Annotated in this window: 58 protein-coding genes (2 of these 58 only partly in view); 33 read left to right on the forward strand and 25 right to left on the reverse strand. The window is 61.7% G+C overall.

The window, feature by feature from the left end:
• Positions 1–49: the final stretch of a TetR/AcrR family transcriptional regulator gene (locus RG2_RS26925; RefSeq protein ID WP_230590437.1), read on the forward strand. Its footprint begins 611 nt before the window's first position; the window shows 49 of its 660 coding nt (coding positions 612–660); its start codon lies off the left edge, out of view; its stop codon occupies positions 47–49.
• A gap of 9 nt (positions 50–58) precedes the next feature.
• Here the strand turns inward: RG2_RS26925 and RG2_RS26930 are convergent, their stop codons facing one another.
• On the reverse strand, positions 59–262 hold the full coding sequence (locus RG2_RS26930) for a PspC domain-containing protein (RefSeq protein WP_033237019.1): 204 nt from the start codon (positions 260–262) through the stop codon (positions 59–61).
• A gap of 201 nt (positions 263–463) precedes the next feature.
• On the opposite strand from RG2_RS26930, the gene RG2_RS26935 reads away from it, so the two are divergent.
• Complete coding sequence (locus tag RG2_RS26935; protein WP_033237020.1) at positions 464–1,315, forward strand: alpha/beta fold hydrolase; 852 nt, start codon at positions 464–466, stop codon at positions 1,313–1,315.
• A 14-nt stretch (positions 1,316–1,329) separates the two neighbouring features.
• On the opposite strand, the gene RG2_RS26940 is transcribed toward RG2_RS26935, so the two are convergent.
• Positions 1,330–2,109, reverse strand: a complete 780-nt coding sequence (locus tag RG2_RS26940) for an IclR family transcriptional regulator (protein WP_080711882.1) — start codon at positions 2,107–2,109, stop codon at positions 1,330–1,332.
• Between the two features lie 169 nt (positions 2,110–2,278).
• Here RG2_RS26940 and RG2_RS26945 point away from each other — a divergent pair, with 169 nt between their 5' ends.
• From RG2_RS26945 to RG2_RS26955, 3 genes are read left to right on the forward strand one after another with little or no spacing between them, the layout of a single operon-like run.
• On the forward strand, positions 2,279–3,046 hold the full coding sequence (locus RG2_RS26945) for a CoA transferase subunit A (RefSeq protein ID WP_174557385.1): 768 nt from the start codon (positions 2,279–2,281) through the stop codon (positions 3,044–3,046).
• Positions 3,043–3,705, forward strand: coding sequence for a CoA transferase subunit B (locus tag RG2_RS26950; protein WP_033237022.1), 663 nt, complete (start codon positions 3,043–3,045; stop codon positions 3,703–3,705). Before RG2_RS26945 ends, RG2_RS26950 begins: the two co-directional genes overlap by 4 nt.
• Entirely contained in the window at positions 3,702–4,895 is a 1,194-nt protein-coding gene (locus RG2_RS26955; protein WP_072782750.1) for an acetyl-CoA C-acetyltransferase, read from the forward strand. The genes RG2_RS26950 and RG2_RS26955 overlap by 4 nt, the downstream gene beginning before the upstream one ends.
• Positions 4,896–4,910: 15 nt before the next feature.
• Here RG2_RS26955 and RG2_RS26960 read toward each other — a convergent pair whose 3' ends face one another.
• Positions 4,911–5,735 (reverse strand): esterase/lipase family protein, encoded by an 825-nt coding sequence (locus RG2_RS26960; RefSeq protein WP_033237355.1) that lies wholly within the window; start codon positions 5,733–5,735, stop codon positions 4,911–4,913.
• Positions 5,736–5,972: 237 nt separating this feature from the next.
• Here RG2_RS26960 and RG2_RS26965 point away from each other — a divergent pair, with 237 nt between their 5' ends.
• The gene (locus tag RG2_RS26965; protein ID WP_033237354.1) at positions 5,973–6,389 is read left to right on the forward strand and encodes a PPOX class F420-dependent oxidoreductase; all 417 of its coding nucleotides are present in this window, start codon (positions 5,973–5,975) and stop codon (positions 6,387–6,389) included.
• Between the two features lies 1 nt (position 6,390).
• On the opposite strand, the gene RG2_RS26970 is transcribed toward RG2_RS26965, so the two are convergent.
• Positions 6,391–6,744, reverse strand: coding sequence for a winged helix-turn-helix transcriptional regulator (locus RG2_RS26970; RefSeq protein ID WP_033237353.1), 354 nt, complete (start codon positions 6,742–6,744; stop codon positions 6,391–6,393).
• 106 nt (positions 6,745–6,850) lie between these two features.
• On the opposite strand from RG2_RS26970, the gene RG2_RS26975 reads away from it, so the two are divergent.
• Positions 6,851–7,471, forward strand: coding sequence for a malonic semialdehyde reductase (locus tag RG2_RS26975; RefSeq protein WP_033237352.1), 621 nt, complete (start codon positions 6,851–6,853; stop codon positions 7,469–7,471).
• Here the strand turns inward: RG2_RS26975 and RG2_RS26980 are convergent.
• Positions 7,458–9,104: an MFS transporter gene (locus RG2_RS26980; RefSeq protein ID WP_033237351.1), complete on the reverse strand. Its 1,647-nt coding sequence runs from the start codon at positions 9,102–9,104 to the stop codon at positions 7,458–7,460. The genes RG2_RS26975 and RG2_RS26980 overlap by 14 nt on opposite strands.
• Positions 9,105–9,297: 193 nt before the next feature.
• Between RG2_RS26980 and RG2_RS26985 the strand changes: the two genes are divergently transcribed.
• The 5 genes from RG2_RS26985 to RG2_RS27005 all read left to right on the forward strand — a co-directional run bounded on the left by RG2_RS26985 (position 9,298) and on the right by RG2_RS27005 (position 13,672).
• Complete coding sequence (locus tag RG2_RS26985) at positions 9,298–9,753, forward strand: DoxX family protein (protein WP_033237350.1); 456 nt, start codon at positions 9,298–9,300, stop codon at positions 9,751–9,753.
• 268 nt (positions 9,754–10,021) lie between these two features.
• The gene (locus RG2_RS26990) at positions 10,022–10,669 is read left to right on the forward strand and encodes an ABC transporter permease (RefSeq protein WP_033237349.1); all 648 of its coding nucleotides are present in this window, start codon (positions 10,022–10,024) and stop codon (positions 10,667–10,669) included.
• Positions 10,666–11,862 (forward strand): ABC transporter ATP-binding protein, encoded by a 1,197-nt coding sequence (locus RG2_RS26995; protein WP_033237348.1) that lies wholly within the window; start codon positions 10,666–10,668, stop codon positions 11,860–11,862. The genes RG2_RS26990 and RG2_RS26995 overlap by 4 nt, the downstream gene beginning before the upstream one ends.
• A 50-nt stretch (positions 11,863–11,912) precedes the next feature.
• Positions 11,913–12,689 (forward strand): ABC transporter permease, encoded by a 777-nt coding sequence (locus tag RG2_RS27000; protein ID WP_045066702.1) that lies wholly within the window; start codon positions 11,913–11,915, stop codon positions 12,687–12,689.
• Between the two features lie 11 nt (positions 12,690–12,700).
• Complete coding sequence (locus RG2_RS27005) at positions 12,701–13,672, forward strand: glycine betaine ABC transporter substrate-binding protein (protein WP_106939711.1); 972 nt, start codon at positions 12,701–12,703, stop codon at positions 13,670–13,672.
• Here the strand turns inward: RG2_RS27005 and RG2_RS27010 are convergent.
• The gene (locus tag RG2_RS27010; protein ID WP_033237345.1) at positions 13,669–14,451 is read right to left on the reverse strand and encodes a trans-aconitate 2-methyltransferase; all 783 of its coding nucleotides are present in this window, start codon (positions 14,449–14,451) and stop codon (positions 13,669–13,671) included. The genes RG2_RS27005 and RG2_RS27010 overlap by 4 nt on opposite strands.
• Before the next feature lie 46 nt (positions 14,452–14,497).
• Positions 14,498–16,036, reverse strand: a complete 1,539-nt coding sequence (locus RG2_RS27015) for an HNH endonuclease signature motif containing protein (protein WP_072782753.1) — start codon at positions 16,034–16,036, stop codon at positions 14,498–14,500.
• A gap of 135 nt (positions 16,037–16,171) precedes the next feature.
• Here RG2_RS27015 and RG2_RS27020 point away from each other — a divergent pair, with 135 nt between their 5' ends.
• Positions 16,172–17,710, forward strand: a complete 1,539-nt coding sequence (locus RG2_RS27020; RefSeq protein ID WP_033236681.1) for an AMP-binding protein — start codon at positions 16,172–16,174, stop codon at positions 17,708–17,710.
• Here the strand turns inward: RG2_RS27020 and RG2_RS27025 are convergent.
• On the reverse strand, positions 17,697–18,251 hold the full coding sequence (locus RG2_RS27025; RefSeq protein ID WP_033236680.1) for a TetR/AcrR family transcriptional regulator: 555 nt from the start codon (positions 18,249–18,251) through the stop codon (positions 17,697–17,699). The genes RG2_RS27020 and RG2_RS27025 overlap by 14 nt on opposite strands.
• A 163-nt stretch (positions 18,252–18,414) precedes the next feature.
• Here RG2_RS27025 and RG2_RS27030 point away from each other — a divergent pair, with 163 nt between their 5' ends.
• A complete protein-coding gene (locus RG2_RS27030) occupies positions 18,415–19,635 on the forward strand; it encodes a cytochrome P450 (RefSeq protein WP_033236679.1) in 1,221 nt (406 codons plus the stop codon).
• Here the strand turns inward: RG2_RS27030 and RG2_RS27035 are convergent.
• Positions 19,625–21,220 carry an amidohydrolase gene (locus RG2_RS27035; RefSeq protein WP_033236678.1) on the reverse strand — a complete coding sequence of 532 codons (1,596 nt, stop codon included), beginning with the start codon at positions 21,218–21,220 and terminating at the stop codon, positions 19,625–19,627. The two genes, RG2_RS27030 and RG2_RS27035, sit on opposite strands and share 11 nt — an antisense overlap.
• Entirely contained in the window at positions 21,217–22,185 is a 969-nt protein-coding gene (locus RG2_RS27040; RefSeq protein ID WP_033236677.1) for a DMT family transporter, read from the reverse strand. The genes RG2_RS27035 and RG2_RS27040 overlap by 4 nt, the downstream gene beginning before the upstream one ends.
• A 53-nt stretch (positions 22,186–22,238) precedes the next feature.
• On the opposite strand from RG2_RS27040, the gene RG2_RS27045 reads away from it, so the two are divergent.
• The gene (locus tag RG2_RS27045; RefSeq protein WP_033236676.1) at positions 22,239–22,796 is read left to right on the forward strand and encodes a TetR/AcrR family transcriptional regulator; all 558 of its coding nucleotides are present in this window, start codon (positions 22,239–22,241) and stop codon (positions 22,794–22,796) included.
• A gap of 23 nt (positions 22,797–22,819) precedes the next feature.
• On the opposite strand, the gene RG2_RS27050 is transcribed toward RG2_RS27045, so the two are convergent.
• Together RG2_RS27050 and RG2_RS27055 are read right to left on the reverse strand one after the other, a co-directional pair.
• Positions 22,820–23,620, reverse strand: coding sequence for a carboxymuconolactone decarboxylase family protein (locus RG2_RS27050; protein ID WP_230590379.1), 801 nt, complete (start codon positions 23,618–23,620; stop codon positions 22,820–22,822).
• Between the two features lie 73 nt (positions 23,621–23,693).
• Positions 23,694–24,320 (reverse strand): TetR/AcrR family transcriptional regulator, encoded by a 627-nt coding sequence (locus RG2_RS27055; RefSeq protein WP_230590377.1) that lies wholly within the window; start codon positions 24,318–24,320, stop codon positions 23,694–23,696.
• A 268-nt stretch (positions 24,321–24,588) separates the two neighbouring features.
• Between RG2_RS27055 and RG2_RS27060 the strand changes: the two genes are divergently transcribed.
• Genes RG2_RS27060 through RG2_RS27070 form a run of 3 tightly spaced genes read left to right on the forward strand, consistent with a single transcriptional unit; the run spans position 24,589 to position 28,047 of the window.
• Complete coding sequence (locus RG2_RS27060; RefSeq protein ID WP_033236674.1) at positions 24,589–25,821, forward strand: cytochrome P450; 1,233 nt, start codon at positions 24,589–24,591, stop codon at positions 25,819–25,821.
• A 28-nt stretch (positions 25,822–25,849) separates the two neighbouring features.
• On the forward strand, positions 25,850–26,665 hold the full coding sequence (locus tag RG2_RS27065) for an SDR family oxidoreductase (RefSeq protein ID WP_051730726.1): 816 nt from the start codon (positions 25,850–25,852) through the stop codon (positions 26,663–26,665).
• A 14-nt stretch (positions 26,666–26,679) separates the two neighbouring features.
• The gene (locus RG2_RS27070) at positions 26,680–28,047 is read left to right on the forward strand and encodes an aldehyde dehydrogenase family protein (protein ID WP_033236673.1); all 1,368 of its coding nucleotides are present in this window, start codon (positions 26,680–26,682) and stop codon (positions 28,045–28,047) included.
• Between the two features lie 54 nt (positions 28,048–28,101).
• On the opposite strand, the gene RG2_RS27075 is transcribed toward RG2_RS27070, so the two are convergent.
• From RG2_RS27075 to RG2_RS27095, 5 genes are read right to left on the reverse strand one after another with little or no spacing between them, the layout of a single operon-like run.
• The gene (locus RG2_RS27075; RefSeq protein ID WP_033236672.1) at positions 28,102–29,436 is read right to left on the reverse strand and encodes an MFS transporter; all 1,335 of its coding nucleotides are present in this window, start codon (positions 29,434–29,436) and stop codon (positions 28,102–28,104) included.
• 44 nt (positions 29,437–29,480) lie between these two features.
• Positions 29,481–30,938, reverse strand: a complete 1,458-nt coding sequence (locus tag RG2_RS27080; protein ID WP_033236671.1) for an FAD-dependent oxidoreductase — start codon at positions 30,936–30,938, stop codon at positions 29,481–29,483.
• Complete coding sequence (locus RG2_RS27085) at positions 30,935–31,717, reverse strand: SDR family NAD(P)-dependent oxidoreductase (RefSeq protein ID WP_033236670.1); 783 nt, start codon at positions 31,715–31,717, stop codon at positions 30,935–30,937. The genes RG2_RS27080 and RG2_RS27085 overlap by 4 nt, the downstream gene beginning before the upstream one ends.
• On the reverse strand, positions 31,710–32,546 hold the full coding sequence (locus RG2_RS27090; protein ID WP_033236669.1) for an SDR family NAD(P)-dependent oxidoreductase: 837 nt from the start codon (positions 32,544–32,546) through the stop codon (positions 31,710–31,712). Before RG2_RS27090 ends, RG2_RS27085 begins: the two co-directional genes overlap by 8 nt.
• Before the next feature lie 49 nt (positions 32,547–32,595).
• On the reverse strand, positions 32,596–33,036 hold the full coding sequence (locus RG2_RS27095; RefSeq protein WP_045064870.1) for a nuclear transport factor 2 family protein: 441 nt from the start codon (positions 33,034–33,036) through the stop codon (positions 32,596–32,598).
• Between the two features lie 142 nt (positions 33,037–33,178).
• Here RG2_RS27095 and RG2_RS27100 point away from each other — a divergent pair, with 142 nt between their 5' ends.
• From RG2_RS27100 to RG2_RS27135, 7 genes are all read left to right on the forward strand, one after another.
• Positions 33,179–33,901 carry an IclR family transcriptional regulator gene (locus RG2_RS27100; protein WP_033236668.1) on the forward strand — a complete coding sequence of 241 codons (723 nt, stop codon included), beginning with the start codon at positions 33,179–33,181 and terminating at the stop codon, positions 33,899–33,901.
• 100 nt (positions 33,902–34,001) lie between these two features.
• A complete protein-coding gene (locus RG2_RS27105) occupies positions 34,002–34,967 on the forward strand; it encodes a pirin family protein (RefSeq protein ID WP_033236667.1) in 966 nt (321 codons plus the stop codon).
• Position 34,968: 1 nt separating this feature from the next.
• Positions 34,969–35,730: a pirin family protein gene (locus tag RG2_RS27110; RefSeq protein ID WP_033236666.1), complete on the forward strand. Its 762-nt coding sequence runs from the start codon at positions 34,969–34,971 to the stop codon at positions 35,728–35,730.
• Positions 35,731–35,758: 28 nt separating this feature from the next.
• On the forward strand, positions 35,759–36,523 hold the full coding sequence (locus RG2_RS27115; RefSeq protein ID WP_033236665.1) for a pirin family protein: 765 nt from the start codon (positions 35,759–35,761) through the stop codon (positions 36,521–36,523).
• 45 nt (positions 36,524–36,568) lie between these two features.
• Entirely contained in the window at positions 36,569–37,489 is a 921-nt protein-coding gene (locus tag RG2_RS27120) for a PaaI family thioesterase (protein ID WP_033236664.1), read from the forward strand.
• Between the two features lie 68 nt (positions 37,490–37,557).
• Positions 37,558–38,538, forward strand: a complete 981-nt coding sequence (locus RG2_RS31595) for a peptidase associated/transthyretin-like domain-containing protein (RefSeq protein ID WP_033236663.1) — start codon at positions 37,558–37,560, stop codon at positions 38,536–38,538.
• Positions 38,539–38,678: 140 nt separating this feature from the next.
• Complete coding sequence (locus tag RG2_RS27135; protein ID WP_033236662.1) at positions 38,679–40,637, forward strand: M13 family metallopeptidase; 1,959 nt, start codon at positions 38,679–38,681, stop codon at positions 40,635–40,637.
• Between the two features lie 65 nt (positions 40,638–40,702).
• Here the strand turns inward: RG2_RS27135 and RG2_RS27140 are convergent, their stop codons facing one another.
• The gene (locus RG2_RS27140; RefSeq protein ID WP_033236661.1) at positions 40,703–41,617 is read right to left on the reverse strand and encodes an SDR family oxidoreductase; all 915 of its coding nucleotides are present in this window, start codon (positions 41,615–41,617) and stop codon (positions 40,703–40,705) included.
• A gap of 102 nt (positions 41,618–41,719) precedes the next feature.
• Here RG2_RS27140 and echA20 point away from each other — a divergent pair, with 102 nt between their 5' ends.
• Genes echA20 through RG2_RS27160 form a run of 4 tightly spaced genes read left to right on the forward strand, consistent with a single transcriptional unit; the run spans position 41,720 to position 45,206 of the window.
• Positions 41,720–42,496 carry a (7aS)-7a-methyl-1,5-dioxo-2,3,5,6,7,7a-hexahydro-1H-indene-carboxyl-CoA hydrolase gene (gene echA20, locus RG2_RS27145; protein WP_033236660.1) on the forward strand — a complete coding sequence of 259 codons (777 nt, stop codon included), beginning with the start codon at positions 41,720–41,722 and terminating at the stop codon, positions 42,494–42,496.
• A 6-nt stretch (positions 42,497–42,502) separates the two neighbouring features.
• Positions 42,503–43,396: a cholesterol ring-cleaving hydrolase subunit IpdA gene (gene ipdA, locus RG2_RS27150; protein ID WP_033236659.1), complete on the forward strand. Its 894-nt coding sequence runs from the start codon at positions 42,503–42,505 to the stop codon at positions 43,394–43,396.
• A complete protein-coding gene (locus RG2_RS27155) occupies positions 43,393–44,148 on the forward strand; it encodes a CoA-transferase subunit beta (protein ID WP_033236658.1) in 756 nt (251 codons plus the stop codon). Before ipdA ends, RG2_RS27155 begins: the two co-directional genes overlap by 4 nt.
• Complete coding sequence (locus tag RG2_RS27160; RefSeq protein WP_033236657.1) at positions 44,145–45,206, forward strand: NAD(P)H-dependent flavin oxidoreductase; 1,062 nt, start codon at positions 44,145–44,147, stop codon at positions 45,204–45,206. The genes RG2_RS27155 and RG2_RS27160 overlap by 4 nt, the downstream gene beginning before the upstream one ends.
• 50 nt (positions 45,207–45,256) lie before the next feature.
• On the opposite strand, the gene RG2_RS27165 is transcribed toward RG2_RS27160, so the two are convergent.
• A complete protein-coding gene (locus tag RG2_RS27165; RefSeq protein WP_033236656.1) occupies positions 45,257–46,489 on the reverse strand; it encodes a winged helix-turn-helix domain-containing protein in 1,233 nt (410 codons plus the stop codon).
• Positions 46,490–46,570: 81 nt separating this feature from the next.
• Here RG2_RS27165 and RG2_RS27170 point away from each other — a divergent pair, with 81 nt between their 5' ends.
• Positions 46,571–47,128 carry a TIGR03086 family metal-binding protein gene (locus tag RG2_RS27170; protein WP_033236655.1) on the forward strand — a complete coding sequence of 186 codons (558 nt, stop codon included), beginning with the start codon at positions 46,571–46,573 and terminating at the stop codon, positions 47,126–47,128.
• A gap of 10 nt (positions 47,129–47,138) precedes the next feature.
• On the opposite strand, the gene RG2_RS27175 is transcribed toward RG2_RS27170, so the two are convergent.
• From RG2_RS27175 to RG2_RS27185, 3 genes are read right to left on the reverse strand one after another with little or no spacing between them, the layout of a single operon-like run.
• Entirely contained in the window at positions 47,139–47,504 is a 366-nt protein-coding gene (locus tag RG2_RS27175) for an HNH endonuclease (RefSeq protein WP_033236654.1), read from the reverse strand.
• A 22-nt stretch (positions 47,505–47,526) separates the two neighbouring features.
• The gene (locus RG2_RS27180; RefSeq protein ID WP_033236653.1) at positions 47,527–48,801 is read right to left on the reverse strand and encodes an alkaline phosphatase family protein; all 1,275 of its coding nucleotides are present in this window, start codon (positions 48,799–48,801) and stop codon (positions 47,527–47,529) included.
• The gene (locus RG2_RS27185) at positions 48,798–50,477 is read right to left on the reverse strand and encodes an alkaline phosphatase D family protein (RefSeq protein WP_033236652.1); all 1,680 of its coding nucleotides are present in this window, start codon (positions 50,475–50,477) and stop codon (positions 48,798–48,800) included. The genes RG2_RS27180 and RG2_RS27185 overlap by 4 nt, the downstream gene beginning before the upstream one ends.
• A 130-nt stretch (positions 50,478–50,607) precedes the next feature.
• Here RG2_RS27185 and ilvD point away from each other — a divergent pair, with 130 nt between their 5' ends.
• Positions 50,608–52,302, forward strand: a complete 1,695-nt coding sequence (ilvD, locus tag RG2_RS27190; RefSeq protein WP_033236651.1) for a dihydroxy-acid dehydratase — start codon at positions 50,608–50,610, stop codon at positions 52,300–52,302.
• Between the two features lie 41 nt (positions 52,303–52,343).
• Here ilvD and RG2_RS27195 read toward each other — a convergent pair whose 3' ends face one another.
• Together RG2_RS27195 and RG2_RS27200 are read right to left on the reverse strand one after the other, a co-directional pair.
• A complete protein-coding gene (locus tag RG2_RS27195; RefSeq protein ID WP_033236650.1) occupies positions 52,344–53,003 on the reverse strand; it encodes a chymotrypsin family serine protease in 660 nt (219 codons plus the stop codon).
• Between the two features lie 74 nt (positions 53,004–53,077).
• Positions 53,078–53,791 carry a DUF6319 family protein gene (locus RG2_RS27200; protein WP_033236649.1) on the reverse strand — a complete coding sequence of 238 codons (714 nt, stop codon included), beginning with the start codon at positions 53,789–53,791 and terminating at the stop codon, positions 53,078–53,080.
• A 196-nt stretch (positions 53,792–53,987) separates the two neighbouring features.
• Here RG2_RS27200 and RG2_RS27205 point away from each other — a divergent pair, with 196 nt between their 5' ends.
• A complete protein-coding gene (locus tag RG2_RS27205; RefSeq protein ID WP_371851348.1) occupies positions 53,988–55,037 on the forward strand; it encodes an adenylate/guanylate cyclase domain-containing protein in 1,050 nt (349 codons plus the stop codon).
• Between the two features lie 34 nt (positions 55,038–55,071).
• Here the strand turns inward: RG2_RS27205 and RG2_RS27210 are convergent, their stop codons facing one another.
• Positions 55,072–55,704: a TetR/AcrR family transcriptional regulator gene (locus RG2_RS27210; RefSeq protein WP_033236691.1), complete on the reverse strand. Its 633-nt coding sequence runs from the start codon at positions 55,702–55,704 to the stop codon at positions 55,072–55,074.
• Between the two features lie 70 nt (positions 55,705–55,774).
• Between RG2_RS27210 and RG2_RS27215 the strand changes: the two genes are divergently transcribed.
• Positions 55,775–57,237: the 5' portion of an MFS transporter gene (locus RG2_RS27215; RefSeq protein ID WP_033236647.1), read on the forward strand. It continues 109 nt past the right edge of the window; only the first 1,463 of its 1,572 coding nucleotides appear in the window; the start codon lies at positions 55,775–55,777; its stop codon lies beyond the right edge, outside the window.

Below are 57,237 nucleotides of genomic sequence, written 5' to 3' on the forward strand. Positions count from 1 at the left end.
GGACGAGCTGCATGAGGCAAAGCTGATACTCAAATCTCGCAAACGCTGAACAGCGCGCTCAGATCGCCTCGCGCGGAATGAAAATCCACATCACGAGGTAGATCAGAAACTGCGGTCCGGGCAGCAAGCACGACAGTACGAACAGCAACCGAACAGTCGACGCCTTCCACCCGAAGTAGCGTGCAATGCCGGCGCACACACCGCCGAACATTGCGCCCGACCGTGCGCGAGTGAGCTTGCGGGTCTTCATCGATGACGTCATGGATTGACCTTTCGGTACGTGTCGCGGCGACTGCCGCGTTGACATCAACTATCCGCCGAACTGCCGCGCCGCACATCGGGCGCAGGACCCATCTTTCCGGCCACGGTTCATCCTCAGGTATCAGTGCTACCCCGAGTCGCAATCAGGGTTGACCCCGACAGAAACGCACCTCAAAACTGAAACCTGTTCTAGCATTGCCGAATGGACGTGAGCTACGAGGGAACCAAGAGAGAAATCGCTACCGACAAAGGGGTATTGCGTTATCACGAGGCGGGCGACGGTCCACCGCTGATTCTGTTGCACGGATCCGGAATCGGAGTCAGTGGATGGCGAAACTACCGCGGCAACCTTGCCACCTTCGCGCAGCACTTCCATTGTTACGTACTGGAATTCCCCGGCTTCGGTATCAGCGATCCCGTCGACGGCCATCCCGTCGTCACCGCAGGTTCCTCAGTCACTCGCTTCATGAATGCTTTGGACATCGAATCCGCTGCGATGATCGGCAACTCGATGGGCGGTGTCGTCGGGTCGAACGTGGCGATGCGGCACCCCGAGCGAGTGAAGAAACTGGTCACGATCGGCGGTGTTGGCCCCAACATTTTCAGCCAGAACCCGAGCGAGGGCACTCGACTGCTTCAGGAATTTGCCGACGGTCCCACACGGGAGAAGTTGATTCGATGGCTTCGATGCATGGTGCATGACCCCGGCATCATTACCGAAGAACGCATCGAGGAACGCTGGGAGAGCGCCAAGGATCCGGAATCCCACAAGAGTCTTGCAGCGATGTACGGGTCCAAAGCCTTTGCCGCGCAGCAGAAAATGACGTCCGAGTCGAATCGACCACCGTACTGGTCCATGATGCACGCCGTGCAATGCCCGACATTGCTGACCTGGGGCCTCGACGACCGTCAGTGCCCGCCGGACATGCCGATGATCCCACTACGACTCATACCGAACGCCGAGTTGCACATCTTCCCTAACTGCGGACACTGGGTCATGGTCGAAGCGAAAGAAGCATTCGAACGAGTCACGCTCGAGTTCCTCCTCCGGTAGTGACGCGGCAAGTTCTACGGTACGGAGTGGGTTTTGAGCCGAGTCGTCAGGACATGTGCCTGCTCGAGCAGGAGTCTTCCCAGTTCGGGGATCCGGTCCGGCCGGAATCGAGTCTCGACACCGGTCAAGCTCAGGGCCCACGCCGGCCGTCCCCGTCGGTCGAAGACGGCGGCGCCCATCCCCCAACTCCCCTCGACGAGGAGAGCCGGATTGACCGCGTAGCCGGCGGCGCGGGTCAGGCTGATTCGACGGCGAACGGCTTCCTCACTGTGGTCGTCTCCCCACTCCGCGGTGAGATCTCTGCGCGCGAAATAACTGTCGACCTCACCGGCAGGCGAGTGACTCAGGATCACCAGACCAGCCGACGCGACGCCTAGTGGAAATCGTTTTCCTTCATAAAGCACATGGGATCTCAGGGGAAAGCTCCCCTCCTGCCTCACGACACACACTGTTTCGTCGCCGCGCCGTGCGGACAAGAAGGCACTCTCCCCCGTCAATCGGGCCAGATCCTCGAGAACATCGCGCGCCGAGTCGGTGATGTCATATCGACTGCCCGCAGCGGTACCGAGGAGGTACAACTCCGGCCCCAGAGACCAACGACCGCTCTTCGCGTCGCGGTCCACCAGACCCTCCTCCGCCAGCGACGTAAGCAGCCTGTGAGCCGTCGGACGAGCGAGATCGGCCGCCTTGCTCAGCTCAGTGGTCGTTGCACCGTCTGGTTCCGACGCGGCGACCGCACGCAATACCGCTGCCACCCGAGCCACCATGTGCGGCGCTTGCTCTCTCGATGTCATGTGACCATCTTAGCGTTCACTGAATGAACGTATTCACGAGAATTGGTCGCCCAGCGACCATTTTCTATCATCTTTCCAGCCGTCATTGATTGCTGGAGCTGCGCATAGTTGAATTCATCCAGAGAAAAACAATGCGTTCATCAGATGAACGCAAGATGGGGAGATGACGATGGCAACGAAGGTGTACCAGTCCGCGACCGATGCGGTCGCCGACATCACCGACGCCTCGACCCTGGCCGTCGGCGGATTCGGACTGTGCGGAATCCCTGACGCCTTGATCGAAGCGATCGCGGCAACCAGCGCACGGGAACTCGAAGTGTTCTCCAACAACTGCGGCGTTGACGATCACGGACTCGGAATCCTGCTGTCTGCCGGTCGAATTCGGCGCGTGACGGCGTCGTACGTCGGCGAGAACAAGGAATTCGCGCGTCAGTACCTGGCTGGCGAACTCGAAGTGGAACTGACACCGCAAGGAACACTGGCAGAACGCCTGCGCGCCGGCGGAACCGGAATCCCGGCGTTCTTCACTCCGGCAGGTGTCGGTAGCCCTATCTCCGACGGCGGCATGCCCTGGCGCTACAACAGCGACGGTTCCATCGCAATTGCGTCCCCGCCCAAGGAAACTCGCACCTTCGGAACCAAGCGATACGTGATGGAAGAAGCAATCACGGCCGATTACGCCCTGGTTCACGCCGTCATGGGTGACACCGAGGGCAACCTCGTCTTCGACAAGACGGCGATGAACTTCAACCCACTCGCCGCTATGGCCGGGCGAATCACCATCGCCCAGGTGGAACGGCTTGTCGAGCCTGGCGAGATCGACCCGGCTTCAGTTCATCTTCCTGGGGTTTTCGTCCAGCGTGTTGTCCACACCGGGCCCCAGAACAAACGAATCGAAAAGCGAACCGTCAGCGCGTCCGAAGGAGCAACACGATGACCGCATCAGCCACAGTGACCGGTTGGACCCGCAACGACATGGCGGCTCGTGCCGCGGCCGAGATGATCGACGGCGAATACGTGAACCTCGGAATCGGTCTGCCCACCTTGATCCCCGGATACCTCAGCTCGGACGTTCGGGTAGTTCTGCACTCGGAGAACGGCATCCTGGGCACCGGCCCGTACCCCACCGAGGACAACGTCGACCCGGATCTGATCAACGCGGGCAAGGAAACCGTCACCGTCAATCCCGGTGCGGCATACTTCGATTCCGCTCTTTCCTTCGGCATGATCCGCGGCGGCCACATCGACACCGCAGTTCTCGGCGGCATGCAGGTCTCGAAGACCGGCGACCTCGCCAACTGGATGGTCCCCGGCAAAATGGTCAAGGGCATGGGCGGCGCGATGGATCTTGTCCATGGTGCCCGTCGTGTCATCGTCGTCATGGAACACACCGATCGCGACGGCAACCCCAAGATTGTCGACGCATGCACCCTGCCGCTGACCGGCCAAGGCGTCGTAGATCGCATCATCACCAACCTTGCAGTCATCGACGTCACCGACGGCGGCACACTTACCTTGCGTGAATTGGCCCCCGGCGTCACTGTCGATGACGTTGTCAGTGCCACCGGCACCGAATTGAAAGTAGACCTGACATGACCAGTTCTGTGATTGTTGCCGGAGCCCGTACCCCGATGGGTCGACTCATGGGTTCGTTGAAGGACCTGTCCGGGTCCGATCTCGGTGGCATCGCCATCAAGGGCGCCCTCGAGAAGGCCGGTGTCGCCCCGGAGCAGGTCGAGTACGTCATCATGGGTCAGGTTCTCACCGCCGGCGCCGGTCAGATGCCCGCCCGTCAGGCCGCCGTCGCCGCGGGCATCCCGATGAACGTTCCCGCCCTGAGCATCAACAAGGTCTGCCTCTCCGGTGTCGACGCCATCGCCCTGGCCGATCAGCTGATCCGCGCCGGCGAATTCGACGTCGTCGTCGCCGGCGGTCAGGAATCGATGTCCCGCGCACCGCACATGCTCGAAAAAAGCCGCGAAGGGTTCAAGTACGGCGACGTCACGATGCGCGACCACATGGCGTACGACGGCCTGCACGACATCTTCACCGACCAGGCGATGGGCCTGCTCACCGAACAGGTCAACCAACAGGACGACACCCACATCACCCGCGCGGAGCAGGACGCGTTTGCCGCGGCCTCACACCAGAACGCCGCCCGCGCCTGGAAGGACGGCCTCTTCGACAACGAGGTCGTCCCCGTCTCGATCCCGCAGCGCAAGGGCGATCCGATCGTCTTCACGCAGGACGAGGGCATCCGCGCCGACACCACCGTCGAATCCCTCGGCAAACTGCGTCCCGCGTTCAGCAAGGACGGCACCATCACCGCCGGCTCCGCCTCCCCGATCTCCGACGGCGCCGCCGCCGTGGTCGTGATGAGCAAGGCCAAGGCCGAAGAACTCGGTGTGGCGTGGATCGCGGAGATCGGTGCCCACGGTGTGGTCGCCGGACCCGATTCGACCCTGCAGTCCCAGCCGGCGCGGGCCATCGCGAAGGCCTGCGCGAAGGAAGGCATCAACCCCACCGATCTCGATCTCGTCGAGATCAACGAGGCGTTCGCGGCCGTCGGTATCGCCTCCACGCGTGAGCTCGGCCTCGACCCGGCGAAGGTGAACGTCAACGGCGGCGCCATCGCCGTCGGGCACCCCCTCGGGATGTCCGGTGCCCGGATCGCGCTGCACCTCGCGCTCGAGTTGGCGCGCCGCGGCGGCGGCATCGGCGCGGCCGCACTGTGCGGCGGCGGCGGGCAGGGCGACGCACTGATCGTCCGCGTACCCAAGGCCTAGAGGCCAGACGACGGTTCAGCGCGGATACAGTCGCCGCAGATGCCTGGGAACGACAAACGGATTCCAGGTATCTGCGGCCTGCGCGAGCCGGTCGGCCACGGCCCACAACGCCGAAGGATTGTGCGTCAACCCCATGTGACTGCCATGTACCGCAACACTTTCCGAACGATCCGACGGGAAGTCGCGGCACACCTGCCACGGAACCACACCGTCCCGCTTGGAGTAGAGCGCCGTTGCCGGAACGGGTAACGGGTGACCGAGTTCCCACTCGATACCGTTGACGGGTGGAAGAATCGCATGGTTGCCGGACATACGTGAGTACAGCGCACCGACACGCGTCTGCTGCAGGTTGCTCAACCCGAATGGACTTCCCAGGGTGATCACCTGTCGCACGGAGTGCGGGAGATCCCGCGCAAGTTGGCGGGCATAGATACCGCCCAAGCTCCACCCGATCACCGACACCGGTTTGTCGTAGCGATCCGCCAGACCTGCGAGGACCCCAGGCAGACCGTCGACAACCTGAGGCGTCGGCCCGGTATTGATGCCGAGGTTCCAGCCGTGGACTCGATATCCGAGAAACCGCAAGTACGCGCGCATTGCCATCGTCGACGTGTCGGACGCCAACAATCCCGGCAGGACCAGAATCGGGTGTCCGTCACCTCGCGGCGAACGGAGCAACCACGGTGCCGCGAGCACCAGCGAGGCAATGTCGGCGAGCCCTCGTGGCGGTTCCGTCAGGCACATCGCCAACGACGGCGGTCCTGGAAGAAGCTCGGGGAAAGTTTCGGGAAGCTCGGAGCACCCGAGGTCCACTACAGACGTATCCGCCGCGACAGACACCTGGACTCCTTGTCGGCCGGTGTCCGGGCGGTTCGCCCCACCTGGCCGGAGGGGACGGTTCCGTGGGCTGTGTTGTCAACCCACGGAGCCTTGTCCGTGATCGCCACCGGTAGCGAACCTGGACCGATACTGCGCACCAGTTTCCGACGCGGAAACTCGGTGTGATCCAGAACACTATTGGCGCATACGTTGCAACTACGTTGCGGACTTGTCGCGAACCTGCGGAAGGATCAATTGATGTCGTTCACAGACCAGGAAATCGAGTACATGGCGTCGCAACCTCTTGCGAGAGTTGCCACTGTGGGCCCAGACGGTCAACCGGACGTCGTGCCGTTGGCCTTCGAATACGACGGCACTCACCTATGGATAGGTGGGGTCGGCGAGGCCGTCGTCAATACCCGCAAATTCCGCAACATCCGCTCAGGGCACTACGAGGTTGCACTGGTCATCGATGACATGCCGTCGTTCGAGCCATTCGTCGCGCGCGGAATCAGGATCTACGGCATTGCCGAACCGCCGATCGACAGGGTGGGCATGGTCGGCCCCGGGGTCTACTCACGCATCACGCCGACAATCTCGTGGAGTTGGAACTTGGGCGGAGAGCCTGCTGGTGACACCTGGTACGAATCACACCGAACCGTACACACGCGGTAGTTCAGCTCGTACAACCCTCGGCCGGCAGATTCTCGGCAGCCCAGGTCGTCAATTCACTCAACGCAGGGAGCAAGGCCTGGCCAGACACCGTGAGTTGGTACTCCACGGCAATGGGCGGTCCGGCGTCGACGGTCCGTGTCACCAGCCCTGCGCTCGCCAGTTCGGTCAACCGGTCAGATAGTACGGAATCACTGATTCCCCCGACCGCACGCTTCAGTTCCGCGAATCCCGCAGGCCCACCGAGCAGCGTTGCGAGGATGACACCGTTCCAGCGTTTGCCGAGAAAGCGGAAAGCCCGTGCCAACGCCGCATCACAGACGCGGGGTTGATGATCAGTTCCACTCTTACTCTCCACTTCACCATCCTAGCGTCAGTGCTAACGTACTCATAGTCACTTTGTTTTTACTAGCAACTCGTCTTGCCGGAGATGCCTGGCAAGCCATCACGGAACGGAACCACCGATGTCAATCGACGCAGCCACCCCATTTACCGCAAAGCAGCTCGACACCGCCAGCCGCGAACTTCTCTTCACCGAAGCTCGCACGGCCAACTCATTCTCTAACGAACCTGTGACCGACGACGAACTCACCGCGATCTGGGAACTCGCGAAGTGGGCGCCGACCGCAGCCAACACCAACCCGCTTCGCGTGCTCTTCGTACGGACAGAGGAGGGTAAAGCGCGCCTTGTAGAGCACATGGCCGACGGCAACAAAGCCAAGACTGCTTCCGCGCCGGCAGTCGCGGTCCTCGCTGTCGACACCAAGTTCTACGAGCACATCCCGGCGCTCTTCCCGATCCGCCCGGAAATGAAGGACCACTTCGCGTCCGACGAGGCTGCTGCCACGTCGACCAGTCGGTTCAACGCCGCCCTGCAGGCCGGCTACGTGATTCTCGCGATCCGCGCACAGGGCCTGGTCGCCGGCCCGATGGCCGGATTCGACGCTGCGGGCATCGACGGCGAGTTCTTCGCCGACGGCCGCTTCAAGACCACCCTCGTGGTCAACATCGGCCATCCCGGCGAGAACCCGTGGTTCGACCGCCTGCCGCGCCTGTCCAACGAAGACGCACTCAGCTGGGCCTGAGTCTGGCGCTCGCCTGCACTCGAAACGCTCCGATCAGACCCAGGACGAGGAACGCCGCCGACACGTAAAGCGAGTAGCGCGTCGCTTCCGCAAATCCGTCGGAGAGCAGACGCACGACATCTGGGCCGGCTTCGCCCAGTTGTCCGTGCGTCCCCTGCTCCCGCAGGACTCCGATAGAACTGCCTGCGGATTCTCGTGTCGCGTCTGACAGTTGGATTGCTTCGGACGACGGCACTCCCCCGGATTCGAGTGTGCCTGGCATGTTTCTCGACAACCCGAACGCCAATACTGCGCCGACGACGGCACTTCCGATGGCCGAGCCCAGCTGGCGAACCGTGCTCTGCGTCGCTGATCCCTGACCGGATTCTTCGGTCGGTATGTCTGCCAGGGTAATTCCGGTGAGCTGCGCGGAGGCCAATCCGAGGCCGGTTCCGTAGACCACCAGAAGCAGCGCCAGAAGCCACGGCGCGACAGTCGAACTGACAAAAACAGCAACTACGACAACACCGACAACTTCCAGGAGCAATCCCAGAATCACTGTTCGGGGTGCGCCGATCAGCGCAGTGAGATGCCTTGCGAGCGAGCCGGATATGAAAGCGCCACCGGCCATCGCGGCAAGCACGAAGCCTGCGCCCATCGTACTCAGACCCAATGCGTTGACGAGATAGAGCGGCAGTACGAACAACAAGCCGAATTCGGCGATCGCGACCGTCATGGCAGTCACGTTGCCCCAGCTGAAGGTGGGCGTGAAGAACAAATTCATGTCCAGAATCGCAGATCGGTGAATTCGTCCACGATGCCTCTCCCACAACACAAATCCCAGCAGCAGGAGGATACCGATCGTGCCGATCGTCGGAACCACGGATAGTGGTGCGTCGGCGGACCACGTGATACCGAAGAGATGCAGATCCGCCTTCTGACTCCACCAACCGAGTGTGCCGCCCTCGATAAGTGCAAAGATCAACGCACCGAAACCGAAGGCGCTCAAGAACAGTCCCAGAACATCGAGCCCCGGTTCGACGACCCCGGCTCGGGTTTCGGGAACCACCATGTATGTCGCGATCATCAGGGCGATGCCGATCGGCACGTTGATGACAAAAATCCACGGCCAGGTGAAGTACGTGGTGATCCAGCCACCGAGTAGCGGACCTATCGCAGCAACGCCGGCGATGACGGCACCCCACACGCCGAACGCCACCGCCCTGTCCTTGCCTCTGAAGATCGAGTTCATCGAGGACAGCGTGGCGGGCAGTACGCACGCACCACCGACGCCTTGAATCGCTCTGGCCACAATCAGGCTGGTTGCGCCGTCCGCGGTAGAGGCCAACAAGCTACCGACCACGAATATCGCGATACCGACGACGTACAGACGTCGGCGGCCCAATCTGTCGCCTAACCGACCTGCAGTGAGCAGAAGCGCAGCAAAGATCACCGAATAGAGACTGTTGACCCATTGCGCGTCGTCGAAATTCAACTTCAGATCGTCGATCAGAACCGGGAGCGCTACTCCGACGATGGTGCCGTCGATGACGATCATCGCCAGACCGCCGACCAGTACGATCAGGGCGGCCCACTTGTTCTTGACTGCAGACTTGTCGGGCTCGGGTGTGGTCTCCGTATTCGGCTTGTCCATGTCACACTCCCATAAGGGCGGATTGGTGGATTTACCCTAGGCCGCATTCTTTGAACTCGCAGCAAAATCTCCGACGCCCTTGCCTCAGTTACCTTGCCGCACATTTGGGATGTAAACCCACATGGAAGGACCTCGGACACCCGTCCAGTTATTAGGGTAGGCAAACCATACTCGAGTGTGTAATGCTCCTCCGGTGAAAAACATATCCAGCACGGCGGCACCATGGGGCATCGCAGCATTCCGCATCGTTGTCGGTTTCCTGTTTCTCTGCCATGGCCTGTCGACACTGACCGGATGGCCGGTAGCTCCATGGGGCGGAAACACATCGTCGTGGACGGACTGGCCCGGCGGCTGGGCAGCAACGATCGAGCTGGTGGCCGGCACGTTGATAATCATCGGACTCGGCACTCGTGCAGCAGCTTTCATTGCCTCAGGTTCCATGGCCGTTGCCTACTTCTGGAAGCATCAGCCCGACGGCTTGCTACCCATCCAGAACGAGGGAGACTCGGTTGTCCTGTTCTGCTGGTCCTTGCTCCTGCTGGTCTTCATCGGGCCGGGCGCTGCTGCTTTGGACAACCTCAGACGAGCCAAGGCCACCTCCAGCGAAGTAGCGGATGAGCCAGTTGCAGTAGGAACTTCCAGCCCGTAGTCCGTCATTTATCCAGAGCGACAAATCTGACCCGAACCTACGATTGCCGAACAGCCGGCGTCACACCGCATATACCTGCGGGTGACGCCGGCTTTTCGTCTGTTGAGCAACATCCGACACGCAGCTATCCGAAATAGTTGCAGTACTGAACTTTTTGGACGAGGGTCGACGTAAACACTTCACGACTCGAACGACGCCTGTGTATCCGAACTGCGGGACGGGTACACGTTCGAGTCAGCAACAGTCCGAAAGAGGGTCGGTTCGGAAAATGGGCGCACTGTGGGAATTTGTCGTCGAACGACGACAACAGCTATTGACCGATTCGTATCTCCATGTTTCGGCCGTCATTCAGTCGGTGATTATTGCAACCATTGCCGCGGTTGCCATCGGAATTCTCGTGTATCGCAGTCCTATTGGTTCATCAGTGGCAACAGCGCTGGCCAGCACGATCTTGACTGTTCCATCGTTCGCTCTTCTCGGACTTCTCATTCCGATTCTCGGTCTGGGTGTCGCGCCGACCATCACCGCACTGATTCTCTATGCACTACTTCCGATCATCAGAAACACCATCATCGGTCTCGACTCGGTGAATCCGGCCATCACCGATGCTGCACGCGGTGTCGGTATGAATCGACTGCGTGTACTCGGCCGCATCGAACTGCCTCTCGCGTGGCCGTCGATCCTGACCGGTATGCGGGTCAGCACTCAGATGCTCATGGGCATTCTGGCTATCGCGGCGTACGCAAAAGGCCCAGGTCTGGGCAACTTGATCTTCTCCGGACTATCTCGCGTCGGCAGCCCAACAGCTGTTCCTCAAGCACTGACCGGCACGGTACTCATCGTCATTCTGGCTCTGATACTCGACGCCATCTACGTCGTCATCGGTCGGCTCACTACCTCGAAGGGTCTCCAGTGACTGAAACCATCCCCCATGACGTCACCAGCGATCCCACGGTTTCCGGAGTCGAGATCGTTCTGGAATCCGTGACCAAGCGATACCCAGGACAGAAAGACGCGGCAGTCGACAACGTGTCCCTCACTGTTCCTGCAGGTGAGATCGTTGTCTTCGTCGGCCCGTCCGGCTGCGGCAAGACCACCACGATGCGCATGATCAATCGTCTCATCGAACCCACGTCCGGAAAGATCACCATCGACGGCAAAGATGCCTTGTCGATCGACCCGGACAAGCTGCGACGCGGCATCGGCTACTCGATCCAACAGGCCGGCCTGTTTCCACACTTCACGATTGCCAAGAACGTGGCGACGGTGCCGGGATTGATCGGTTGGGACAAGAAGCGGATTGCTGCCCGCACCGACGAGATGCTGGATCTCGTGGGGCTGGATCCGGATACGTATCGAGACCGCTATCCCCGGCAGCTGTCCGGTGGTCAGCAGCAGCGTGTCGGGGTCGCGAGGGCACTTGCCGCTGATCCCCCAGTCCTGTTGATGGACGAGCCCTTCGGTGCTGTCGACCCCATCACGCGCGGACTACTGCAGGACGAGTTGATGCGTCTGCAAACGGAACTCGGGAAGACGATCGTATTCGTCACCCACGATTTCAACGAAGCAGTCAAACTCGGCGATCGAATTGCCGTGCTGGGCAATCAATCCACGATCATGCAGTACGACACTCCCGAAGCTATCCTCGCCAATCCGGCCAATGACATGGTCGCGGGCTTCGTCGGCGCCGACGCCTCCCTCAAGCAGCTGACGTTGACGCGGGTGCGGCAGATCAAACTCAAGCAATGCCTCACCGCGCGGGAGACCGACTCGGTGGACGAGCTGAGAAGTTCACTCGCAGCACGTAAGTGGAAGTGGGCCCTCATTCTCGATCAGCGCGGACGCCCACTCCGCTGGGTCTCACCGTCACATCTGGCACACGCGTCGTCGCTGCGTGGCGTTGGGAACGAAATCGGGGAAGCCGTGTCCGTTCAGTCGACACTGCAAGATGCACTCGAAGCGCTGCTTGCCGAAAGCAATGCGTCGACGGTAGTCACCGGCCGGCGCGGCGAATACGTCGGTCTCATCACCATCGACACACTGGTCAGCCATCTTTCGGAGATGCGTGAGGAACACGCACACGATCATGACGAGGATGTTCCGGAGTGAGCGCGTCGACGGAGGACCTGGCAGCGCCGCCCGCTGCTGGAGCCGCAGATATTGATGGCGGCGCGGATCTCGGTGCCGCCGAAAATGCCGCCACACGTAGAGCAGAAAGGATCCGGCTACTGGTTCAGCCGGTTGTCGTCCTGATACTTGTAGTCGGAGTACTGGTCTGGGCCTTCAGCCGCGATCTCAACGCAACGCAGAAAGCCAGTATCAACGTCGACAACATTACGACGCTCACCTGGCAGCACATCTTGCTCACAGCCGCGGTGGTCATCATCGTCGTCGCGGTGGCCGTGCCGCTCGGCACTCTGCTGACCAGACCGAGATTCACCCGTCTGGCGCCGTTCTTCGTGGGAATAGCCAACATCGGCGCGGCTGCACCGGCCATCGGCCTTCTGGTCCTGTTCTATCTCGCCACTCGCACCACCGGATTCTGGATCGGTGTATTCCCCATCGCGTTCTATTCACTGCTTCCGGTGCTGCGCAACACGATTCTCGGCTATCAGCAGGTGGACGAGACACTGATCGACGCCGGGCGCGGCCAAGGCATGTCAACGTTCACCATTTTGCGACAGCTCGAATTCCCGATGGCAGTGCCCTATATCCTTGCCGGTCTTCGTACTTCATTGGTTCTTGCCGTAGGAACAGCAACACTGTGTTTCCTGGTCAGTGCCGGCGGACTGGGGATCATGATCGACACCGGGTACAAACTGCGCGACAACGTGACGCTGGTAGTAGGCGCGGTGCTTGCGGTATCGCTCGCTTTGCTCATCGACTGGTTGGGCGCACTCGCCGAACAGTTCCTCGGGCCAAAGGGATTGCGATGAATCGACGACGCATGCGCGGTTGGAAAATTACCGCAGCCGCACTCGGGTTTGCCCTTGTGGCGTCGTGTGGTTTGGAATCCGGCGGCGCACTACCCCTCGCGGTCGGTCCGGGAAGTATCCAGCCAGTTCCGGAACTCGAAGGCGTGAAGATCACCGTCGGTTCCAAAGACTTCACCGAGCAGATCATCCTGGGATACATCATCGAATTCGCGATGTCTGCGGCCGGCGCCGAAGTTCGCGACCTCACCAACATCCAGGGCTCCAACAGCACCCGCGACGCGCAACTCAACGGGCAGATCGATCTTGCCTACGAGTACACGGGCACCGGATGGATCAACTACCTCGGAAACGAGACACCGCTTCCCAATTCGCAGGCTCAGTTCGAGGCAGTCCGCGATGCGGACCTGGCTGCAAACGACATGGTGTGGACCGATCCGGCGCCGATGAACAATACGTATGCCTTGGCGATGAGCAAGGAGACGGCCGAGAAGACCGGAGTCAAGACTGTCTCCGACTACGCTAAGTTGGTCGAATCCGATCCCGGTGCTGCAGTGACATGCGTCGAGACCGAGTTCAACGTCCGTCAAGACGGATACCCCGGTCTCGCAGAAAAATACGGATTCGACGCTTCGCGTGCCCAGCGCCAGATATTGCAGACCGGCATCATCTACCAGGCGACAGCCGACGGTGATCAGTGCAAGTTCGGCGAGGTGTTCACCACCGACGGACGCATCATCGCCCTCGACCTCGAGCTACTCGAGGACGATCTGTCCTTCTTCCCCAAATACAATCCAGCCCTTGTCATGCGTGCGAGCTTTGCCGAGGATCATCCGCAGGTAGCTGAGGTCATGGCGCCGATTTCGGCTCGTCTCACCGACGAGGTGATGACCGAACTGAATCGCCAAGTGGATGTCGAAGGCAAGGAACCCGCAGAGGTTGCCCGAGATTGGATGGTGTCGGAAGGGTTTGTGACAGCGGACTAGTCACTCATTTTTCGCCCCACGCAGAAGACTCTTCGGAACGGGAACAGTGTGCCTGCGGCCGTGGAGGGATAGGCCTCGCGGAGCCTTGCGGAGTACTCCTGCTCGAATTCGAGCGAGTCGGCTTCACTGAGCACATCAAGCACCGGACGCAGGCCTGTCCCCCGAACCCAGCCCAGCACAGGGTCTTCGCCAGTCAGTACATGGATGTACGTGGTTTCCCAGGCATCGACGTCGAACCCGTGAGCCTGCAGTCTGGCTGCGTAGTGCGCCGGGTCGTCAACACCCTCAGGGCCACGCAAAACTCCACCCACACGATCACGCCATGTGGACGACTCGGCAAGTTCACGCATCAAAGCGTGCGACGGGGCGTCGAAGTTACCGGGAACCTGCCACGCAATCCACGCTCCGGGCGCCATGGTCTCGGCCCATCCGTCGATCAGCTCACGATGGTTCGGAACCCATTGCAATGCAGCATTACTCACAATGACGTCGTAGCCGGTGGCATCGAACTCATTGATGTCCTGCAGCGTGATGGTGACGTTGCCGGGCAGATCGGTGGGCGCCTGTGCCACCATCTCGGGCGACGAATCAGTCCCCACCACACGAGCATCCGGCCAACGCTCACCGAGTATCCCGGTCAGTGACCCTGATCCGCATCCGAGGTCCGCGACTCGCGCCGGCGCCTGCGCCGCTATCCGCGAAGTCAAGTCGATATAGGGGCGTGAGCGTTCGTCGGCGTATCGACCGTAGATTTCGGGGTTCCACGTAACACTGCGCATGTGCCCATTGTGCCTGTCGTGGCAAATTCGTGGAGGCTGTGACACCTCAGAATGGGGGTGGGTCGTTGCCGTAGTCGATGGTTTCTCGGGGCATGGGCTTGCGGGGTGTGGAAATCGGGAAGGTTTGGCGGCGTTTCCGTTCGGCATGTTGTGCCGCCCGGTGTTGAATCTTGACGCGACGGTGTTTTCGTTCGCTTCGGATTTGGGCCACTTTGTTTTCGAGTCGTGTCCGTCGCCGGGTTCCGCCTTCCGGTGGCGGCGGTTCCTGTTGACCGGCGAGTAGTCCGGCATCTCTGGTGCGGTAGCAATGACCGGTCTGCGAGGTCAGGGTGATGCTCCGATCCGGGTTCGGATTGAGCTGCCACTTCCCGGAGTGCTTGAGGCGGTGATGGTTGCGGCAGAACGCGCTCAGATTCGACGCAACCGTCTTGCCACCCTGGGCGGGGTCGGTGTGGTTGAACGGGTCGTTGTGGTCGAGGTCGCAATTCCAGGCGGGGACATCGCAGTGCGGCCATTGGCAGCTGCCCGAGATGATCCGCAGCCACGTGTCGAGTGCCGCGCCGGGGCGGTACACCAACGCCGATGCCGGCTCAGGTGTCGGTTCAGGTTCAGGTTCAGGTTCAGCATCTGCCGGGACTCGCACTTCCCGAACGTCTGCGTCTTTCGCGATGTTGCGGGCATGCTCTGCGCTGATGACGCCAAAGCCGTCGAGATGTGCAGGTTCGTTCGATCCTGGGCTCAGGGTGGAATCGTGTACTACGACATGTACCAACGGCCGGCGCATGATCACCAAACCACTGCGGTCCTGCGGGCAATCACCGCGCTCGCAGTCGCACACCAACACCGTCGAACCACTCACCAAAGCGCCCAACGCATCCGCTCGGCGCTGCTCATAGGTGCGGGAGTCGTGGCGGCACACCGACATCGCCAGTTCCCGCAACCGGCCGTCGAAGGCGCGGGCTTGCTCCGCCGGGATACTGCCGAGGATGCGGGCCATCCCGTCTTCGGCGGCACTAACCCCCACGAACCGATCGGCGAGGGCTCGGCGTCGTCGTTCCCGCATGCCTTCCGGATCGACGCGGGCCACGATCCGGTCGATCGCCGCCGTCAACCGCCGACCCGTCAACCCCGTCCCACCGTCCACCGGTGGAGCCAACACCTGCTCGAGCAGCAAGCGTTCGACTTCGTCGATCAGCTCGTCGCTGACATTCGCGGTCGCGGACTCGATCAGCCCAACCCGGTAGAAGTCGAGTTCACCGCGGGCCATCGCCGCCCGCGTGCGATGCAACCGCGTCTTCAACGCAAAACCCAACCCGATGAGCTTCCCGGCAGCAGCCCGTCCCATCGTCAGGACCGCGCTGACCTCGGATTCGGCCAACTCGTGCGCCGACGACGTCCACGTGCCACCCTCGACATGCTCGGCGCTACGGCGGGTGAAAAACTCCGCCACCACGGCCAGTTTCCGCTCGACCAACATCGCCTCGCACGAATGCAACTGGGCCATCAAATCAACGAGGGCGCAATCAGTTTCGGTACCACTCAGCTGTGCCGAGATACCGAAACTTCCCACCCCCGGATCGAACATTCCCCAACCATAATCGAAATCCTGTTCGAATAGAACAGGATTTCGAAACCAGTCGGATTAGTCCGAAAAATCGCTCGGTGGAGGCCTGATGCGATGATTTCGGAGTCGTTGATTCACTGCCGCCGGAGGACAGTCATGTTTTTGACCCAGTTCATTCATCGGTCCCTGCGCGAATCGCCGGGACGCCCCATGACGGTGTTCGGCGATCGAACCTTCAGCACCACCGAATCTGCTGATCGCGTGGCGCGACTCGCGAACGGACTGGGCACCGGTACGGGCGATTGCGTCTCACTCCTGTCGCTCAATTCGGATCGATGTCACGAGACGATCTTGGCTGGTTGGTGGTCAGGCGCAACGGTCAGCCCGCTCAACTCACGGTGGACCGCGCCGGAAATCGCCTTTGCCCTCGAGGATTCCGGATCCACGATTCTGATCGTCGACGAGAATTCCGCCCCACTGGTTCCCGAACTCCGCGAACTCTGCCCCACCCTGGACCGCGTCGTGTACGCCGGCTCGGGGGCTGTCCCCACGGGCATGATCGACTACGACCGTCTCATCGCCGAATCGGAACCTGTCCCCGACCTACGGATCGGCGACGACGCCGTTGCGCTTCTGCTCTACACAGGTGGAACGACTGGCCGTCCCAAAGGGGTGATGGTCAGCCACAAAGGCCTGATGACGTCGACGTTCGGAACGCTGGCTGCCGGCAAACCCGCCATCGCCGACGGCGTGAATCTGCTTGCGAATCCACTGTTCCACATCGCCGGCATCGCGAGCTGGATGGCGCAGAACCTCATGGGCGGCACGCAGGTATTCCTGCCGGTGTTCTCGGCCAGGGCCATGCTCGAGGCGATCGACCGACATCGTCCCACCACGGTGGGCGTCGTACCGACGATGCTTCACATGTTGGTTGCCGCAGACGATCTCGATTCCTACGACCGTTCGAGTGTCCAAGTCGTCAGGTACGGCGCCTCCCCCATTTCGCCGGCTCTGCTCGAACGCGCCATGGAGGTGTTTCCGCATAGCGGTTTCACTCAGGGTTACGGGATGACCGAAACAGCGCACATCACCGTCCTGAGCGCTGCAGATCACCTGAAAGGCGGCGAATTGCTTCGCTCTGCCGGTCGCGCACTTCCGCACTGCGAAGTGCGGATCGTCGATCCCGCCGGAAACGAGGCACCAACCGGAACCGTCGGCGAAATAGTTACTCGCGGTGACCATCTGATGCTCGGATACCGGAATCTTCCTGCCGAGACGGCCGAGGCTCTCGCCGGCGGCTGGATGCACACCGGCGACGCGGGATACCTCGACGAACGCGGTTATCTGTTCATCGTCGACCGGATCAAGGACATGATCATCACCGGAGGTGAGAACGTCTATTCCACGGAGGTGGAGAACGCGCTGGCCAGGCATTCTGCTGTCGCTGCGTGTTCTGTTGTGGGAGTGCGCGATCCGAAGTGGGGCGAGCGAGTACATGCCGTGGTGGTTCTGCATCCCGGCGTTCACGTCGAGTTCGAGGAACTTCGCGATCACGTGAAATCGCTTGTCTCCGCGTACAAGGCACCCCGCTCGATGCAGTTCGTCGACGCTCTGCCCCTCTCTGCTGCCGGTAAGGTCCTCAAGCGCGATCTACGCATCGCTGCGGAGGCAGAAGGGGCAATCACCTCCCGATAAAAGATTCGACCATGCGTCGTTCTGATTCTTCATCAGCCAACGGCCAGGCAAGTAGCGTGAGAACTATCCTGACCACCCACTGTGAGGTTTCGTCGCCGGCGCCCAGCCCCGCAAGATGCTTCGCCGACTCACCCAGCAGCGGCGACGACATGAGGTACTCGTCCATTCCCTTGCCCCGGGCAGACGCGAATCCTGCACTGACTGCAGCGTTCGCCCGGATCGCACGCACCGAAGCAAGCACGGCTTCGACTACCCGCCGATCCCCTTCCAATGGTTCGACGGCAGCTGACACCTCGAGCGCTACCGCTTCAACCGCACGGGAGATCACTCCGTCTTGGATCGCCTTCTTCCCGCCGACGTAGCGGTACAGCGTTGCCCGCGAGCACCCCGCGCGCTCAGCCACCTCGTCGACGCTGATTCGTTGGAATCCGCGCTCGAGAATGAGTTCGGCGGCGGCCGCATAGATGCGTTCCACCGCCAACTCATGACGATTACCGCCGGCCAGCCAGTCTGCGCCTCTCGGTTCAATATGTCTCACCATGAGACAAAGATAGCCAAAGATTCTCATCTTCGGACCCATTCCACTGCTGTGACCAGCATCGAATGCGAGAACGACGAATCGGGTGAGAATTTATGAAACTCCCTGGTCAACTCCTATTTTTCGGTGTTGACAATGCCTGTGCGAGCGGAGAATTCTTAGGCCGATGACCGCCTCGACCGACATCAACCCATTTGCCATCACAAACATCGAAAATCCGTACCCGCTGTATGCGTCACTGCGACAAAAGTGCCCGGCGTACCGGGTTCCCGGTACCAACTTCTACCTCGTCTCGAGTTGGAAACTTGTCACCGAGGCACTCACCCGGACCGAAGACTTCTCGTCCCATCTCACCGGTGTTCTGGTCCACCCGGCAGAAGGTCCACCGGTCACGTTCGACATGGATGGCAATGGGCAAGCGATTCACGTCCTTGCCACCGCTGACGATCCCAGCCATCAAAGACATCGCAAACAGGTTCTACCCACACTGGTCGCCAAACGAATCCGTACCATGGAACCTGCCATCGCCGACTACGCAGAACGGTTGTGGAACAACCACTTCGATGGACGGCACATCGAGTGGGTTTCTGCGCTCGCCGATCGACTACCACTGCAGATGGTCGCCCATCTGATCGGACTACCCGAAGCGGATGTGCCGCAACTACTGACGTGGTCTTACGACAGCACTGAGTTGCTCAGCGGGTTAGTGAGCGCTGAACGCCTGCCCGAAGTCGTGAACGCAGCCACCCAACTCGCCGGGTACCTGTACAACAAACTGGAAGCCGCCCAGGCCGCACCAGGCGAGAACCTACTCGGCGATCTGGTGCGCGCCAACACCAACGGCGATATCGATACAACCGTCGCAGTATTGATTCTCGTCCAACTTGTCGGCGCTGGAGGCGAGTCCACCGCAGGTTTGATCGCTAATTCCGCTCGGATACTGGCCGACAATCCTCTACTACAGCAAGAACTTCGAGAGAATCACGAATTGATTCCACCGTTCCTCGAAGAATCCCTACGACTCGAGTCCCCGTTCCGCGGACACCATCGCCATGTCACCCGCGATACGACGCTAGGCGGCGTCCCACTTTCTGCGGGAAGCCATCTCATCCTCTTGTGGGGCTCGGCCAATCGCGATCCGGCCGCCTTCCCGGATCCGGACATCCTGAACATCGGACGGCCAAATCTTCGCTCGCATTTGGCTTTCGGCAAGGGAGCCCACTTCTGCGTCGGCGCCGCTCTTGCTCGACTGGAAGCAAAGATCGCACTCACAATGCTGCTCGAGAAGAGCCAACACGTGAGCCTGACAGACGGTGCGCCTCCCGAATGGGTGCCGAGCCTGTTCGTGAGGCGCCATCAGAGTCTGCTCCTGACCGTCACACCGTGAAGATCGTTTCTCCGCCCACAACAGTCCGCAGTACCCGAAGTGCCGCCAGATCGACAGTGTCATCTACAAGCGGATCTCCGTCAAGGACAACAAAATCCGCCAGCAGACCTACTGCGATTCTGCCCTTGTCCACCTCTTCGCCGGTGATGCGTGCGGCGGCATGTGTGTAGCCGGACAACGCATCGTGCGTACTCACACGTTGCTGCGCACCGAGAACATGACCTTCGCGTGTCAGCCGATGGACAGCGGTATTCATGGTGAAGAGCGGATTCACCGGAGTGACCGGGCAATCACAATGCAAACCGTAGGGAAGTCCGGCAGCCACGACCGACGCTACCGGGCTGATTCGTTCACCTCGGCCGGGACCGAGAAAACGATCACGGTGACGATCACCCCAGTAGTAGACGTGATTGACGAAAATCGATGCAACAACACCTACTTCGACCATTCGCCGAATTTGATCCTCGCGAAGCGTCTGCACGTGCTCGAGCCGGTGCGCAATGTCGATGTCAGGGTACGCGGCCTTGGCGAGGGCAATGGCGTCGAGCGCATGGTCGATAGCCTGATCACCGTTGGTGTGAATCGCTACCTGCCGTCCCGCGCCGTGATGCTCGCTCACCAGAGCATCGAGCGCACCCGACGGGATTGCCATTCCACCACAATGACATCCACCCAAATCGTGATACGGCTCGCTCAGCGCCGCAGTGTGCAGCTGAATGGAACCGTCCGAAATCAGTTTCACGCCGCCAACCGCTACATGGCTGGTCGAATCAGCTAGTTCGCCCAACTGATCGTGCACACCATGACCCAGGTACAGCCGCGCACGTAGGCGCAGTTCGCCCTCGTCGTCAAGCTCGCGGTAGGCGTCGTACATCTCCGAGGTGACGTACATGTCGTGGAAGCTGGTCACGCCTACGGATGCCATCACATCTTGCGCTCGCAGTAGCGCCAGCTTGGAGTCGCCCGGGTCCATTGCAGGAGCCAGATTGTGCACCAACGACATTGCCGGAATCTCGCACAGCTCCCCGGTAGGTGTGCCGTCGGCATCGCGGACGATGACGCCACCCTCGGGGTCGACGGTAGCCTGCGTGATCCCAGCCATTTCCAGTGCAAGCGAGTTGACGTAGATCCCGTGAGCAGACAGGTGACGCACCAAAATCGGATGTTGCGTCGACGCGCGGTCGAGATCTGCTGTCGTCAATCCCCGGTCCTCGGCCACAAGACTGTCGTCGAATCCCCACGCCTGGATTGCCTCACCAGGCGGCGTCGTCTCCGCGCGCGCGGCCAATGCAGCAACAACCGCGTCGATTGTGGGGCACGCACCCGTCGTGGCCTCGACGTCCCCGAGCATCAATCCCCACATCATCGGATGCAGATGGGTTTCGATGAATCCGGGAACTACCACCGCTCCGTCCAGATCCACGATCTCCGCGTCAGGTCCGGCCAGCACCGTGATCTCGGCATCGGATCCGACGGCCACAAATCTGCCGTCCTTGCTTGCCATGGCCGTCGGCGTAACAGCGCTCGATCCGTCCATGGTCTTGATGTCGCCGTTGATGTAGATGCGGTCGGCCGTCACGGTCATGCTCGTGTCTCCATTCGTTCACCGACAACGGCTGTCGGTGTTTTCGCTGCAGGCTGCCGCGTCGCGACAACCACTCCGGCAAGAATCAGCGCCGCACCGACAATCTGCACGACGCTGGGGATCTGAGAAAGCAGAAAGGCACCGAACAATAACGCCGACGCCGATTGCAGCACCAAGCTGGCGGCAACGGAACCAGCTGGCAACCGCTGGCTCGCACTTGCCACCAATAGCCACCCCACCACTTGAGATACCAAGGCCAGCAGGATGAGCCACCCTTGAGCAGGTAAAGCTGGTGCAGGATCAAGAGTTCCGGTGACAATTCCGATCAAGCCGGATGTAAGTCCGGTAGCGATCGTGGAAACCAGCACCGGCAATGCAGTCCGGCCCGCAGCTCGCGTCGCCAATCCCATCAGGAAGATATACACGGCATACGCGCCGGCAGCGATCACCGCGAACGTCGCACCTACAGCAGGGTTGGCTCCGGTGAGCGTCGTACTCATTCCCGCAACCAACGCCACACCCACCAGGAGAAGTGGCAGGCTCGTCACCAGTTCCTTCGTAATGCGCTGGCGTAGCACTATGTAGCCCAGGACAGCCACAAAGAGCACCTGCAGATTCAAGAGCACCGTCGACAAACCGGCGCCAATCGAGTGAATCGCCTCATGCCACAGAACGAGGTCGACGCCCAGGAACACTCCAGCAAGAACAGCCTTGACTATCCACGGCCTCGTCGAGGTCTTTCCCGGTTGGCGGCGTCGTTGAACCCAGACGAGGATCCCGAGCGGAATCAAGGCGTAGACGCACCGGAAGAACGCGCCGGTCGCGGGCGACACCCCGGACAGGTCGTACAGGATCGACGTGAGGCCGAGAATGCATGCACCAGAGACAACCACTCGCAGATCTCGACGGCGTTGCTCGTCGCCGGTCCGCGCCGAGGCGAGTCCCGAAGATACATCATCACTCATGGTGATAATGTATCACTGACAGTGAGATCTGCCCCACAAGGGAAGATAGAGCCATGAGAACCCCGGTTACCCGCGAACGTGTCATCTCGGCCGCAGCCGAACTTGTGGACAGCAAAGGCCCGGACGCACTGGTTCTCAGCCAACTCGCCGACACCCTCGACGTGCGGCAATCAGCTCTCTACAAGCACGTTGACGGCGTCGACGACGTCCAACACCAGCTCAGCCTCCTCGCCCGGAAACTGCTCGCCCAGCACCTCCGCGACGCCGCAGTCGGCCTCTCCCGCGACGACGCCGTCGTGGCACTCGCCGACGCGTGGCGAGAATTTGTTCGCATCCACCCCGGGCTGTACGCGATCACCGACCGCTACCCGACAGCCCCACACGCAGACCTCGTCGCAGCGGTCGGAGAAGTTGTCGACGTCATCAACCGAGTCATTGCCGGATACGGCCTCGGTGAAGACGACTCGGAGCAGGCAGCGTGGTCGTTGCGAAGCGCACTGCACGGCTTCTGCGTGTTGGAGTCCCAAGAAGGCCACCCAGCCGGCACAGATCCCGACCGCGTTTATCGGCGCCTGGTCGAACTTCTCTGCGCCGGAATCAGTCGAATGTAGGTATGCACGAAGGGTCGTCGGATCTAGACACGGAAGCCCAACCCGAACGTGACCTGCCCGTCCTCGTCCACCTCGTAGATTTCCACGCCTTCATCCACGTGTGGGGCGTCCGAACCGAACGCGACAGCCACTTTCGAGCTTGCGTTTCTGGTCATATCCAGAACCAGTTCCACGGCCTCAGCCGGCGAGAAATGTTCGTGCACTTCACTGATCACGTGAGCCGGGATGTAGCCGGGTTGCCACACCATCGCGTCAGCCAGCGCCAAAGCCGCCTTGTGGCGATCCGACAACCCGCTGCCCTGGTAGTTGTCGACCTCGTCGAAGAGGGCTTCGTCGGCACCGGCCTCGAGCGCAGAACTCATTCGCAGGGACTTGCACAATCTGCAATTGTGTTGGCGAGCTTGGCGCAGCCGCACAAGTTCGGTGGTGACCGGATCGAGAACCCGCAACCGCGCCACGCTGCGCGAGAATTCTGCACTGTCCACCGACAGTTCTGTTTCGCGCCAGTCCTGCGGTGGCGGCCATTGCATTGTCGACGGCCTGAACAGCAGATCCAATGCATGCAGTAGCCGCGGAAACCAGTCCGCCACATACACCGCAAACACGAATTCCTTGGCCTGCGATCCCAGTTCGTTCAACAACGCGCCGCGCAGACTGCTGTCGACATTCGACACGTCGATGCTGAACTGCTCGGCAAAATCGTGCGCTACCGATTCCTGGGCGAAGTCAGTCGACGGCGGCAACGGCAAGGCAGACAGCGACAAAGCCTCGGCGCAGGTCGAGCGCACCTGCGCGTCGAGCACACCGCTACTGCTAAAGATCATGCGGTACAGCACTTCTGATACTTCCGGCGCGTATCGGGACAGCGCTTCTCCAGCGTCGATGCCAGTTGACTTGCTATACACGTCCATAAATCGACCCCATCCAGACCGCGCACAGTGCCTGCGTTGCCGCAGCCACATCAGCAGCCTTTTGATCACCGATCCAGTAGCGATCGCCCATGCGGGCAATGCTTTCCAACAGAACAAGCGCAAGCATCCGACTGTCGGCACCGACAGGCGCGCGGCCGGATTCCCGCTCCGAATCGATCACTGCCGCAACAGGTTCGACAAACCCTTCCAACCCACGGTTCCACAGGTCGTCCACCCCGGGGTCCGATGATCTGGCGTCGCGCATTGCCCGGAACAAATGTGGGTGGCGCATCCAGGTATCACGAACCGCACCGATCATCTGCCCGACTTGCCGCGCGGGATCATCAGTCCCGCCCGAATAGATTGCCGACGCTGCTGCAACCTCTTCGTCCACCGCTTTGCTGAGTTCGCTGACTGCCGCAGCTTTGTTGTCGAAATAGAAGTAGAAGGCCGAACGGGTTACCCCGGCAGCCTTGGAAATATCGCGGACATTCAGTTCATGGAGAGTTGTTGTCTCCAAAAGGTTTTCCAAGGCACGCAGAATCGACTCCCGCCGAAGTTCACCTTTATCCGACCTTCCGGCATCAACACCGTCTCGCACAGCCGATTCCACAATCCACCTTCACGTCGATCAGTTTGTGAGCCGAACCACATCGTATGGAAGTTTTTGACACGTGTCAATAGTGCCGAGCCCAGCGCATTCAAGCACCGGACAGGCTCAGTCCCACTCACCGGGACCGGCGTTATCGCACCCACGTCAAATCCTGTTGCCTCTCCATCATTCGCAATCACAGACCTGCAATCCTGCAGTGCACCTGGTGATTTCATCCCCCACTGCCTTTCAAGTGGCGCACAAATCTCACCCAGACAAAGGATTCACCATGACGAGTACCGTCCCGTCCGTCACCGAACACCCGAGCGCGCCCTTCCCCTGGCCTCGCCCTCCGATCGACCCGCCGGCCGAGTACCAGTGGTTGCGTGAGAACGCCCCCGTCACGCGAGTCGATATCTTCGGCGGCGAATATGCCTGGCTCGTAACCCGTTACGACGACGTACGCTCGATCCTGTCCGATCCGCGAGTCAGCGCCGACAGCCGCAATCCCGGATATCCCCGATTCGGCGCACCACCCGAACCCGAAGACCAGCGACTTTTCTTGCGGATGGACGGCGCCGAGCACGAGATCTTCCGCAACCTGCTGGCCAAAAACTTCACGCTCACCGCGATGAAGAAGATCCGGCCGGCGCTGCAGGAACTCGTCGACACCACCATCGACGCGATGCTGGCCACTCCCGAAGGCCAGACCGACTTCGTGAAGGCCGTTGCGCTCCCCATCCCCAGCACGGTTCTGAGCTGGATTCTGGGCGTGCACGCCGAGGACCGCGCATTCTTCAACAAGGCCGCCGACGAGGCTCTGATGGCCAATGACCTCACGAACCCCGACGCGATGGGCCGAGCCATTGCAGCCATGAACGATCTACGCGGGTATATCCGCAAGATCGCGAACGAACGAGCAGCACTTGATGATCCGGGTGACGACATCATCGGTCAGTTGGTGGCCGCCGAACGGGCAGGCACCATCACGATGATGGACGTCGAGAACTCCGGATTCCTCCTCATCATCGCCGGGCATGACACCACCACCAACATGACCGCCCTTGGCATGTACACCTTGCTGCAGCACCCTGAGCAGTGGGCGCAGATGCAGGAGAACCCGGCGTTGGTTCGCAATGCCGTCGAAGAACTGCTGCGCTACCTGACCGTCGTCCATCTTGTCATCCTCCGATCCTCGACCGAGGACATCGAAATCGGTGGCGTCACCATTCCCGCGGGCGAAGCCATCATCCCGCTCAACCTGTCGGCCAACCGCGACGACGCCCACTTCCCCGGTGCAGACGCACTCGACATCCATCGAAAAGCACGTGACCACTTCGCTTTCGGCTACGGCGTTCATCAATGCATCGGTCAGGCCCTGGCTCGTCTCGAACTACAGATCATCTTCGAAACCCTGGCCCGCCGGGTGCCGACGCTGAAACTGGCCGCTCCGCCCGAAGAACTGCAGTTCAAAGTGTGGTCCGGGATCAACGGAGTCTTCTCACTTCCCGTCACCTGGTAGCCACCCCCTTACGTCAGGAGCATCAATCATGATCAGTTTCACCGGCAAAACCGTTGTCCTCACCGGATGTTCGTCCGGAATCGGAGCCGAGGCCGCCACCAAACTTGCCGCTCTCGGCGCCCGCGTGATCGGTGTCGACCGAGTTGCCTCGACCGACAACTCGATCACCCAGATGATTGTCGGCGACCTCTCCACCCAGTCGGGCGTCGCTGACATCGCCGCGCAGATCGACGGCCCCGTCGATGTGCTGATCAACAACGCCGGCGTCGCGGCAACACTGCCGTGGCGAACCGTCATGTCGATCAACGCGCTCGCTCCACGCGATCTCACTCGCCTTCTCCTGCCGAAATTTGCCGTCGACCCGGCGGTAGTCACGACCGCGTCACAGGCAGGTTTTCTGTGGCAGCAGAACTTTGCCCGGCTCAATGCCTTTCTCGCCATCGATAATTGGGACGACGCCCTCGAATCTCTCGCAGACTTCCCCGGTATCGAGGATGTCTGCTACAACCTCTCCAAGGAAGCCGCCATCATCAATGCGGGCAACCTGGCCGTCGACGGCAAGCACATCGGACTACGTTCCAACTCTGTATCCCCCGGCACAGTCGGCACGCCGCTCCTGAAGGACTTCACGGCCACCATGGGTGACGCCGCTATCTCCGGTGCCGTCACCTGGGCGGGCCGTCATGCCCAGCCAGGCGAGATCGCCGACGCCATCATCTTCCTCGCCTCCTCAGACGCGGCCTGGATCAGCGGAGCAGACATCCCGATCGACGGCGGATTCAGCGCCATGATCTTCCGTTCGTACATCGCGCCGGCCATGGCCGCGATGGCGACCAGCGCCTAGTCAGGAGAACCACTATGAGCACCGACAACGAACTGATCTCGATCAATCCGGCGACTCTCGAAGAAGTGGGGCGCACCGCCGTCACCACGGCGCCCGAGCTCGACGCGAAAGCTGTTGCCGCCCAGTCCGCCTTCCAGTCCTGGCGAACGTCGCGGAGCACCCGGCAGGGTCTACTCGCTGCTTGTTCCTACGAATTGATGCGGCAGTCCCCGGCGATCTCCGCCCTACTCACCGCGGAGCAGGGTAAGTCGCTCACCGATTCGAGCGGCGAAGTCTGGATCTCGGCCCGCTGCCTCGCACACTTCGCCCGCCTCGACTGGGCGGACGAATCGCAAGCTCCGGCATCGCCGATACGCGACGCTCGAATTCAGCACCGCCCGTTGGGCGTCGTTGCGGCTATCGTGCCGTGGAACTTCCCGATCTTCCTCATGATGGCCAAGATTGCGCCCGCACTGGCCGCAGGAAACACAGTTCTGGTCAAACCTGCCGAGTCGGTGTCGCTGGTAGTCGGTGAGGTTGTCCGCATCCTGCAAAGCATTCTTCCCGAGGGCGTACTCGACATCGTCTACGGCGGACCGGATACCGGCAAGGCGTTGATCGAACACGCTGCCGTACGCAAGGTCTCGTTCACCGGTTCAACGGGGGTTGGCAAGGCGATCATGAAGCAGGCCGCCGAAACGATCACGCCGGTCACCCTCGAGCTTGGTGGCAACGATCCCGCGATCCTCCTCGACAGCGCAGATATCAATTACGCCGCAGGATTTTTGGCGCACTCCGCCTTCTTCAACAGCGGGCAGATGTGCATCGCCCCCAAGCGCGCGTACGTGCCCGCCGACACGGTCGACGCCTTCTGCGCCACGTTCGAAGCGGTCATGTCGACAATGGTGGTGGGCGACGGGGCCGCAGCCGGCACCACGGTCGGTCCCCTGCACAATTCTGCGCAACTCGAGTACGTGCAGGGCCTGCTCGACAAGGCCAGAGCTGACGGCGCAAACATCACCGGCGGAAATCGAATCACCACTCTGCCCGGGTATTTCATGGAACCCGCTTTGGTGCGCGGTGTGGACGACTCCAGCGACATCGTCAAGTTCGAGCAGTTCGGTTTGGCATTCCCCGTCGTGGCCTACACCAACGTCGACGACGTTGTCTCCCTCCTGAACAGTCAGGAGTTCGGACTCGGTGCATCTGTCTGGGGAGAACAAGCCGCCGCAGTCGAGGTGGCCGAACAGATCGATGCCGGTCAGGTGTGGGTCAATACCCACAATGCCCTCGAAGTCGAACTTCCCTTCGGCGGAGTGAAGAGCAGTGGCTTCGGCCGGGAGGGTGGCGAAGCCGGGGTCCACGATTTCCTGGAAACCCGCGTGGTGAGTGTAAAGCTGTAACGCACTGTGCGCCTTTGTCAACCGCCCGCGGTTAACAAAGGCGCACAGCAGGGCTCAGTCGATCTGCAGCGCGACGCCCTTGGTTTCCTTCACGAAGAACACCGTGACAAATGTGATCAGGGCGCAGAACACGAAGTAGCCGGCCGGCGCCAGATTGTTGTCGGTCACGCTGATCAGGTACGTCGCGATGAACGGTGCGGTACCACCGAGAAGCATGTTGGTGACGTTGTTACCCAAGGCGAGGCCGCTGTATCGCACTGACGCCTTGAGCATCTCGACGTACGTCACGTACGACGCACCGTTGACTACGGAGACGCAGATGAACAGAACCGACTGACCGGCCACTGCAGCCCACGTGCCCGAACTCGCCATCAGCATGAACATCGGGACGCCCAGGACCACCGACGCGGCACTACCGGCAAACAGCACCGGACGACGTCCGTACTTGTCGGCCATGTAACCCGCGATGGGGAGTGTGATCACGCCGAGCACCAGGGCGAGCGACGTGGACAGGAATGCAACCTGCTTGGAGTGTCCGCCGGCAGTCTGGAGGTACGTCGCGGCGTACACCGAAGCGATGTAGTAGCCGCCGGTGATGAGCGCTCCGAGAAGGATGATCTTGACGACGCTGCCACCTGAACTGCGCAGCAGTTCCTTGATCGGGAGGGACTCGGTCTCACCCTTTTCCTGGAGCTCCTCGAACTGCGGGGTGTCTTCCATCTGGCTACGGATCCAGATACCGATACCACCGATCAGCAGGCTGAGCAGGAACGGCAGACGCCATGCCCATTCGAGGACCTGTTCTTCGGAGAACACCGACGTGAGGCCGAGTGCGATCAGCGAAGCCGCGAGAGAGCCCAGGTAGGTTCCGGTGTTGACCATCGACGTCTGGGTCGCACGCCACCGCGCCGGAGCGGACTCGGAGACAAATGCGTTGGCACCGCCGAGCTCACCGCCGGCTGCGAAGCCTTGAAGGCAACGAGCCAACACCAGGATCGATGTCGCCCACATGCCCAACGTGGCATAGGTCGGTAGCAGACCCATACCGGCGGTGGCGATAACCATCAGCAAGATGGTCCACGACAGCGCGTTCTTACGGCCGTACCGGTCGCCGATATGACCGAAGAAGATTCCGCCGGGAACACGGAGGAAGAAGGCCACGGCAAACGCCGCGAAAGTACCGAGCAGCGCCGCATTCGGATCGGAGGACACGAAGAACAGCGCGGCGATGGTGGTTGCCATGTATCCGTAGATACCGAAGTCGTAGTACTCGACGACGGTACCGACGATGGCCGCGCGAATCACCTTGACGGTGGACTGGCGTTCGGCTGGAGTGCCACTGTCTTCGACGCCGCCCTCGGCGCGCGCCATGGTCTCATTCTCTGACATGTTGGTCCCTACTGACTGAAGTCGTGCAGCGCAAACGATAGACGTCAGGCGTGCGCAATGGAATTGACCGGTACGCCCGCGGCGTCGGTCTTCGTGAAACTCGCCGCATTGCGTCCCGCAATACGACCCATGGTCAGAGCGTTTGCAACCGCGTTGCCACCGCCCACGTAGCGCAGTCCCAGAATGCCGGCACCGGCCTCGCCGGCGGCGTAAAGTCCCTCGATCGGAACACCGGTTTTTCCGAGAACTGCTGCACTGCTGTTGATTTCCAGACCGGCGTGTGTGCACACCAGTTCGGCGGGAAGGATCTTTGCCGCGTAGAACGGTGCGGTGCCGATCCGGTCCGGATTGCCGACCGCACCTTTGTTTCGCAACGTGCGGTGACGCAGGAAGTCGTCGTCGTATCCGTTGGGCAATTGCTCGTTCCAACGATCTACCGTTGCCGTCAATGTCTGCGCCGGAACGCCGATCAGTTCGGCGAGTTCCTCGACCGTGTCGGCTCGAAGTGTGCGACCGGCAGCAGCTTCTTCGGCGACACGCTCGGGGTTCCAGTCTGCATAACCGGGAGTCTGATTCACTCGGGCGTCCTCGTCGAAGATCATCCAGCCGTAGCCGCCCTGCTGGTCGATGATGCCCGTCGAGACCGCGTACGACGCGTCCTCGTCCATAAAACGCCGACCGTTCTGATTGACGTTGACGCGGGACTTCGGCGGAAACCCTGACTGCCAGTGATGGAACCGCTGGAAGTAGACGGTCGGCATGATGAGGCCCCAGCCGTCACCGGCAATCGACGCGCCGAGATCCTCGGCGAACCGCAGGTGGTCGCCGCGACTACCGTCGGCGGCAACGACGAACAACGATTCTTCAGCTTTGTTGGCGTCGGGGAAATAGCGATCGACCAGAGCCGGATCCTGAGCGAAACCACCGGAAGCAACGACGACGGCACCCGCAGGAACCTCGATGTCGTCGGCAACTACGCCGACAACCCGACCGTCTTCCTCGATCAGCTTCTGCACCCGCGTGCCGAAGATAACTTCGATGCCGTGCTTGCGCCGAGCCTTGTCCAGTACCTGAATCAGACCGTATCCCTGGTCTTTCGGAACGTGGCCACGCCAGACATCTTCGACTCCGGCCTGTGCCAGCCCCGGCTGATGGGCGTTACCCGAGATCGCGGCCGGGATCTCGACGCCGAGGCCGATCAGCCACTCGAGCGTCGGTGCGGCGTTCTCGCAGAACGCACGAATCAATCCGGGTGCAAGCACCCACTGGTTGAGATCCATGTAGTGCTGGAAGAACTTCTCCGCGGTGTCGTCGATACCCAGGCCGGACTGCACGCTGGTGCCGGCAGCCGTGAAGATGCCGGCGGAAAGTGCTGTGGAGCCGCCAAGTTCGGTCTCGGATTCGAACAGCAGCACGGAAGCGCCCTCTTCGGCTGCCGATACCGCAGCTGCGAGTCCCGCTCCGCCGCCGCCGATGACAACAACATCCCAGTGATCACTCACGAAAGTTCTCCAGTCTCCGCAATGATGCGGTGGTACAAGCCGTTCGAGACCAGTCCGCCGTCCACAGTGATTTCGGTTCCACTCGTGTAGGTCGACTTGTCGGACAGCAGGAACAGAACTGCCTCGGTGATCTCGTCCAGAGTTGCCATGCGCCCGAAGGGAACCGACTTCAGTGACGCGGCAACAAAATCGCTTGCTCCACCGAGCAAGTCCGTACCGACCAGACCCGGGTGCACCGAGTTGACACGAATTCCCCACTGCGCAAAGTTGCCTGCCGCTGATTTCGACAGCCCGGTCAGGCCCCATTTGCTCGAGGAGTAGGCCGGTGAGAAGTATCCGACCTGACCGGCGATGGACGAGATGTTGACGATGGATCCGCCTCCGCTCTCCTGCATCAACGGAGCCACCGCCTTCATGCCGTAAAACGGCCCGAAGAGGTTGATCTTCATGGTCAGTTCCCAGATGTCATCAGGGGTGTCCATGAATTCGAGCCGCCGAGAGATACCGGCATTATTGATCAGCCCGCCCAGTTCACCGTGCGCAGAGCGGATTTCGTCGACAACTCGCGCCCACGCGGAGGGGTCGGTGACATCGAGCGAATGCGCGGACGCCGAACCTCCGCCTGAGATGATCTCCTCGACCAGAGCGGAGGAATCCGCCACATCCGCGATGCACACGTGGGAACCACGAGCCGCCAGCGTGCGCGAGTGGTGTGCTCCCATTCCCCCGGCACCACCCGTAACCAGAACGACACCAGGATAATTCGTGCGATCAGACATGTCGCGAACCGCCGTCGACGGCAATGCTGTGACCGGTGACGTAACGCGCGCTGTCCGAGAGCAGGAACAGCACCGGGCCGAAGACCTCTTCCGGGGAACCCAACCGGTGCAGCGGAACAGCGTCGAGAGCCTTGGCCAGTGCGGCCGGATCTTCCTGGACCCATTTGGTCATGGCGGTGTCGATGTACCCGGGCGCTATGGAGTTGACACGAAGTCCCTTGTCGCCGAATTCGACTGCGAGAGATTCGGTGAGGTGCGCGACGGCTGCCTTCGACGTGCAATACGCACCACGGCCCTTACGGACGCGCAGAGCGGACACCGAGGACATGTTCACGATGGCACCACCGGGCTTCATGTGGCGAGCGGCGGCCTGAGCGCCGTACAGGACGCCTTCGACGTTGACGCTCAACGTCGCACCGATCTGCTCGGGTGTGATCTCCTCGGCCAGCGCAAACGGGAAGATACCGGCGTTGTTGATCCAGAAGTCGACCTGTCCGAACTCCGCGAGTGCCAGCTTGGCCAGCGTCTCGTGATCGTCGGGCTTGGTGACGTCGACGCGGGCACCGATCACACGGCCGGGCTTGTCCGCCAAGGAGTTTGCGCTCAGTGCAGCATTGATTGTCTGGGCAGTTTCCAGCATCTGCTCTTCGTTGATGTCTGCACCGACTACGTTGACTCCGCGTGACGCCAGACCTTCCGCGAACGTCGCACCCATTCCCTGGGCAGCGCCGGTCACTACGGCAACCTTGCCTGCCAACTCCGGGTACACCGCCGACATTTGCGTGGCAACGGTGCGGCCCGGGTTCGTCTGATCGGCGTTAACGGTCATGATATTTGGTCTCCTACTGAATTCTGTTGTGCACAAACGTGAAAGACGGTTAGGGATTGCGTGGCGCGTCGTCGCGGGACACGATGCGGCGGGCGATCTTCCACTCGTCACCGACTCGAATCACTCGATCCGTGATCGTTGTCATCCGAACCAATCGCGTGTCCCCACCGCGCTTGGTCGCGACGATCTGCAGATAGCCGCGCACCGTCAACTCGGCTTCGACTGCCGTTTCCACCAACAAGTTGGTGATCACGTGCCGATGAACCTCGTCCGCCGCTTCGGCTCCGGAGTAGAACCGGCCGGCAAAAGCTTCGAGATCCGAAGAACCGACTACCGGTTCCGGATAGCTGGGCGAATGGAACTCACCGTCAGTCGTAAATGTTGCCGCCCAATCACGTTGACGCCCGGAGTCGATGAGATGACTCTGCAATGCATACAACTGGTGGATTGCGGCAACGTCGCCGGCCGCCACTCCGCGGTAGTCAGTCATGAGGATGTTCTCTCCGGAAAACACTGCGCTGGACTCCCCTGAAGGGTTGCCCACCTGTCGAATGTGTGCGATAATCGCACAGGCCGTGCGATATGAACAAAGCGTAGGTGGCCCACCTCACAAACGTCAAGGAGCGAACTCGATGCGCGAACTCAGTGATGACCATCGACCCCGAATAAGTCCAGTTCAAGTGGACTCCGGCATGTCGAAAACTCTCCATCACGGACTCGAGATTCTGGAGCTCCTCACCTCCTATCCGCACGGGTTGTCGGTCACAGACATCGCCGACGGCATCGGAGTTCACCGGACGGTCGCGCACCGACTCATCCGGACTCTCGAGGCACATCACTTGTGCCGCAAGGACACTTTCAAACGCGTCACACTCGGCGCAGGACTGGTCACCCTCGCCGAACCGGTGGAGCAGGATTTGCGAACCCTCGCCCGCCCGATCCTCGAAGAACTTGCCGACGCCACCGAAGCCACGGCCCACCTCGTGGTCCGCGAGAGCGAGACCGAAGTTCGCGCACTGATGGTCGTCGAGCCACGCAGCGCCCGAATGCACGTCGCCTTCCGTCCCGGCCAGGTCGATCCGATCGACCGCGGCTCCGCCGGCCTGTCCATGCTGGCCTCACTCCCACCCGTCGACGGTGAACGAGACGAAGTGCGCATTGCCCGTGCGCGCGGTTACGCGTCGACGATCGGCGAGATCACCCCTTCCGTCCACGGCATTTCGGCGGCAGTTCCCGGACGCCGCGGCGACGCCATCACCAGTATCGGAATCTCCGCTTTCCACGCCGAGGACCAAGACGCACTCGGCGCGGAGGTTATCGCCGCCGCACAAAAACTGGGAAGCTTGTTGCGCTGATCGCCGCAATGTCGAGCCTCGGGAATATCGCAGGCTCGACATTGTTGAGTCAGCATGAGATAGTTGAACAATCAACTACCTAAGTGCAAGGAGTTACGACATGCCTGCTGTGACAGTCGAGAACATTTTGGCCCTGCCCCGGCTCGACGAGCCTGCAGCGTCCGCAGTCAGCCGTCCCGTCAAGAGCATCACCACCGCTCCCGTCGGCTACGAAGGCGAAGGCTTCCCCGTACACCGCGCATTCGCGGGCATCGATCTCTCAGCACTCGACCCGTTCATCCACATGGACCAGATGGGTGAGGTCAACTACGCCCCCGGAGAACCCAAGGGCACGCCCTGGCACCCGCACCGCGGCTTCGAAACCGTCACCTACATGATCGACGGCATCATGGAGCACCAGGACTCCAACGGCGGCGGCGGCATTATCGGCGGCGGTGACACCCAGTGGATGACCGCAGGTGGCGGCATCCTCCACATCGAGACGCCCCCGGAGCACCTCGTTGTCAGCGGCGGCCTCTTCCACGGCGTCCAACTGTGGGTGAACCTCCCCCGAGACAACAAGATGGCAGCGCCGCGGTACCAGGACATCACCGGAAACAAGGTCGCTCTGCTCTCGTCGCACGACGGCGGCGCATTGGTACGCGTCATCGCAGGCGAGATCGCCGGCCACGCCGGACCGGGATCGACGTACACGCCCATCGCGTTGTCCCACACGACCATCGCACCTGGCGCCAGCGTCACGTTGCCGTGGAACCCCGAGTTCAACGCCATCGCCTATGTTCTTGCCGGTGAGGGAACCGTCGGCGCAGAGCGTCGGCCGATCCGCGCAGGCCAGACCGCCGTGTACGGACGCGGCGACTCCATCACCATCGCCGCATCCGATCGCCAGGATTCACGGACCGAATCGCTCGAGGTCTTCATCCTCGGCGGCAAGCCGATCCGCGAGCCCATCGCCATGGCCGGACCGTTTGTCATGAACACGAAGTCCGAGGTCATGCAGGCATTCGAGGACTTCCAGGCCGGACGCCTCGGTTCCATCCCGGCAGCCCACGAAACTCTGAGCTGACATGAAATCGGTAGTAGTTCAGCGTGCGCATGAACGTGCGCACCTGAACTACGGCTGGCTCACGTCCCGTCACAGCTTCCCCTTCGCCGGAAACTTCGACCACGCCGCTTACGCGCACGGATTACTTCTGGTCAACAACGACGACATCGTCGAAGCCGGCTCCGGTTTCGACACCCATCAACACCTCGACACCGAAATCGTGACGTGGGTGCTCAGCGGTTCCCTGGTCCACCAGGATTCAGCTGGGCACACCGGCGAAATTCATCGCGGCCTCGCGCAACGAATGAGCGCCGGAACCGGGATACTGCATTCCGAGCGCAACGACACCCGGCGCGCCGACGGTACCCGCCACACAGAACCGGTCCACGTCGTCCAAATGTGGATTCCACCAGACGAATCCGGGATCACTCCGAGCTATCAGGAACTCAACGTCAACACCGAACTCGACGCCGGTGGCTTGATCACCTTGGCGTCGGGAATGCCCGCGCATCGCGATCACAGCGCGATCACGCTTCACAACAAGTTTGCGGCGCTGCACGTTGCACGCCTCGACATCGGTCAGACGATAACCCTGCCGGACGCCCCGTATGTTCACGCCTACATCCCGCAGGGCTCCGTCACAGTCGAGGGCGTCGACACTCTCTCGACCGGAGATTCGTTGCGACTCAAGGAAACCGGCGGACATCGAGTCACCGCCGCGGAACCCGCAGAAGTTCTGATCTGGGAGATGCACGCCGGACTGCGGCCCCATCTCGTACGCTGAAAGCATTCGGCCCCAAAGGAGGAACGCCATGTCGGCGCTCACAACCCCGCACATCGACGTCCACCGCAGCGGTGATCGCCTGAAATCCCGCATCTCCTGGCTTGATTCGAAGCATTCCTTCTCGTTCGGGCAGCACTACGACCCCGACAACACCCACCACGGCCTGCTCCTCGTCAACAACGACGACACCGTGCTCGCGGGTACCGGATTCGACACCCATCCGCACAAGGACATGGAAATCGTTACCTGGGTGCTGCGCGGTTCGCTCGTTCACCAAGACTCCATCGGGCACTCCGGTGTCATCTATCCCGGACTCGCGCAACGGATGAGCGCAGGCACCGGGATCATGCACAGCGAGAAGAACGACTCGTGGCGTCTGGGCGGCCAACAGCACTCCGATCCGGTGCACTTCATCCAGATGTGGGTTGCGCCCGACGAGGGTGGACTGACTCCCGGATACGAACAACTCGAAATCGACGACGAACTCCTACGCGGCGGACTCATACCCGTCGCCTCCGGAATGGATCGCTACAAAGATCATTCGGCCATCCGCATCAACAACAAGTACGCGGCACTGCATGTGGCGCGGATTCTCCCCGGCACAAGTGTGACCCTGCCGAACGCCCCGTTCCTCCACGTTTTCGTGGCCGAAGGAACCGCAGACATGGAGGGCACCGGCACCCTCTACGAAGGTGATGCCGTCCGCATGAGCGACTCCGGCGGACAACTCGTCACCTCCGAAACCGGTGCCGAAGTGCTGGTCTGGGAAATGCACGCACGTATCGGTGGCTGAGACCCGGCGACCGGTCCCATCTCCGGTACGGGCGATACTCGATACATGAGCATCGACAACTCCGCGCCCACCGTCAAACTTGATCCCCTCAACACCTTGATGGATGTACGCGCAGTAGCGATCACTCCTGGCGATCTCAGCTTCGCGCAGACAATCGGGGACCGCTTCCACGACCACCGCGGACGCACAGTGCTCGGATCGCTCGGCGTCATGATCGACGGCGCCATGGGTGGGGCTGTCTACTCGGGGCTCACTTCGGGTCACCAATCGGTGCTCGCACAGGTCACGGTCAGTGCGGCCGCCGATATCCCGTCGACGGGAACAGTTGGAGCCACCGGTGCACTCGTGCACCTCGACGACGGAGTCGGACTGGCGTCGGGACAACTACGCGGTGACGACAGCACACTTCTGGCAGTGATGGCCGGGCGCGCCATGATTGTCTCGCGGCCACCCGTCGTTGCACCCGACGACTACATCGCCGGCCCTGCCCTCGATGTGCCGGTTCCCGAAGAAGTCAGTGACCTGAGTGGACTGAGCGGATCCGACGTCGTCGAAGGAATCCTGGCCGGAACTATCATGCGTGGACCGCTCGCCGGACTCCTCGACCTCACGCTGACCGAGGTAACGCCAGGCGCTGTCGTCGGCGAACTTGCGCCGGTCGAATGGATGGCCAACCCGCTCGGCGCAGTACAGGGCGGTGTACTCATCTCCGCCACCGACGCCATCACCGGGCTCGCCGCGCAAACCCTGACTACCGCCGAACAGGATTACCGCGTCCTCGATCACAAGATCGACTTCCTGCGCTCACCCGCCATCGGTGGTCCCGTCATGCGCGGCGAAGCCAACGTGATCCGCGCCGGACGTAGGCTCGCACTCATCGAATCGCGCATCGTGGACAACACCGGTCAGGTCTACATCCGCGCCACCTCGAGCGTCCAGATGATCTCCCAGCAAGTTCACAGCTGATAACCAGCCCCGCGCCAGACCGCTCGTCCACCATTGATTCAACAGCCCAGATCAATGGAGGTAGACGCGTGAACAAAGACATCGAAGCCAGTCGGCAACGAGTGAGTCGCAGGCGAGCACTGGCGCTCGGCGGGACCATCAGCCTCGGTGGACTCATCGCCGCATGTTCCGGCCACAGCGGCAATTCAACCACCACGTCCACCGCTGCGGCCTCCACGACCACCGCCGACACCAGCGCCGCTGCTGCCTCCGGCGACGCTGTCACCGCGCTGCTCGCCAAGGCACCACAGTGCGTCATGAGCGAGGAAGAAACTCAGGGCCCGTACTGGTTCGACGTCGACTCCATCCGCAGTGATATCCGCGAAGATCGACCAGGCACCACCCTCCAGGTCGCACTGCGGGTGCAGGACAACAGCATCTGCAACGCCGACGGCACCATCGGCGCCGTCAGCAACGCCGTCGTCGAAATCTGGCACTGCGACGCAGGCGGCGTGTACTCCGGCTTCGAGTCCGGTTCACTGAGCGCAAACGGTGGCGGCGGCGGTGGAACGCCTCCGTCCGGCGGCATGGGCGAACCCCCGGCAGGCGGAATGGGTCAGCCGCCGTCGGGCGCACCCGGCGGCGGTATGGGCGGCGACATGGGTTCTATGGGCGGCTCCGGCGAAACTTCCGACGGCTCGTACAGCGTCGGTGACAGCGAAGCCACCACCACCGACGACGGCACCTACCTGCGTGGCGCCCAGACCACGGACGCAAACGGCATCGCGCAGTTCACCACCATTTTCCCGGGCTGGTACATGGGCCGCACCACGCACATCCATGTCAAGGTTCACATCGACAAGAAGACTGTCCTCACCACGCAGACCTTCTTCGAGGAGACCCTTCTCGACGAGGTGTATTCCGTCAGCCCGTACAGCGAGCACACGGGCCGTGAGAACAACACCAACAATTCCAACGACAACATCTTCTCCGACACCGGCATGATGACCGTCGAAAAGCAGTCGGACGGGTCATACCTCGCCGTCATCAATCTGGGTATCGACGCCTGACCCCGATCACCGGAAGCGGGCGGTTCAGTTGGCATCAATTGACGCTCACACCCGAACTTGTGGTGACGCAGATCGCCCGAGCACTGAACGGCTCACGATAACGACTGAGCGGATTGTGGTGATCGTGTAAGGATGGAGAAATGACCACGGCTCATCGCTCAGGCATCGACCTCACCCACCTAGACAGCGAGACCCGCGCGCAGGACGACCTGTTCGTCCATGTCAACGGGAAATGGCTCGCCGAATACGAGATTCCCGCAGACCGCGCAGTCGACGGCGCTTTCCGCACGCTGTACGACAAGGCCGAGGAAGATGTGCAGACCATCATCACCGAGGCTTCCGCGTCGTCACCGGAGTCCGGTACCGATGCCCAACGCATCGGCGATCTGTACTCGAGTTTCATGGATGCCGACGCTATCGAGGCTGCCGGTCTCACCCCGATCGACGACGAACTCGACGCAATTGCGGACGCGGCCGATCGTTCTTCGCTGGCTACCGTGATCGGACGCCATCAGCGCACGGGTGTCGGCGGCGCCATCGCGCACTACGTCGACACCGACGCCAAGAACTCCGAGCGCTACCTCATTCACTTCAGTCAGTCGGGTATCAGCCTTCCCGACGAGTCGTACTACCGCGAAGACAACTACACCGAAATTCGCGACAAGTTCGTCGCCCACGTCGAGAAGATGTTCAACCTCGCCGGACTCGGCTACGAGGCGCAGCGGGTATTCGACCTCGAGAAGAAGATCGCGGCCGGGCACTGGGACGTCGTGAAGCGTCGTGACGCCGAGTTGAGCTACAACCTCGTCGAATTCGAGGAGCTCACCGAGCAGAACCCCGGATTGGATTGGGCTGCTTGGCTGTCCGGCTTGGGAACGACGTCCGAGAAGTTCTCGGAAATCGTGGTTCGCCAGCCCGGATTCCTGCACACCTTCACCGCACTGTGGGCGTCGGAAGAACTCGACGACTGGAAGGCATGGGCTGCCTGGAAAGTCATCCATGCGCGCGCTCCGTACCTGCATTCCTCGTTGGTGGACGAGAACTTCGCGTTCTACGGCACCGCGCTCTCGGGCACCGAAGAGAACCGTGAGCGCTGGAAGCGTGGCGTCGGCCTGGTCCAAGACCTGCTCGGCGAGGCCGTCGGCAAGCTGTACGTGGAGCGTCATTTCCCGGCCGAAGCCAAAGTACGCATGCTGGAGTTGGTCGGCAATCTGCAGGAAGCCTACCGTCGCAACATCTCCGAACTCGAGTGGATGAGTCCGGATACCCGCAAGGCCGCACTGGCCAAGCTGGACAAGTTCACTCCCAAGATCGGCTACCCCGACAAGTGGCGTGACTACTCGGGTCTCGAGATCTCGGCCACCGACGTCGTCGGCAACTATCGCCGCGGATACGCCGCGGAATATGACCGCGACCTCGCAAAGTTGGGCGGCCCCGTCGACCGCGACGAGTGGTTCATGACCCCTCAGACGGTTAACGCGTACTACAACCCCGGTATGAACGAAATCGTTTTCCCCGCAGCCATTTTGCAGCCGCCGTTCTTCGACGCCGCCGCTGACGACGCCGCCAACTACGGCGGAATCGGTGCTGTTATCGGTCACGAGATCGGGCACGGTTTCGACGATCAGGGCGCCAAGTACGACGGCGACGGCAACATGGTCGACTGGTGGACCGACGACGATCGCACCGAATTCGGCAAGCGCACAAAAGCTTTGATCGAGCAGTACAACGAATTCGAACCCAAGGAACTGCCGGGTCATCATGTCAACGGCGAGTTCACGATCGGCGAGAACATCGGCGATCTGGGTGGGCTGTCCATCGCGATCGCGGCGTACAAGATTGCGACCGAAGGCACCGAACCGCCCGTCATCGACGGTCTCACCGGTTTGCAGCGCGTGTTCTTCGGCTGGGCTCAGGTGTGGCGGACCAAGGCGCGCGAGGCCGAGGCATTGCGCCGACTCGCCGTCGACCCGCATTCACCGCCGGAGTTCCGCTGCAACGGCGTCGTCCGCAACCTCGATGTCTTTCACGAGGCGTTCGACGTCAAGCCCGGTGATGCACTGTATTTGGAGCCCGAAAAGCGCGTAAAGATCTGGTAGGGGCAAAGCCCCGTGCGCCTTTTTGGTAGTTCGCACTACCAAAAAGGCGCACGGGGCCGAAGGCCCTAAGCTCCGTACACCGGCGTCGGGGTCTCGGCCTTCTCCAACAGCGATGCCACAACGGGTCCGATTTCCTTCGGATCCCAGCGATCACCCTTGTCTTCGCTCGGGCCGTGACGCCATCCTTCTGCGACGGTGATCTTGCCGCCCTCGATCTCGAAGACGCGTCCCGTGACGTCCTTGGACTCGGCGCTACCGAGCCACACGACGAGCGGTGAGACGTTCTCCGGAGCCATGGCGTCGAAGCCCTCTTCCGGAGCTGCCATCATCTCGGCCATGGCGCCGCCGGCACCGACCGTCATGCGGGTACGCGCGGACGGCGCGATTGCGTTGACGCTGACGCCGTAATTCTTGAACTCTGCTGCTGCCTGGATGGTCATCTCGGCGATGCCGGCCTTGGCTGCGGCGTAGTTGCCCTGGCCGATGGAGCCCTGCAGTCCGGCGCCCGAACTGGTGTTGATGATGCGTGCGTCGATCGGGTTGCCTGCCTTGGCCTCGGCGCGCCAGTAGGCAGCGGCGTGGCGCAGGGGCGCGAAGTGACCCTTGAGGTGGACGCGGGTGACGGCGTCCCATTCGGCTTCGCTCATGCCGACGAGCATGCGGTCACGCAGGAAGCCGGCGTTGTTGACGAGCACGTCGAGGCGACCGAAGTTGTCGATGGCGGTCTTGATGAGGTTTTCCGCACCCGCCCAGTCTGCGACGTCGTCACCGTTGACGACGGCCTCGCCGCCGGCTGCGATGATTTCGGCGACTACCTGCTCGGCCGGGCTCTCGCCGGTTGCGGAGCCGTCCGCGCCTGCGCCGATGTCGTTGACGACAACCTTGGCGCCCTCTGCCGCGAATGCCAGTGCGTGCGCGCGTCCGATACCGCGACCTGCCCCGGTGATGATGACTACGCGTCCATCGACCAATCCACTCATTTTTATCTCCTATTGCACTCTGCTCGGGCTTGTCGGCTCCGCTTGTGTGCTAACTTACCAAGCAATCGCTTGGTTTGGTACACAGACGTAAGGAAACCCGCTATGGGCATCAGCACCTCCTCCGACGGGACCGGCATCACCACGGTCACCATCGACTACGCACCGGTCAATGCAATCCCCTCGCAGGGTTGGTTCGATCTCGCCGACGCGATCCTTGCCGCAGGTAAGGACCTCAATACCCACGTCGTGATCCTGCGAGCCGAAGGCCGTGGTTTCAACGCCGGCGTCGACATCAAGGAGATGCAGGCCACCGACGGCTACGACGCTCTGGTTGCTGCCAACCGCGGTTGCGCTGCTGCTTTTGCCGCGGTCTACGACTGCGCCGTTCCGGTTGTCGTGGCAGTCAACGGCTTCTGCGTCGGCGGCGGCATCGGCCTGGTCGGCAACGCTGACGTCATCGTCGCGTCCGACGACGCGATCTTCTCCCTCCCTGAGGTCGACCGCGGTGCACTCGGCGCAGCCACCCACCTCGCTCGCCTGGTACCGCAGCACATGATGCGCACGCTGTACTACACGGCGCAGAGCGTCGACGCCCACACACTCAAGCAGTTCGGCAGCGTCTACGACGTCGTCCCGCGCGAGAAGCTCGACGATTGCGCCCGCGAGATCGCCGCCAAGATCGCTGCCAAGGACACCCGCATCATCCGGTGTGCGAAGGAAGCCATCAACGGCATCGACCCCGTCGACGTCAAGAGCAGCTACCGCCTCGAGCAGGGATACACCTTCGAGCTCAACCTGCTCGGTGTGTCCGACGAGCATCGCGACGAGTTCGTCGCAACCGGCAAGCCGCGTGAAAACGCAACCCAGAAGGAAGGCTGAGACATCATGGCTAGCAAGCGTGACAAGACAATGTCGCTCGACGAGGTTGTCGGCGAGCTTCGCTCCGGAATGACCATCGGATTGGGCGGCTGGGGATCTCGCCGCAAGCCGATGGCTTTCGTGCGCGCGATCCTGCGTTCGGACATCAAGGACCTGACCGTCGTCACGTACGGTGGACCGGATCTCGGCCTGCTGTGCTCGGCCGGCAAGGTCAAGAAGGCGTACTACGGCTTCGTGTCCCTGGACTCGGCTCCGTTCTACGACCCGTGGTTTGCCAAGGCACGCACCAACGGTGAGATCGAGTCCCGCGAAATGGACGAGGGAATGGTCAAGTGCGGCCTCGAAGCTGCAGCTGCCCGTCTCCCCTTCCTGCCGATCCGCGCAGGTCTGGGATCCGATGTCCGTAACTTCTGGGGCGACGAACTCAAGACCGTCACCTCCCCGTACCCCGAGGCCGACGGCCGCTCCGAGACCCTGATCGCAATGCCCGCGCTCAACCTCGACGCGTCGTTCGTTCACCTCAACCTCGGCGACAAGCACGGCAATGCCGCATACAACGGCGTCGACCCGTACTTCGACGACCTGTACTGCATGGCAGCGGAGAAGCGTTACGTCTCGGTGGAACGCATCGTCGAAACCGAGGAACTGGTCAAATCCGTTCCGCTGCAGAATCTTCTGATCAACCGCATGATGGTCGACGGTGTCGTCGAGGCCCCGAACGGCGCGCACTTCACCCTCGCCGGCGAAAGCTACGGCCGCGACGAGAAGTTCCAGCGTCACTACGCCGAAGCCGCGAAGACCCCCGAGTCGTGGCAGGCATTTGTCGACACCTTCCTCTCCGGCAGCGAAGAGGACTACCAGGCCGCAGTAAAGAAGTTTGCAGAGGAGCAGGCGTCATGAGCGAATCCACCGTCACCCGCGCAGAGTACGTAGTCCTGGCTTGCGCCGAAATCTTCTCCGGCGCAGGTGAAATCATGGCCAGCCCGATGTCGACGTCATCGACCATCGGCGCTCGCCTTGCCCGCCTGACCACCGAACCCGATCTCCTGATCACCGACGGCGAAGCCCTCATCCTCGAGGACACCCCGGCAGTGGGAACGAAGGGCCCCATCGAAGGATGGATGCCGTTCCGCAAGGTGTTCGACGTGGTCGCTTCCGGTCGTCGCCACGTGGTCATGGGCGCAAACCAGCTCGACCGCCACGGTAACCAGAACCTCTCCGCTTTCGGCCCGCTTCAGCAGCCGTCGCGTCAGATGTTCGGTGTGCGCGGCGCTCCGGGTAACACGATCAACCACGCCACGAGCTACTTCGTCCCCAAGCACTCCAAGCGAGTGTTCGTCGACAAGGTCGACGTGGTGTGCGGCGTCGGCTACGACCAGATCGATCCCGAGAACCCGGCATACAAGTACCTCAACATCCCCCGCGTTGTCACCAATCTCGGTGTCTTCGACTTCGGCGGACCAGGAAACACCTTCCGCGCGTTGAGCCTTCACCCCGGCGTCACGGCCGAAGAGGTTGCCGAGAACACCTCGTTCGAGGTTGCCGGACTCGCCGAGGCAGGCGTCACCCGCGAACCCACAGTAGAAGAGCTCCACCTCATTCGCGAGACCCTCGACCCGCGCAACCTGCGGGACCGTGAGGTCTCGGCATGACCCCCACCCTCAAGACTGCGCTGACCGAACTGGTCGGCGTGGACTACCCGATCGTGCAGACAGGCATGGGCTGGGTTTCCGGTCCCGCTCTCACGTCGGCGACGGCTAACGCCGGTGGTCTGGGCATCCTGGCTTCGGCCACGATGACGTACGACGAGCTCGAGCACGCGATCAAGAAGACGAAGCAGCTCACGAACAAGCCCTTCGGCGTCAACATGCGCGCCGACGCCACCGACGCGAAGCAGCGTATCGATCTGCTCATCCGCGAAGGTGTCAAGGTTGCGTCTTTTGCCTTGGCTCCCAAGAAGGATCTGATCTCCAAGCTCAAGGACAACGGCATTGTTGTCGTTCCGTCCATCGGTGCTGCAAAGCATGCCGTGAAGGTTGCGTCCTGGGGCGCGGACGCCGTCGTCGTCCAGGGCGGCGAGGGTGGCGGTCACACCGGCGGTGTGGCAACAACCCTTCTGCTCCCCTCGGTCCTCGACGCCGTCGACATTCCGGTTATCGCCGGTGGCGGATTCTTCGACGGTCGTGGACTTACGGCTGCACTCGCGTACGGTGCTGCCGGCGTCGCAATGGGCACGCGTTTCCTGCTCACGAGCGATTCCTCGGTACCGGATTCCGTCAAGCAGGAATATCTCAAGCGCGGACTGACGGATACGACCGTTTCACGCAAGGTCGACGGCATGCCGCACCGCGTGCTCAACACCGACCTGGTCAACAGTCTCGAAGGTTCCAGCTACGCAACCGGTTTGATCGCTGCCGCCAAGAACGCCATGAAGTTCAAGGCAATGACCGGCATGAAGTGGTCAACGCTCGCCAAGGACGGAATCGCGATGAAGCGATCCGGCGACCGCACCATCATGCAGATCATCATGGCCGCCAACACCCCGATGTTGCTCAAAGCCGGTCTGGTGGAAGGTAACACCGAAGCCGGTGTGCTGGCGTCGGGTCAGGTTGTCGGCATGATCAACGATCTGCCCAGCTGCAAGGAACTGATCGACAGCATCATGGAAGACGCCGTCAAGCGCATCGACGCGCTGGCCGCTCTTCGCTGAACACGTAGCAATCACTGAGTGCGTCTCCCCCGATATCAGGGGAGGCGCACTCAGTGCGTTAAAGCTGCGTCGGGCACAGCTCTCATCGCGTCCGCCAACTCCGCCGCCATCGTTCCCTTGTTCTCCACCACGACGGTCTCGCAGCCCTGCCAGAGTGCGGTTCGTCGGAGCAGCGCCGCCAGGCGCGGTGCAGTATCTGCGTCGGCGTCGGGTTCTGCCCAGGCGGAGCGCACGAGCAATTGACGGTTCTGACGGTCATTCTTGAGATCGACTCGCGCACAGATCTTGTCGTCGATCAGCACCGGCAGGACATAGTAACCGTGGACCCGCTTGTGGGCGGGCGTGTAGATCTCGATCCGGTAGTGAAAGTCGAAGAGCCGCAACGCTCGATCACGCGCCCATACGACCGGATCGAAGGGAGACAACAGAGCGTCGGCCCGAATTGCCCTTGGCCGTTTAGCCTGAGGATCGATCCATACCTCTCGCGGCTTTCCTCGACGCTCCCAACCTTCGACGGAGGCAGGGCGCACGCTGCCGGCGTCTTCGAGCTCTCGCAGTGCAACTCGTGTCTCGGCGCTGGGGAGTCGAAAGTAGTCGGCGATATCGTCGAGAGTGCCCAGTCCGTGTGCCCGCACTCCGCGCAGCACAAGCTCACGGATCGCGTCCGGCCGTTCCACCCTGGCGTCGAGTATCGCCGGCGGCAGTGTGTTCTCGGCGAGTGCGTAGCGACGTTCGAACCCCGTTCGACCTGCCGATACCACCTCGCCCCATCGGAACAGTGTCTCCAGGCCGACCTTCACGTCGGACCACCCCCACCAGGGTCCGCGTCGCGTGTTCGCGTCGTGCTCGACCTCGCTCGCCGCCATCGGCCCGTTGTCCCGCAATTCGCTGCGCAACCACTCGAGAAAGTCGAGCCGATCGGATGCCCATCCATTCTTGTCTGCGAGGGCCTTGGCCCGAAACTGATCCATTCGCCAACGGAACAGCGGCCACATGTCGACGGGTAGGAATGTCGCTTCGTGGCCCCAGTATTCGAGGTATCCCGATCCCGGTGCGAAGGCGAGCTGGTCGAGTCTCGACTTGTCGTACGCACCCATTCGCGCATAGATCGGCAGATAATGACTGCGCTCGAATACATTGACCGAATCGATCTGGAGCACCTGCAAGCGGTCCATCACCCCGATCAGATTGCGTCGTGTCACGGCTGCAGGATGCGCTTTTCCAAACCCTTGAGCTGCAAGCGCGATGCGACGCGCCGCGGCCGGAGACACTACTTCGCTCATACTCGTGAAGACTAGCCATCACCTCCGACAGCAAAATCGAAAACAACGATTGAGCCCGCCAAGATCGGGTTACCCTCCAGTGTGGAATTTGACTGGCTCGAACTCGTGCTCACTGCCCACCGCGAATTCGGTTCGCGACTCGCTCAGGTCGAGGACTGGAATGTGCCTACCCCCGATTCCGACTGGCACGTGGAACACCTGGTTCGTCATGTGATCGAGGAACAACAGTGGGTGCCTCCGCTGCTGTCCGGGCTCACCGTGGGCGAAGCGACGCCGGACATCGTTCCGGTTGGTGACGACCTGTGGACCGAATGGCAGAAGTACTCCGAAGCCGCGATCAACGCCTGGAAATCGACAAATCTCGATACGCAGGTTCATCTGTCCTACGGCACGGTGAACATGGAGCCGTATCTGCGTCAGCAGACGTCCGACGTCACCATTCACGCGTGGGATCTGGCACGGGCAGTTGGTGCGGACGACCGATTGGACCCGACGCTCGTCGAAGCCGTCTGGTCCGATCTCGACGGTCAACGCGACATGCTGGCCGAAAGCGGTTTGTTTGCCGCCCCGGTCGAGATTCCCGAGGACTCGCCTCTGCAGGACAAGTTGATGGCACTGACCGGCCGTGATCCGCGCTGAAGGAGACGCGCTAAAGGAGTTCTGCCTCCGAGAAACGCGCTCTCAGATCGATACCGATCTCGGCGTGACGGAGTAAGAACGACTTCTCGTCGTACCCTTTGCGACGCAACCAGAGTGTGACTTCGCTGTTGTATTTGCTGGCGTTGCACGACGCGCAGGCCGGCGCAATGTTGTCGAGCGTGTATCGGCCTCCCCGCGAGATCGCGAGAACACAATCACGTTGCAGCGGTACGTCTTGCGCGCCGCAGTAGGCGCACCCACCCCACGAGGATCTGAGCGCGGCCCACTGCTCGGTGCTGAGGTCGTGTGTCGTGCTGTCCATCCGGCGCTTGCGTTTGCGCGCGTATCGGGCTTTGCGACTGCGGTTGATCGTCACCTCGTCATGCTACTGACCGCCGCTAGACACCTACCGCGACACCCGCCGTGCGAGCGGCACCGTCCCACCCGCCAGTCGGTGCCGGAAGACCCAAGAGTGCCGCCACTGTCGGCGCCACGTCGATCGTGCGCACGGGGGTGTCGACGCGGCGGCCGCCGTCGAGGCCAGGATGCCCACCACTGAGGAAGAACGGAATCGGCAGTGTCACGGAGTGGCCGTGATTGCCAGGGATCGGGTTGGACAGCGGTGTCGGATCACTGAACCGCCACCCCTGTGCGCAGAACGCAACAACATCGCCGGCATTGTCACCGAGATTGAATTCCGCCGGCAGATGGCTCGATTCGACACCGTCGACGGCGGAGACAATTTCCTGAATACGTCGAACAGCCTCTGCACGTTCCTGATCCGGTCCTACGAAGTAGATCAGATCGGCGCCACCGTTCTGCGCGATGCGGATCTTCCCGGCCAACAACGGATCTGCGTCAAGTGGACGATCCAGCCCGATGAGTCGCGTCGGGTCCGACCAGTCCATCGAGTGATCGGCCAGTACAATCAGGACGCTCCGATTCCACCGTCCGGTGCTGTGAAGGAAATCGACAAAGCGTCGTACCTGATTGTCGGTGTTCTGCAGTGCGGCGGTACGCGCGATCCGAATCGACGGTCCCGAAAGATCAAGGTGACCAACACGGTCCACGTCGCCGAGGTTGGTGAACGACAACCGCGGTGAGCTCTCGCCGACGATCCGGATCAACGCGTCGATCGTGAAGTTGTCCGGGGCGTGCTCGGTGCCGGGAAGCAGCGGTTGCGGATCCCAGACGACGGATGCGCGATCACCGAACAGCCCGTGCAGGTATTGCTTGGACAGCACACTCGCAGTGGTCAATCCGAGTTCGGTGCGCACGCGGTCGAGGACCGTCGACGTCCGCAGGTCCGACGCCTGATCGAGGTCGCGCTTCTTGCCGATCGCCGGGTCGTAGACGGAATTGGCCGGCACACCCGAACGCACGGGGTACACACCCGTCATCATCGCCGTGTGGTTGGGAAGCGTCTCGGCGATGTTGATCGCGCTGGCATTCGGGTAGTGGACACCGCCCGCGGCCAGGCCGGTCAGCATCGGAGTGAGATCTGCTCGCAGTTCGTCCGGGCGCATACCGTCCACAACGACGACGTAGACGTCGACATCGGGCAGACCGCCACCGGTAGGCACACCCGCGTGCGCGGGCGCACCGAGCAAAGCTGTTCCGGCAAGCACACTTCCGCCGATCAAGACGTTGCGGCGGGAGAGTTCGAGGCTCACTGGTTGACTCCTGGTCGGTACGAGTTCGGGTCGAGCGGACTGAAGGACGGAGAGACCCTGCTCCCAGCACCGGCAGGTAGGCGGTAGCTGGTTGCGTAGTGGGCGTTGCTTTGTGGATCGGTGACGTTGTCGACGAAGTACCAATCCATCTGGGTACCGTCGCGGGCGATGTCGAATATGCCGTATCCGTGCGAATCCAATTCGACGTACCGAACGTGGCGATTGACCGTCTTGAACGCTTCTTCTGCCGCAACGGATGCGGTTCGCGGCGGCACTTTCAACATGTCGTCGATGTTGGGAGAGGTCACCGACGGAACGACGAACTCGGCTCCGACGGTCGGTCCACCCGGATAGTTGGCGGCGTTAGTGGGCAGGTCACACGCCCACGACGTGTGAATGTCACCGGTGATAAAGACTGTGTTGTCAACGTTGTTCGACGTGATGGCGTCGAACAGTCGTGTGCGGTCGGCGGTGTAGCCGTCCCACTGATCGGTGTTGTACGGGAACCCGGCCTGCGGGATTCCCACCAGTTCGGTCAGCGCCGCGGTAGTAGCCGGTTCGAGCGGCGGAAACACACATGGGGTGATCATGACGGGATTGCCGACGATCTTCCATTGCGCCGGCGAGCTGACGATGCCGCTGGTGAGCCAATCCATTTGCGCGCGTCCGGTAATGGTGCGATTCGGGTCGTCGACCTGACGCAATATGGGCTGCTCGTCGCGGTACGTGCGCAAATCCAGCATCGAAATCTCGGCCAGATTTCCGAATCGGAACCGGCGGTACAGTTGAACGCTCGAACCACTGCCCGAGGGACGAACCGGCATCCACTCGAAATAGGCCTTGGCGGAGTTGGCCTTTCGATCCGCCCAATCGCCTTCGACACCGGGAGTGTGGTTTTCGGCGCCGTCCCGGAACGCATTGTCCGCCGATTCGTGATCGTCCCACGTGGTGATGAACGGCAGTTTCAGATGCAGAGCAGCAAGGTCCGGGTCGGTCTTGTACTGCGCGTGCCGGATTCGGTAGTCGGCCAGGGAAATGATCTCGTGTGCCGGTTCGTGCAGCCGTACCGATCCGTTTCTCGCGCCGTATTCCCCCTGACCGTATTCGTAGATGTAATCGCCCAAGTGGATGATCGCATCGAGATCCTCCCGGAACCCGAGATGGCGGTAGGCACCGAAATACCCGGCCTCCCAGTTGGAGCAGGAGACAACACCGAAGCGCATCCGTTCGAGATCTGCCGAATTCGACGGAGCGGTGCGTGTGCGGCCGACGGGCGAAACTACCGAACCGGCGGTGAATCGGTACCAGTACGTAGTGGAGGAATCGAGTCCCGTCACATCAACTTTGGCAGTGTGATCCGAACCTGCCGAAGCCACAACACTTCCCGACGCCACAACAGTCGCAAACCCCTCATCGGTCGCGACGTGCCAGTTCAGCGTCACTGCCGGCCCGATCCCCGAACCCGGGGTCGCGTCAGCCGTCGGCGTGATGCGCGTCCAGATGATGACGGCGTCCGGCAGTGGGTCGCCGGACGCAACTCCGTGGTTGAAGCCGACGGGCACCGCAGCACTCGCACGGTTCGCCGAGGCGACACCGAGGCCCACTGCACCGGCAAGTGCTGCCGAGCTCTGCAGGAGGCCACGTCTGGTTATTCGATCAAAGGCATTCGTGTGCACGCTAGGAGTGAATCTGCATCTGAACAGATGTTCAAGAGAGCTTCGGAATGTTCACCCAGGCTTCGCCTGTGCGCCTTTTCGGTAGTGCCGGCTACCAGAAAGGCGCACAGGTGGAGCCTATGCTTGGCAAATGACCGAACCCGACATCAAGCCCAGAAGTCGTGACGTCACCGACGGACTGGAAAAGACCGCAGCGCGAGGCATGTTGCGAGCAGTAGGAATGGGTGACGACGACTGGGTCAAGTCCCAGATCGGCGTCGCGTCCTCCTGGAACGAGATCACCCCGTGCAACCTGTCCCTCGACCGCCTTGCCAAAGCCGTCAAGGAAGGTGTCCGGGAGGGCGGTGGGTTCCCCCTCGAATTCGGCACAATCTCCGTGTCCGACGGCATTTCGATGGGTCACGAGGGTATGCACTTCTCCCTCGTCTCCCGTGAAGTCATTGCGGACAGCGTGGAAACCGTCATGCAAGCCGAGCGCCTCGACGGTTCCGTCCTCCTTGCCGGCTGCGACAAGTCACTACCTGGCATGTTGATGGCGGCTGCTCGCCTCGACCTCGCCAGCGTGTTCCTCTACGCCGGTTCCACGTTGCCTGGCGTCGCAAAGCTGTCCGACGGCACTGAACGCGAAGTCACCGTCATCGACGCCTTCGAAGCCGTAGGAGCGTGTGCCCGCGGGCTGATGAGCCGCGAAGACGTCGACACCATCGAGCGCGCCATCTGCCCCGGCGAGGGTGCATGCGGCGGCATGTACACCGCAAACACCATGGCCAGTGCTGCGGAGGCCATGGGTATGTCCCTTCCCGGCAGCGCGTCGCCGCCTGCGCCCGACCGTCGACGCGACGGATTCGCGCGCGAGAGCGGCAAAGCCGTCGTCGAACTCCTTCGTCGGGGAATCACCACCCGCGACATCCTCACCAAGGAAGCATTCGAGAACGCGATAGCGGTTGTCATGGCATTTGGTGGTTCCACCAATGCGGTGCTCCATCTCCTCGCGATCGCACACGAAGCGTATGTCCCTCTGACACTCGACGATTTTGCTCGTGTCGGAGCCAAGGTTCCGCACCTCGCCGACGTGAAGCCTTTCGGAAAACACGTCATGACCGACGTCGACCGCATCGGCGGAGTTCCCGTCATCATGAAGGCGTTGCTCGACGCCGGTCTCATGCACGGCGATTGCCTGACCGTTACCGGCAAGACCGTGGCGGAGAATCTGGCGCACATCACCCCGCCCGATCCGGACGGCAAGGTTCTACGGGCGATGAACAAGCCCATTCACCCGACCGGCGGCATCACGATCCTCAAGGGCTCGTTGGCTCCCGGCGGCGCAGTCGTCAAGTCAGCCGGCTTCGAATCCGACGTATTCACCGGTACTGCACGAGTTTTCGAACGCGAACGGGCCGCTATGGACGCTCTCGAGGACGGCACGATCACTGCCGGCGATGTTGTGGTGATCCGATACGAAGGACCCAAGGGCGGCCCCGGAATGCGCGAGATGCTGGCCATTACGGGCGCCATCAAGGGCGCCGGCCTGGGCAAAGACGTCCTGCTGCTGACCGACGGACGATTCTCCGGCGGAACGACCGGCCTATGCGTCGGGCACGTCGCGCCCGAGGCGGTGGACGGCGGTCCCATCGCGTTTGTTCGTGACGGCGATCAGATCCGGCTCGATGTCAGTACCGGACTGTTGGAACTGCTTGTCGACGACTCGGAACTGCTTGCCCGCAAAGAAGGTTGGGAGCCACTTCCGCCGCGCTACACACGCGGTGTGCTGGCGAAGTACACCAAGCTGGTGGGATCAGCGTCAGGTGGAGCAGTGTGCGGCTGAACCCGAACAGGTAGCGCGCTGATGCCAGACAGCGCACCGATCTAGATCGGCTGGAACCCGGCACCGACGCCTCCATCGGAATTGATATCCGCGATGATCGAGGACATGTTGGTGCCGAGTTCCGGCCCCAGACACGGCACGTACAGGTAGGCGTTCACCATCGCCACCAATGTGGTTCCGACGGTGACAGGGGCTCCGGAATCGCCGTGATCAACACACACCTGCGTCCAGGTTTGGGCGTCGGCGCTCAGATTTCCCCACACGACGCCGCACGTCTGCCCCGTTGTCCGACCTTCTTTGCAGGCGATGGCCGGGAAGCTCGCCGGCTGGCCGATTGACGTGATGGTGGCACTGTCGACGGTCCGCACGGGCGTCACTTTTGCCGGATTGAACTCGATGATGGCGTAGTCGAGCTCCGAATTGGACTCGACGAAGGTGCCGACGACCCCGGCTCCCTCGTCATCCTCCGGAACAACCGTCGAACCAGGTCCGCCACAGTGACCTGCAGTGATCCCCACCAGCCGACCGCCGTTGTCACGCCCGATCGTTGTCAACGTACATATCGTCTCGTCGCTGATGATGATGATGCCGCTGCCCCCGCCGAGGGGTGTTGCCGCGGCAACGGCCGTCCCTGTGACCACCAACCCGAGTCCCAGTGCAATTACGACCGCCGCCAAAACGGAAATGATTCTCTGCAACATCACACACTCCCCGCCGAGATAGTCCCCGCTGCACAAATCGCATACCCCGGATACTCGGCACCTACGCAGGAGAGTTACTCGTTGGTCCCCAGCGCTTCGAGCATCTTGCGTGCTTCTTCGAGTTGACGGCTGAGCTCGTCCACCCTCGCGGCCGCTGCGTCGCGCGCCTCCACGATGATCGATTCGACAGCTTCGATGGCCGTCGGCTCACCCAGTTCGCGGATTGCGCGCTCAACTGCATCGGGTGCCACCGGAACCGCTTTGCCCGGCCGCTTGGCTCCCAAAGTGACGGTGACGCTCCAGTCGTTGTCGGCGCCGGCATGGATGGTGACGCTGACTCCTGGCGGCAGTTTCTTGGCACGCTTGACCGCCGGACGAGGCGCGGGAGCCGCAACGGGCGCAGGGGCCGGAGCGGCTGCTGCCGGTACGGTTCGGGGCTTCGGCCGAGTTTCGACGAGTGGTTCCATGAGCGGTTCGGACTCCACAACTGGTTTAGGGCGGGGCGCCGGCTTGGGGGGCGTCGATGCCACGCGGTTGATGCGCAATTCCTCTGCCTCGAAGGGCAATTCGTCATTGACGCCCTTGGGGCGGATCAGCACGGTATTTCCGTCCACCGACACCACCTTCGCGGAAGTGCCTGCGTCGATGCCGAGGCTGGGAGTTGCCTCGCGCAGGTATACGGTGGCGCGTTTGCCTTCGGCGACTGCCGTGGCGAGAGCTGCCAAATTTTCCGCAGTGAGGTGATCCGGCGTTGATGCGGTAGCGCCGGAACGTCTACGGGGTGGCATGCGCAAATCCTTTCGAGAGTGTCGGTAGAGCTTTTCTCGGGGCAACTCTTGCACAGGGCACCGACGTGTTCCCGCGCAGCGCCGCTCAGGTTCGCCGAATTCAGTACTGTTCGGCAGGCAGCACGTGAAAGATAGTGTCGACAACACCGCAACATGGGACGCAAGGAGCACAGTGAGCAGTTCGGAGTCAGCACCGATCGACGAGGGCACCGAACCATCCGCGTCACTGTCGCGAAGTGGGTTCGACGCCCCTACCTTCAGCCGCATTCAGTCCGACGTCGAAGAGTTCCTCCTCGGCGGTCCTCGTTGTTACACGCAGTCTCAGATCGCCGAATTCGCGGGTGTTTCCCGCGAGCGCGCAGATCGCCTGTGGGTCGCGATGGGATTTGCCGTCGACGACGACCCGGACGCCGTCATGTTCACCCAACAGGACGCCGATGCGTTGCAGGGCATCATCACCATGGTCGATCGTGGAATCATCTCGCGCAGTAGCGAAGTCGCTGCGGCGCGCGCGCTGGGCCAATCGATGTCGCGTCTCGCCGAATGGCAGGTGTCGATCATCGGCACTCACATCGTCGATCAATTGACGGAGTCCGCGGATGACGATCCCGAGGCGATCCGGAAGCAAATTCTGCGACTCGGCGCCGAGATCATCCCCGCTGTCGAATCGCTCCAGACCTACGTGTGGAAGAGGCACATCGCTTCGTCGACGGGACGGAACGTCGGAAATCCCGGAGAAGAATTCTCCAGCCGAATCTTGATCGTCGGTTTTGCCGACATAGTCGGATACACCTCGCTGACTCGGGGACTGGATCCCACCGAGCTGAACGATTTGCTCGAACGCTTCGAATCCGCGTCAACCGAAATCATCGGCCGAAACTTCGGGTGGGTCGTCAAAACTGTCGGTGACGAGGTGATGTTCGCTGTGGAAAGCCCCCGTCACGCTGCCGAAATCGCCTTGCAGATTCAAAGCGCCGTGCTCGCCGACCACGACGATCCACAACTGCGCGTGGGTCTTGCCATGGGTCCGACGCTCGTGCGTTTCGGCGATCTGTACGGGTCGGTGGTCAACAAAGCTGCCAGGCTCACCAGTTCCGCGCGCCCCGGAACGGTACTGATCGATTCGGAATTGGCCGCCGCAGTGAGTGACGACGCCAATTTCAAGCTCCGACACCTCCGGCCGCGACGCGTGCGGGGCATCGACCGCCTCGAGCAGTACGTACTACGACGCAATCTCGAACCGTAATCTCGAACCCTAAAGATCTCGCACCGCAGCTATCTCACGCTCGCCTTGCAGCGAGGAAATCGTCGACTATCTGCGCACACGCCGATTCCCCCAACGGGGTGAGGGTTGCCAACTTCGTGAGCACCAACGGACCGACCAACTGCGCGAGCGCAACGTCGTAGTCGTACTCCCCCAATTCCTCGATGGCCTCGGGCGTACGCAAGACCCGGTCGAACGCGTCCCGGTACTGCTCGATGATCATCTGCCGCAGCGACCGCATCTCCGGTTGGCGCTCGGTCAACGCGGCCGCGCTCGAGTAGCCCGTCAGATCAGGCCCCAAGCCGAGCCAGCACATCGCTGTGACCTGTACGGGAGCGCTCTCGATGGCCTTGGCTTGATTGGTGAGAAGCTCGAGCAGCTGCGCTCGCAGATCGCCCTCTCCCGATAGTGCCGGTACGGACGGCAGTAGCCGCGCAAAGGCAGCAGCCACCAACTCGGTGCCGCTGTCGAAGTGCCGATACAACGTCGCGCGAGCAACATTCGCGAGCTTGGTGACGGCGTCGATCGTCACCGCGTCGACTCCGCCTTCGGCAAGAAGTGTTGTTGCAGCATCGAGCAATCGAGTCCGGGATCGCAGTTTGCGCGGATCCTCGTCTGCTGCCTGCCGATCAGAGCGAACCGTTGTCACAACCACAGTTATACCCAACCTGGGGTTGTGGAACTAGCATTCTCCCAACAATACTGATGGTCTCGTTTCTATGGGAGGCTTCGTGACCAGTAAGACGGAGATCGAACAGAGCACCTGGACGCCGCGGCAGATCTGGATGCTGACCGTCTCGTGCTGCGCGGTGGCATTGGTGGTCGCAGCCATGGCTGCACTCAACACCGCACTCCCCGACATAGCCCGCGACACCGGCGCCACCCAAACTCAGCTCACCTGGATCGTCGACGGCTACACACTCGTGCTCGCCTGCCTGCTGCTGGCCGCCGGAGCACTCGGTGACCGCTACGGCCGACGCGAACTGCTGATGTTCGGGTTGGTCGTCTTTGCAGCAGGCAGCGCGATCCCCGTCTTCATCGACGAACCGTCGTGGATCATCGCCTCCCGCGTCGTCTCGGGAGTGGGTGCCGCATTTGTCATGCCTGCGACACTCTCACTGCTCACGGCCGGTTTTCCGGCTACCCAACGCAGTCGAGCCGTCGGCGTGTGGTCCGGCGTGGCCGGCTCGGGCGCCATCGCCGGACTTGTGATATCCGGTTTCCTGATCGAAAAGTGGTCGTGGCATTCGATATTCATCAGCCTCGCCGTCGTCTCGGGACTAATCCTGGTGGCCTCGTTCACCATCGCGTCTTCGAAGGACGAGGAGACAACTCCACTCGATTTTCTGGGCACTGCACTGATTGCCACGGCGATCGGCCTTTTTGTCCTCGGCATGATCGAAGCACCCGTCCGCGGGTGGCTGAACCCTGTGGTTCTTGCGCTTCTGATCGGCGGAATCGCCACGGGTGTTGTATTCAGCTTCGTGGAATTGCGTTCGGCCCATCCACTTCTCGATGTCGGACTGTTTGCGAACCGTGCATTCGGTAGTAGCGCAACATCACTCGTACTTCAGTTCCTCGCCACATTCGGAATGTTCTTCATGCTTGTGCAGTACCTGCAACTCGTGCTCGATTACTCGCCACTTCAATCAGCACTCGCACTTCTTCCGATGGCCGTCCCCGTCATGGCTCTGTCCGTCGTGTCGCCGCTGCTGATCCCGCTCGTCGGACTCCGAATTCTCACCTCGGTGGGAATTGCGCTTCTCGGCACAGGAATCGCACTCGTGACCCGGTTGGAGTTGGGATCGAGCTACGTCGACGTGTGCATTCCCCTGATCGTCGCGGCCATCGGGTTGGGACTGTGCACCACACCCGCTACCGCTGCAATCGTGTCCAATACACCGGATGCCAAACAGGGCGTCGCGTCGGCGATCAATGACGTCACCCGTGAAATCGGTTCTGCGATAGGCGTTGCGCTTGCGGGCAGCATCCTGGCCACGACGTACGCTCGGCATGTTCAACCTGCTGTGGATATGCTGCCCGAGCCGGCCAAGGAACCGGTCTCGGGTTCCTTGGCCGCGGCCCTGCACATCGCGGAAAGCGCGGGCTCACAAGGCGATCAACTGGCGGACTTCGCCCGTGAAGCCTTCATCGAAGGCATGAACCAAGCTGCACTGACCTT

The organism is Rhodococcus globerulus NBRC 14531, from assembly GCF_001894805.1.
Lineage (GTDB): Bacteria > Actinomycetota > Actinomycetes > Mycobacteriales > Mycobacteriaceae > Rhodococcus_F > Rhodococcus_F globerula.

Coding starts and splice junctions, on each gene's coding strand:
- RG2_RS26955 (WP_072782750.1), top strand. CDS start 3,702: ATGACCAGTTCTGTGATTGTTGCCGGAGCCCGTACCCCGATGGGTCGA.
- RG2_RS27045 (WP_033236676.1), top strand. CDS start 22,239: ATGAGAACCCCGGTTACCCGCGAACGTGTCATCTCGGCCGCAGCCGAA.
- RG2_RS27155 (WP_033236658.1), top strand. CDS start 43,393: ATGAGCGAATCCACCGTCACCCGCGCAGAGTACGTAGTCCTGGCTTGC.
- RG2_RS27025 (WP_033236680.1), bottom strand. CDS start 18,251: ATGGTGAGACATATTGAACCGAGAGGCGCAGACTGGCTGGCCGGCGGT.
- RG2_RS27105 (WP_033236667.1), top strand. CDS start 34,002: ATGCCTGCTGTGACAGTCGAGAACATTTTGGCCCTGCCCCGGCTCGAC.
- echA20 (WP_033236660.1), top strand. CDS start 41,720: ATGGGCATCAGCACCTCCTCCGACGGGACCGGCATCACCACGGTCACC.
- ilvD (WP_033236651.1), top strand. CDS start 50,608: ATGACCGAACCCGACATCAAGCCCAGAAGTCGTGACGTCACCGACGGA.
- RG2_RS27030 (WP_033236679.1), top strand. CDS start 18,415: ATGACCGCCTCGACCGACATCAACCCATTTGCCATCACAAACATCGAA.
- RG2_RS27110 (WP_033236666.1), top strand. CDS start 34,969: ATGAAATCGGTAGTAGTTCAGCGTGCGCATGAACGTGCGCACCTGAAC.
- RG2_RS27200 (WP_033236649.1), bottom strand. CDS start 53,791: ATGCCACCCCGTAGACGTTCCGGCGCTACCGCATCAACGCCGGATCAC.
- RG2_RS27005 (WP_106939711.1), top strand. CDS start 12,701: ATGCGCGGTTGGAAAATTACCGCAGCCGCACTCGGGTTTGCCCTTGTG.
- RG2_RS27060 (WP_033236674.1), top strand. CDS start 24,589: ATGACGAGTACCGTCCCGTCCGTCACCGAACACCCGAGCGCGCCCTTC.
- RG2_RS27040 (WP_033236677.1), bottom strand. CDS start 22,185: ATGAGTGATGATGTATCTTCGGGACTCGCCTCGGCGCGGACCGGCGAC.
- RG2_RS27010 (WP_033237345.1), bottom strand. CDS start 14,451: ATGCGCAGTGTTACGTGGAACCCCGAAATCTACGGTCGATACGCCGAC.
- RG2_RS27065 (WP_051730726.1), top strand. CDS start 25,850: ATGATCAGTTTCACCGGCAAAACCGTTGTCCTCACCGGATGTTCGTCC.
- RG2_RS27140 (WP_033236661.1), bottom strand. CDS start 41,617: ATGAGTGGATTGGTCGATGGACGCGTAGTCATCATCACCGGGGCAGGT.
- RG2_RS27095 (WP_045064870.1), bottom strand. CDS start 33,036: ATGACTGACTACCGCGGAGTGGCGGCCGGCGACGTTGCCGCAATCCAC.
- RG2_RS26990 (WP_033237349.1), top strand. CDS start 10,022: ATGGGCGCACTGTGGGAATTTGTCGTCGAACGACGACAACAGCTATTG.
- RG2_RS26940 (WP_080711882.1), bottom strand. CDS start 2,109: ATGACATCGAGAGAGCAAGCGCCGCACATGGTGGCTCGGGTGGCAGCG.
- RG2_RS27035 (WP_033236678.1), bottom strand. CDS start 21,220: ATGACCGTGACGGCCGACCGCATCTACATCAACGGCGACATCAAGACC.
- RG2_RS27050 (WP_230590379.1), bottom strand. CDS start 23,620: ATGATCTTTAGCAGTAGCGGTGTGCTCGACGCGCAGGTGCGCTCGACC.
- ipdA (WP_033236659.1), top strand. CDS start 42,503: ATGGCTAGCAAGCGTGACAAGACAATGTCGCTCGACGAGGTTGTCGGC.
- RG2_RS27120 (WP_033236664.1), top strand. CDS start 36,569: ATGAGCATCGACAACTCCGCGCCCACCGTCAAACTTGATCCCCTCAAC.
- RG2_RS27070 (WP_033236673.1), top strand. CDS start 26,680: ATGAGCACCGACAACGAACTGATCTCGATCAATCCGGCGACTCTCGAA.
- RG2_RS27020 (WP_033236681.1), top strand. CDS start 16,172: ATGTTTTTGACCCAGTTCATTCATCGGTCCCTGCGCGAATCGCCGGGA.
- RG2_RS27135 (WP_033236662.1), top strand. CDS start 38,679: ATGACCACGGCTCATCGCTCAGGCATCGACCTCACCCACCTAGACAGC.
- RG2_RS27115 (WP_033236665.1), top strand. CDS start 35,759: ATGTCGGCGCTCACAACCCCGCACATCGACGTCCACCGCAGCGGTGAT.
- RG2_RS26935 (WP_033237020.1), top strand. CDS start 464: ATGGACGTGAGCTACGAGGGAACCAAGAGAGAAATCGCTACCGACAAA.
- RG2_RS27160 (WP_033236657.1), top strand. CDS start 44,145: ATGACCCCCACCCTCAAGACTGCGCTGACCGAACTGGTCGGCGTGGAC.
- RG2_RS27015 (WP_072782753.1), bottom strand. CDS start 16,036: ATGTTCGATCCGGGGGTGGGAAGTTTCGGTATCTCGGCACAGCTGAGT.
- RG2_RS27085 (WP_033236670.1), bottom strand. CDS start 31,717: ATGTCTGATCGCACGAATTATCCTGGTGTCGTTCTGGTTACGGGTGGT.
- RG2_RS27075 (WP_033236672.1), bottom strand. CDS start 29,436: ATGTCAGAGAATGAGACCATGGCGCGCGCCGAGGGCGGCGTCGAAGAC.
- RG2_RS26930 (WP_033237019.1), bottom strand. CDS start 262: ATGACGTCATCGATGAAGACCCGCAAGCTCACTCGCGCACGGTCGGGC.
- RG2_RS26980 (WP_033237351.1), bottom strand. CDS start 9,104: ATGGACAAGCCGAATACGGAGACCACACCCGAGCCCGACAAGTCTGCA.
- RG2_RS27100 (WP_033236668.1), top strand. CDS start 33,179: ATGCGCGAACTCAGTGATGACCATCGACCCCGAATAAGTCCAGTTCAA.
- RG2_RS27090 (WP_033236669.1), bottom strand. CDS start 32,546: ATGACCGTTAACGCCGATCAGACGAACCCGGGCCGCACCGTTGCCACG.
- RG2_RS26975 (WP_033237352.1), top strand. CDS start 6,851: ATGTCAATCGACGCAGCCACCCCATTTACCGCAAAGCAGCTCGACACC.
- RG2_RS27195 (WP_033236650.1), bottom strand. CDS start 53,003: ATGTTGCAGAGAATCATTTCCGTTTTGGCGGCGGTCGTAATTGCACTG.
- RG2_RS26950 (WP_033237022.1), top strand. CDS start 3,043: ATGACCGCATCAGCCACAGTGACCGGTTGGACCCGCAACGACATGGCG.
- RG2_RS27165 (WP_033236656.1), bottom strand. CDS start 46,489: ATGAGCGAAGTAGTGTCTCCGGCCGCGGCGCGTCGCATCGCGCTTGCA.
- RG2_RS26965 (WP_033237354.1), top strand. CDS start 5,973: ATGTCGTTCACAGACCAGGAAATCGAGTACATGGCGTCGCAACCTCTT.
- RG2_RS26945 (WP_174557385.1), top strand. CDS start 2,279: ATGGCAACGAAGGTGTACCAGTCCGCGACCGATGCGGTCGCCGACATC.